The sequence below is a fragment of the Pseudomonas sp. TH07 genome, from assembly GCF_016651285.1.
Classification (GTDB): domain Bacteria; phylum Pseudomonadota; class Gammaproteobacteria; order Pseudomonadales; family Pseudomonadaceae; genus Aquipseudomonas.
The window spans coordinates 3513544-3570450 of record NZ_JAEKED010000001.1; the positions used below are offsets into that span (position 1 = coordinate 3513544).

Genomic DNA, 56907 nt, shown 5'->3' on the forward strand with positions numbered 1-56907 from the left:
CGACACCTATGAGTTCGCCAATGACGCCGAGCGTGAGCGTTTTCGCGAGCTGACCAAGGAGCTGCGCTGCCCCAAGTGCCAGAACCAGGACATCGCCGATTCCAATGCGCCGATTGCCGCCGACTTGCGCAAGGAAATCTTTCGCATGCTGGGCGAAGGCAAGGACAACCAGCAGATCATCGACTTCATGGTTGACCGCTACGGCGACTTCGTCCGCTACAAGCCGGCCCTGACCGGCAAAACCGCCTTGCTCTGGTTCGGCCCCGCCGGGTTGCTGCTGGGGGGAGTGGTGATCATCGCCGTGATCGTCCGGCGTCGTCGTGCCGAGCGCACTGACAGCCCGAACACGCTTTCTGCCGAGGAGCGTCAGCGCCTCGACCACCTGTTGGAAAAAGACTCCGAATGATTGATTTCTGGCTCGCTGCAGGTCTGCTGCTCCTGGTAGCCCTGAGTTTTCTGTTGATCCCGGTTTTACGTGGCCGCCGTGCCCAACGTGAAGAGGATCGTACCGCGCTGAACGTGGCGCTCTACCAAGAACGGGTTGCCGAGTTGCAAGGGCAGCAGGCCGAAGGTGTGCTGACCTCGGACCAGATGGACAGTGGCCGCGCCGAAGCGGCCCGCGAGTTGCTGGCCGATACCGAAGGCGTGGCCCCAGCCAGGGTTTCGCGGCTGGGCAAGCCGCTGCCGTTGCTGGCGGCGATCCTGGTGCCGGTGCTGGGCCTGGGTCTGTACCTGCACTTTGGCGCTGTGGACAAGGTCGAACTGACCCGCGAATTCGCCCAGGCGCCGCAGTCCATGGAAGACATGACCCAGCGCCTCGAACGCGCGGTGGCGGCCCAGCCGGATTCCGCCGAGGGCCTGTACTTCCTCGGTCGCACCTATATGGCCCAGGATCGTCCAGCGGACGCGGCGAAGCTCTTCGAGCGCACCGTGGCCCTGGCGGGCCGCCAGCCGGAGCTGCTCGGGCAATGGGCCCAGGCGCAGTATTTTGCCGACAACAAACAGTGGTCGCCCAAGCTCCAGGCCTTGACCGACGAAGCACTCAAGGCCGACCCCAAGGAAGTCACCAGCCTTGGACTGTTGGGCATCGCGGCGTTTGAAGGTGAGCGTTATCAGGACGCCATCGATTACTGGAACCGCCTGTTGGCCCAATTGCCGCCGGACGACAGCTCCCGCGCTGCGCTGCAGGGCGGTATCGCCCGGGCCAGCGAGAAACTGGTTGCCACCGGTGGCAAGGTTGCCCAGGCGCCGGCCGCCCCGGCCAAGAGCGCCGTGCTCAAAGTCCGGGTCGACCTGGCGGCCGAGCTGAAGGCCAAGGTCCAGCCGGGTGACAGCGTGTTCATCTTTGCCCGGGCCGTGTCCGGCCCACCCGCGCCGTTGGCGGCCAAGCGCCTGACCGTGGCTGATCTGCCGGCCACCGTCGAGCTGGGGGATGCCGACGCAATGATGCCGCAGTTGAAACTGTCGAACTTCCCTGAAGTCCAACTGGTTGCGCGCGTGTCCCGTGCCGGCCAACCGACAGCCGGTGAATGGGTCGGTCGCAGCCAGCCCCTGGCCAGCAGCACCACCGCGCCACAACAGCTGACCATCGACAGCCCGGATCAATAACCAGAGAAGCCGCCATGACCGCCATCGCACGTATCACCCTGTTATCACTGGTTGTGGGGTTGAGTGCATGTACGGTCCAGCGGCCGCAGCCCACCAGCTCCGAACCCATCCCGCCGGCGGTGCCGAGCACACGCTCGGTGCCCTCGACCGCGCCTGGGGCACCGGCGACGCCCAATCGTCCGGCCAAGCCCCTGCCACGCACCTCCGCCAGTTTTGCCCCACCTCCCGGCGGCCATAGCCATTGGGATGCGCGGCTGGGGGTGTATGTGCTGGATGACCAGAGCAACACCTTCTATCGCCAACGCACCTATTACCGCTGGAACAACGGCTGGAGCCGCTCCATCGGCCCGGACGGCCCCTGGGAGGAAACCGACATCCATGGCGTTCCGTCCGGCTTGGGGCGTCAGTTCAAATAGCCCCGTGAGGGGCTTGGGTGACGGTGCTTGTTGTTCAAGCCCTCTGGCTCACGGCCGATACAGCGCCATGTCCCTGAGTATCGTTGCCTGAGCACCTGATGAAGATAAAACCCAACAAGCTGTATTTGGCCCGGCTGCAGTTCTGCTTGTATGTCTGCCTGTGTTTCGTGGTGCTGTATTACTGTCACAACACCGACATTCCGGGGCTGATCTATCTGTTGCTGACGCCGTTCTTCCTGGTGGCGCTCTACGGTTTTATCTATTACCTGTTCTGCTGGCTGTTTATCGCCTACCGGCCTCGGGATGAGACGTGGTGGAAGCGTATCGACTATGTCTGGCTGTTTTTCGCCTCGTTGGCGTTGATCGGACAGACCCAGAGCGTGCGCGAAATGTGGTTTCAGTCGCCTTACGAGATGGCCCAGGCCTCCAAGGCCGGCATCGATAAAAGCCTGCGCGCCGAAATCAACGACATGCTCGACCCGGCGCAATGCGCCACGGCCGCCAGCCGCTACGAAGCGGCCGATGCGCTGCAGGTAGCAAGCCTGTGCCAGCGGTATGCCGACGTGGCCCGGCCGCTGTCCGACGTGGCGCTGGTCAATCTGTTGCAGGAGCTGCCGGCGCTGGGCGCCGAGTACTCGGCCGAGCCGATACAGCGCTGGCTGGCGGGGTTGCAGGAGACGCTCAAGGAGCGAGAGCTGCGGCGTACAGAGGTGGTCAAGTACCAGAACTTGATCAGGGAAACCGAGTTTGAAGAGCTTTTTCGCTATTTCGCGCCGTTGCTGGTGGTAATCGCTCTGGCGCTGCGCGCGTCCAAGGTCTCCGGCGAGCTCTATTTGAAAGCGCCGAAGCAACGCAAGTTTTGGCTGATCATCAACCAGCGGGTGGTGGTCGACAGCCTGGGCTTCAGCGATGTTGCGCACAAACGCTTTGCCCAGGCCCTGGGCAGCTGGCGCAAGGCCGAATGGGGCGTGGTCCATATGGCCTGTGATTTCATTGCTCAGAGCAGCCAGCGTGGCAGCAACGAACCGGTGCTGCCCGGGAGGTTTGAGAGTGAGTTTCAGTTGGCGAGCGTCGAGGAGTTCGAGACGTCGGGTTTTGTGCAGTGGGCCGCCGGCCAGTCGATGGAGCTGTTGTACCTGGTGGGCGAAACCGACCCTGAGCTGATCCGTCGGCTACGGCAGTGGGGCGAGGCGACGAACACTGAAGTGCTGGTGCGCGAGCACATCTGAGGCCGCTCAACGGCTGGTCATCAACGCCTCGACATACGTGACAAAGGCCCGGGCCTTGGCGCTGGCCAGGCGCCCGGTAGGAAATACCGCCCACAGTTGCTGGGGCGGCAGCTGCCAGTCGCCGAGCAGCTCCTGGACCTGACCTCGGGCCAGCTCCGGGGCGAACATCCAGTACGAGGCCACGGTCAGCCCCTGGTGGGCCAGCACTGCCTCGCGCAGCCCTTCGGCGGCGTTGACCCGCATCCTGCCTGCCAGTACCACCGCCTGTTGTTGACCGTGCTGGGTGAAGGTCCAGTGGGCGCCACCGCCCAGGCTGTAGATGATGGCCGGCAATCGGGGCAACTGCTCGGGGGCGGTCGGCGTGCCATGCCGTGCCAGGTACTCAGGCGTCGCCACCACCACGCGTCGGCACTGGCTGATCTGGCGTGCGGTCAGCGCCGAATCTTCCAGGCTGCCCATGCGCAGGGCGACATCGATCCCGGCCTCCACCAGGTTGCTGTTGTGGTCGTCCAGTACCACGTCGATCGACAGTTCCGGGTGCTGCTCAAGGAAGGGGCCCAGGTTCGGCACGATGTGCATGCGGGCGAAGGTCACCGCCGCAGCGATGCGCAAGGTGCCGCGCAGGCCGGCCGCCGAGCCCCGTGCCGCACGCTCGGCCTCATCGGCCTCTTCCAGGGTGCGCCGGGCACGCTCGAAAAACGCCAGGCCGGCCTCGGTGGGCGTGAGGCCGCGGGTCGAACGCAGCAACAGTCGCACGGCCAGGTGTGTCTCCAGTTGCGCGATGCTTTTCGAGACGGCCGGCTGGCCGATGTTGAGGCGCCGGGCGGCGGCGGAAAACGAACCGGTTTCCACCACATTGATGAAGGTTTCCATGGCAGCCAGGCGGTCCATCGGCGTTGCTCCAGTCGGGGGCAGGGCGCGGGCCAGCCCGCGCAGGTGGGTTTCAGGCGCTGGCCGGCAGCGGCTTTTCGGACACCAGCAAAAAGCGCAGCAGCGCCAGCAGCGGGAACAGGCTGCCGACCAGGATCACCCCCAGCCAGCCGCCGTGTTCGTACACCGCACTGGCGATGGATGAGCCAAAGGCGCCGCCGATAAAGATGCTGGTCATGTACAGCGCATTCAAGCGGCTGCGGCTCTGGGCATCCAGGGCATACACCGCCCGCTGGCCGAGGACCATGTTCATCTGCACGCAGAAATCCAAGACCACGCCGGTCACCGCGAGACCGATGACGCTGTAGGCCGGATGCACCAGGCCCGGAAGAAAACTCAAGGCCGCGAACAGCATGGCCAGCAGCGAGGCGACGCGGGTGTGGCCGGCATCCGCCAGGCGCCCGCTGATGGGGGCGGCGATGGCGCCGATGGCGCCAACCAGGGCAAAGAGTGCGATCTGGGTCTGGGATAGGCCGTGATTGCGCGCCAGCTCCAGCGGTGCGGCGGTCCAGAACAGGCTGAAGGTGGCGAACAGGCAACCCTGGTAGAACGCCCGTTGGCGCAGTACCGGCTGGCGGCGCAGCAAGGTGCCCAGGGAGCGCAGCAACTGGCCGTAGCTGGCACTGTGCTCGGGCTGGCGCTTGGGCATGGTCAGGGCCAGCACCGCGCTGATGGCGACCATCAATACCGCAGCGGCAATGAACATGGCGCGCCAGCCGAAGTGATCGGCCACCACGCTGGCCACCGGCCGTGCCAGCAGTATCCCCAGCAACAAGCCGCCCATGATCCCGCCGACCACCCGCCCGCGAGATTCGGCCGGGGCCAGGTGTGCTGCCAGGGGGATCAGGATCTGCACCGACACCGAGCTGAAGCCGATCAGCAGCGATACCAGCAGGAAGGCATTGGGGGCGGTGGTGAAGGCCGCCACCAGCAGGCTGACAATGGCCACCAGGGTGGTGACGATCATCAGGCGCCGGTTTTCCAGGAGATCGCCCAGGGGCACCAGGAAAAACAGGCCCAGGGCATAGCCGATCTGGGTCAGGGACACGATCAGGCTGGCCAGGGTGCTGGACAGGCCGACGTCCGGGGCGATCAGCTCGATGATCGGCTGGGCGTAATAGATGTTGGCGACGATCGCGCCGCAGCAGAAGGCAAACAGCAGCACCATGCCCCGGGTCATTGTCGCGCTGGTGGCGTGCAGCGCTTGGGAAGTTGTAGTCATCGCGGTTCTCTTGGCGGCGAAAGGATGTGGGCGAGGTTAGGAGGCTGGCCCGTGACGCGGTAGAGAGGTTCGGGTGATAGCATTTATTCCTGTGGGGAATAGGGGGGCGAAGCGGCTTGAACGAAGCACTGAGAAGGGCTCCCCGGGCCGATGATACATTTACTTACAACTGCTTCGATAGCCGGCTTATAGTTGGCCAGGAAGTCGTGAGCATTGCTCCGATTGATCATCAGCCTTTCAGCACGGGAAGCCTGCCCCATGAAACTGTCTTTGCGCCGATTGTTCGACGCTGTCGCGAGCATCGTTTTGGCCAGCCTGATGCTGTTCGGCCCGGCCCAGGCCCAGGATGCGCCGGGGATGCGCATCGCGGTACGGGGTGAAATCACCGGCATCAGCGGCGATGTGCTGCGGGTGCATGCCAACAATGGTGAGGTGGCCAGCATCGAGCTGACGCCCCAGACCCAGGTGCGGGCAGTGAGCCTGGCCAATATCGAAGACATCAAGCCCGGCAGCTACATCGGCTCGGCGGCGGTGCCCATGGCCGATGGCACCCTCAAGGCCCTGGAAGTGCATGTATTTCCCCCTCAGATGGTCGGCACGGGCGAAGGCCATCGGCCATTTGACCTGGTCAAGGGCAGCAGCATGACCAATGGCAGTGTCGGCGACCTGGTGGTGAGCAACGGTCGCACCCTGACCGTCAACTACAAGGGCGGCCAGCAGAAGATCCTGGTGCCGGACGATGTGCCCATCGTCAATCTGGCGCCAGCTGATCGCAGCCTGCTCAAGGCCGGGGTCAAGGTGGTGATGTTCGTGACCCAGGGCGCCGATGGCAAATTGACCGCGCAATCGATCTCGGCCGGCAAGGACGGGGTCACCCCGCCGATGTGAGGCGCGCCCTCACTGCACGGCGGCTGTTGCGTTGCCAAGTGTTGCTGTGGCGGCGTTTCGGTGGAACTCCGGGCGGGCTTGGTTTAGGGTTTTCGGTCGCTCATCGCGTCGGGAGGCCCCATGCAAAAGTCCACGTTCAATCCGCCAAACATCTTCAATTCTCTGCAATACGGTTTCAGCCAGGCTGTCGAGGTTCGCGGCGGCCGGCGCCTGCTGCTGTCGGGCCAGGTTGGCGTCGACGAGCACGAATCCACTGTCGGCCCCGGCCTGCGGGAGCAGACCGAGCAGGCCTTCGACAATATCGAACGGGTGCTGGCCCACGCCGGTGGCGCGCTGGGGGATGTGGTGATGCTGCGCATCTACATTGCCGAAGCGGCCCGTGACCAGCAGGAGCAGATCAGCCAGGTTCTGCTGCAACGTTTCCCCAATGACCCGCCGGCATCGTCGTGGATCATCGTCAGAGGCTTGTCGTTGCCCGAGTGGCTGATCGAGGTCGAGGCCGAAGCCATGCTCGCCGAACGGCAGCCGGCCCAGGAGGCCGCGTTGCTGAGCCCGGTGGTGGGGCTCTAGCCGTTGCGCCTCAAACCGCAGGCATAAAAAAAGCGACCATCACGGTCGCTTTTTTTCAGCGGTAACCCTTACTTGGCGTCGCCGTAGATCTGGTCGAAGATCCCGCCGTCATTGAAGTGGGTCTTCTGCACGGTGCGCCAGTCACCGAAGGTTTTCTCCACCGAGAGGAAGTCGACTTTCGGGAAGCGGTCGGTGTACTTGGCCAGGACTTTCGGGTCCCGTGGGCGCAGGTAGTTGTTGGCGGCGATTTCCTGGCCTTCCGGCGACCACAGGTACTTCAGGTATTCCTCGGCCGCGGCGCGGGTGCCTTTCTTGTCGACCACTTTGTCGACCACCGACACCGGTGGCTCGGCTTCGGCGGAAACGCTTGGGTAGATCACTTCGAACTGATCGCGGCCGAACTCGCGGGCGATCATCTCGGCTTCGTTTTCAAAGGTCACCAGCACGTCGCCGATCTGGTTGGTCATGAAGGTCGTGGTAGCGGCGCGGCCACCGGTATCCAATACCGGAGCCTGGCGGAACAGTTTGCCGACAAAGTCCTTGGCCTTGCTTTCGTCACCGCCATTCTTGAGCACGTAACCCCAGGCCGAGAGGTAGGTGTAGCGGCCGTTACCCGAGGTTTTCGGGTTGGGCACAATCACCTGGACGCCATCCTTGAGCAGGTCCGGCCAGTCTTTCAGGGCTTTCGGGTTGCCTTTGCGCACGATAAACACGGTGGCCGAGGTGAACGGCGCGCTGTTGTTCGGCAGGCGGGTCACCCAGTTGTCCGGGACCAGCTTGCCGTTGTCCACCAGGGCATTGATATCAGTGGCCATGTTCATGGTAATGACGTCGGCCGGCAGGCCGTCGATGACCGAACGCGCCTGTTTGCTCGAACCGCCGAAAGACATCTGCAGGGTGATGTTCTCCTTGTGCTCGGCTTGCCAATGCTTCTGGAAGGCTGCGTTGTAGTCTTTATAGAAGTCGCGCATCACGTCGTAGGACACGTTCAGCAGGGTCGGTGCGGCCTGGGCCGCGCTGCCTAGTGCCAGGCCGGCAGCCAGAAGAGAGGCGCTCAAAAGTTTTTTCACTGCACATTCCTTTTATTCGAGAGTGAAGGCATTTTGCCGCCGACTATAGCCGGGGCGTCATAGCGGTTTAAAGATTAAAAAGCACTTTGCTTATTCCATTTTCTTGAACAGCGCATTCCCGCAGCGCGAGCAGAATGCAGCGCTGGGTTCATGGTTGCTCTTCTTGCACACCGGGCAGTCATGCTTGAGTTGTTCGCCGCGCATGGCACTGGCCAGTTCAGCGGTAAAGATCCCGGTGGGGACGGCGATGATCGAGTAACCGGTGATCATCACCAGCGATGAAATCACCTGGCCCAATGGGGTTTTCGGCACGATATCGCCGAAGCCCACCGTGGTCAGGGTGACGATAGCCCAATAGATGCCCTTGGGAATGCTGGTAAAGCCGTGCTCCGGGCCTTCGACCACATACATCAAGGTGCCGAACACCGTGACCAGGGTCGACACGCTGAGCAGGAACACAATGATCTTCTGCTTGCTGCCCCGCAGGGCCGACATCAGGTAGTTGGCCTGCTTGAGGTAGGGGCTCAGCTTGAGCACACGGAAGATCCGCAGCATGCGGATCACACGGATGATCAGCAGGTACTGGGCATCGCTGTAATACAGCGCGAGGATCCCCGGGACAATGGCCAGCAGGTCCACCAGGCCATAGAAACTGAAGGCATAGCGCAACGGCTTGGGCGAGCAGTACAGGCGCAGGCCGTACTCGATCGCGAAAATCAGGGTAAAGCCCCATTCGATGTAGGCCAGCACGTTGGCGTAGTCGCGGTGCACCTGGTCGATGCTGTCGAGGATCACGATCACCAGGCTGGCGAGGATGATCAGCAGCAAGGTGCTGTCGAAGCGTCGACCGGCCACGGTGTCGGTCTGGAAAATCATGACGTAGAGACGGTCACGCCAGTGGTTGCTGCTGTCCATGTAGATCGCCTGAAACAAATATCAGCGCAGCCTAGGTGGATTGCCCCTTGCAGTGCAAGGCGCACTGTCTCGGGCCGCCTGGCGCATGACCCGGACCGTGGCGCGTACCAGCCAGGCAGCGAGGATAAAGGGCGCGGTCAGGGGCGCCAGGCCCAGGGCGGCAAAGCCCGGCGTCAGTAGCAGGGCCAGGGCGACACCGGGCACTGGCAGCCAGCACAGGGCGCGAGGTTGCTGGCTGAGGGCGATGGCCACCAGCACGGCGTTGTAGCCGCCCAGGCCAAGCAGGGCGCTGGGGTTTTCATGATGCAACAGGCTGAACCCCAGGCCGGCCGCCGAACCGAACACGGCCCAGGCCGCAGCGCGCCGGTTGGCCAGGAACAGCCCGAGGGCAATCAAGGCACCGGCCAGTGGCTGTTCAAGGAACAGCACTTGCCCCAGGCCCTTGGCGGTCGCCCCCAGCAGCTCGAGCAGGCCGGGTTCGGCCAGGGGCGGGTTGGCCGGCAACATGGGCTCGGCAACGCTCAGCAGCAACCAGCTCAAACCGACAAAAGGCGCGGTGTAGGCCGGCAGGCAATGGTGGTCCCGTGAGCGCTTGAGCCACTGCTGGGTCAGGATCGCGCTGATCCCGCCGCAGGCGACAATCAACGGCGGCAGCAGCGCCGACCAGGGGAAATAAAGGCTCAGCAGCAAGCCGAGCAGCACCCCGTTGTAGCTGAACAGCCCGGCCTGGCGATCGGCCTTGGGGTAGCCGCGTCGTTGTGCCGTAAGCAGGCCGGCGACGCCACCGAGCAGGGCGCCGCCGAGCAGGGCCGGAGCACCGATCAGGATGGCCAGCAGGCACAGCAGGCCACACAGCGGGTGGCGCTGGAGAAAGACCTGACTGAAGCCATTGAGCACGGCGCTGGCCCAGTCGGGGCAATAGGAGTTGAACGACTCTGAAGGCATGAACGATTCGTCAGGGCGGGCCATGGCCGTCGCCGGCCATGGCGATTGGGGCCGAGGGTCAGATCAGGGTTTCGATCCGCAGCGAGTTGGTCGAACCCGGCTGGCCGAATGGCACGCCGGCGGTGATCAGCAAGGTGTCGCCGCGTTTGGCCAAGCCTTGGGCCTGGGCGATCTCCAGGGCCGTGGAGCAGATCTCATCGACCTGGCGCAGGCGGTCGTTGACCACCGAATGCACGCCCCAGGCCACGCTCAGGCGGCGCGCGGTGGCCAGGTTCGGCGTGAGGTTGAGGATCGGCACCCGAGGCCGCTCGCGGGCGGCGCGCAGGCTGGAGCTGCCGGACTCGCTGTAGTTCACCAGCACCGCCACTGGCAGGATGCTGCTGATACGGCGGATCGCGCAGCTGATGGCGTCCGACTGGGTGGCTTCGGCCTGGGGCCGACTGACGTCGAGCTGAGCCTGGTAGTCGGGGCCGCTTTCGACCTGGCGGATGATCTTGCTCATCATCTGCACGGCTTCCAACGGGTATTCGCCGGAGGCGGTTTCCGCCGACAGCATCACCGCGTCCGCCCCTTCGGCCACCGCATTGGCCACGTCCGTGACCTCGGCTCGGGTGGGGGCCGGCGAGAAGCGCATGGATTCGAGCATCTGGGTCGCCACCACCACCGGTTTGCCCAGTTGGCGGCAGGTGCTGATGATGTCTTTCTGGATCTGCGGCACGCTTTCCGCTGGCACTTCCACCCCCAGATCACCTCTGGCGACCATGATCGCGTCGCTCAACTCGGCGATTTCCCGCAATTGGGTGACGGCCGAGGGCTTCTCGATCTTGGCCATCAGGAAGGCTTTGTTGCCGATCAGGACCCGCGCTTCATGGATATCCTCGGGGCGCTGGACAAAGGACAGCGCCACCCAATCCACCCCCAGCTCCAGGCCGAAGCTGAGGTCGCGGCGGTCCTTGGCCGTCAGCGGGCTCAGGTCGAGCACGGCCTGGGGCACGTTGACGCCCTTGCGGTCCGACAGCTCGCCGCCGTTGAGCACCGTGGTGTCGATGGCGTCGGCGTGTTTGCCGGTCACCCGCAGGCGCAGCTTGCCGTCGTCCAGCAGCAGGTCCATGCCCGGCTCCAGGGCGGCGATGATTTCCGGGTGCGGCAGGTTGATCCGGCGCTGGTCGCCCGGGGTTGGGTCCAGGTCCAGGCGCAGGGCCTGGCCGCGCACCAGTTGCACCTTGCCCGCGGCGAACTTGCCAACCCGCAGCTTCGGCCCTTGCAGGTCCATGAGGATGCCCAGGGGGTAGTTCAGCTGGCGCTCGACCTCGCGGATCCATTGAAAGCGCTGGGCGTGGTCGGCGTGATCGCCGTGGCTGAAGTTGAGGCGAAAGATATTGACCCCGGCCTTGACCAGTTCACGGATGTCCTCGATGCCGTCGGTGGCGGGGCCCAGGGTGGCGAGGATTTTGACCTTTTTATCAGGCGTCATGTGTCGGGTTCTCAAGAATCAGGATGGCGCGGAAGTCATTGACGTTGGTGCGGGTCGGCTCGGTGACGATCAACGCGTCCAGCGCGGCGAAGTAGCCGTAACCGTTGTTGTTATCCAGCTCGTCGCTGGCGCTCAGGCCCAGGGCGGCGGCGCGGCTGTAGCTGTCGGGGGTCATGATGGCCCCGGCGTTGTCCTCCGAGCCGTCGATGCCGTCGGTGTCGCCGGCCAGGGCATAGATCCCGGGCAGGCCCTTGAGGCTGTCGGTCAGGCTCAGCAGGAACTCGGCGTTGCGCCCGCCGCGGCCGGTGCCGCGCACGGTGACCGTGGTTTCGCCACCCGACAGAATCACGCAGGGCGCCGCCAGCGGCTGGCCATGCAGCAGGACCTGGCGGGCGATGCCGGCGTGGACCTTGGCCACCTCGCGGGATTCGCCTTCCAGGTCACCCAGGATCAGCGGGCTGAACCCGGCCTGGCGCGCCTTGACTGCGGCGGCCTCGAGGGACTGCTGGGGCCGGGCGATCAATTGGAAGTGGCTGCGGGCCAGGGCCGGATCACCGGGTTTGACGGTTTCCGATTCGGCGCTTTGCAGCCAGTTGCGCACGGCAGCGGGCACGTCGATGGCGTAGCGCTTGAGGATGGCCAGGGCTTCGGCCGAGGTGCTGGGGTCGGCCACCGTCGGGCCGGAGGCGATGACCGTGGCCAGGTCCCCGGGTACGTCGGAGATCGCGTAGGTGTACACGCTGGCCGGCCAGCAGGCCTTGGCCAGGCGTCCGCCCTTGATCGCCGACAGGTGCTTGCGCACGCAATTCATCTCGCCGATGGTGGCGCCCGACTTGAGCAGCGCCTTGTTGATCGACTGCTTGTCGGCCAGGCTGATGCCGGCAGCGGGCAGGGCCAGCAAGGCTGAGCCACCGCCTGACAGGAGGAAGATCACCCGGTCCTGTTCCGACAGGTTGCTGACCAGCTCCAGGACCCGCTTGGCCACGGCCAGGCCGGCGGCGTCGGGGACCGGGTGGGCGGCTTCGACCACTTCGATTTTCTGGCACGGCGCGCCATGGCCATAGCGGGTCACCACCAGCCCGGACACTTCGCCCTGCCAGCAGCGTTCAACCACCTGGGCCATGGCGGCTGCGGCCTTGCCGGCGCCAATAACGATCACCCGGCCGCTGCGATCGCGGGGCAAGTGGGCTTCGAGCACGTGTTGCGGATGGGCGGCGTCGATGGCTGTGGCGAACAGCTCGCGCAGGAATTGTTGCGGATCGACCGACATGGCGGGCTCCCGGTGTTCTTGTTATGGGGGGCTTGAAACTGCCTGCTGGCGCGGACGCAGGCGGTGCCGGGGGGAACTGATGCACCCTCCGGCGGCCTGCGCTCGCGGCTACAGCCGAGGCTTATTGCGGGTCGCGAATCGAGAAGTTGGCCATGTGCTCCAGGCCCTTGATCAGCGCCGAGTGGTCCCAGTTGCTGCCACCGATGGCGGCGCACGTGCTGAACACCTGCTGGGCGTTGGCCGTGTTCGGCAGGTTGATGCCCAGCTCGCGCGCGCCGGCCAGGGCCAGGTTGAGGTCCTTCTGGTGCAGGTTGATACGGAAACCCGGGTCGAAGGTGCCCTTGATCATCCGCTCGCCATGGACCTCGAGGATCTTCGACGAAGCGAAGCCACCCATCAGCGCTTCACGCACCTTGGCCGGGTCGGCGCCGTTTTTCGCCGCGAACAGCAGGGCCTCGGCCACCGCCTGGATGTTCAGGGCGACGATGATCTGGTTGGCCACCTTGGCGGTCTGGCCGTCGCCGTTGCCACCGACCAGGGTGATGTTCTTGCCCATGCTCTGGAACAGCGGCAGGGCGCGTTCGAAGGCCTGGCTGTCACCGCCGACCATGATGCTCAGGGTCCCGGCCTTGGCTCCGACTTCACCACCGGACACCGGTGCATCCAGGTACTGCGCGCCTTTCTCGTTGATCTGGGCGGCGAAGGCCTTGGTCGCGGTAGGCGAGATCGAGCTCATGTCGATCACGATCTTGCCTTTGCCGACACCGGCGGCGATCCCGTCGGCACGCAGCAGCACGTCTTCGACCTGCGGGGTGTCGGGGACCATGATGATGATGAACTCGGCTTCCTGGGCCACTTCCCTGGGGTTCGCCAAGGCGACCGCGCCCGCGGCGATCAGGTCGGCCGGTGCCTGGCCGTGATGCTCGGACAGGAACAGGCTGTGACCGGCCTTTTGCAGGTTCGAGGCCATTGGGTGGCCCATGATGCCGGTGCCGATAAATCCGATTTTAGCCATGAAGAAATCCTCTTGTGGGGGCCGCTCGATAAGGGCCGGGGTAGGGCTGCCGGGTCAGATCGCGTTGTGGCTCTTGAGCCAGCCGAGACCGGCCTGGGTGGTGGTCAGCGGTTTGTATTCGCAGCCGACCCAGCCCTGATAACCGATGCGCTCCAGGTGTTCGAACAGGAAGCGGTAGTTGATTTCGCCGGTGCCCGGCTCATTGCGCCCGGGGTTGTCGGCGAGCTGGATATGGTTGATGGCCGGCAGGTGGTTTTCCATGGTTCGGGCCAGGTCACCCTCCATGATTTGCATGTGGTAGATGTCGTATTGCAGGAACAGGTTGGCGCTGCCGACCTGCTCGCGAATGGCCAGGGCCTGGCGCGTGTTGTTCAGGTAGAAGCCCGGGATGTCACGGGTGTTGATGGCTTCCATCACCAGTTTGATGCCCACCGCCTGCAGCTTGTCGGCGGCGTACCTGAGGTTGGCGACCAGGGTTTTTTCCAGGGTGGCGTCATCGATGCCTTGTGGCCGAATACCGGCCAGGCAGTTGATCTGGGTGTTGCCCAGGACCTGGGCGTAGGCGATGGCCAGGTCGACCCCGCCGCGGAACTCCTCGACCCGATCCGGCAGGCAGGCGATGCCCCGCTCACCCTTGGCCCAGTCACCGGCCGGCAGGTTGAACAGCACTTGGGTCAGGCGGTTGGCATCCAGCTGGGCCTTGATTTCGGCGGAGCTGAACTCGTAGGGGAACAGGTATTCGACCCCGCTGAATCCCGCCTCGGCGGCGGCCTTGAAGCGGGCAAGGAAATCCTGTTCGGTGAACAGCATGGACAGGTTGGCGGCAAAACGCGGCATGGTGATCTCCGGTAAAAATGAAGCGTTCCGGCAGTGGCTGCCTGAAGGTGCGCCCGCTTTTGCGGTTGATCGCAGCCTTCGGCAGCCGCTACAGGGCGGGTCAGTCGAGCATGGAAATGGCGGTGGGCGCGTCGTTGCCCACCAGGGCCAGGTCTTCGAACTCGTTGACCGCGTTGATCTCGGTGCCCATGGAAATATTGGTCACGCGTTCGAGAATGATCTCGACGATCACCGGCACCTTGAACTCTTCGATCAACGCCTGGGCCTTGCGCAGGGCCGGCTGGATCTGGCCCGGCTCGAATACGCGCAGGGCCTTGCAACCCAGGCCTTCGGCGACGGCGACGTGGTCGACGCCATAACCGTTGAGCTCCGGTGCATTGAGGTTGTCGAAGGACAGCTGCACGCAGTAGTCCATCTCGAAACCGCGCTGCGCCTGGCGAATCAGCCCCAGGTAGGAGTTGTTCACCACCACGTGGATGTAGGGCAGCTTGAACTGCGCGCCCACCGCCAGCTCTTCGATCATGAACTGGAAGTCATAGTCGCCGGACAGCGCCACCACCTTGCGGCTCGGGTCGGCCTTGACCACCCCGAGTGCGGCGGGGATGGTCCAGCCCAGCGGGCCGGCCTGGCCGCAGTTGATCCAGTGCCGTGGCTTGTAGACGTGGAGGAACTGCGCCCCGGCGATCTGCGACAGACCGATGGTGCTGACGTAGCAGGTGTCCTTGCCGAACACCTGGTTCATCTCTTCGTACACCCGCTGCGGCTTGACCGGCACGTTGTCGAAGTGGGTCTTGCGCTGCAGGCTGGCCTTGCGCTGCTGGCAGTCCTGGAGCCACGCACTGCGGTCCTTGAGTTTGCCGGCGGCGTGCCATTCACGGGCCACTTCGAGGAACACGGTCAGGGCGAAGCCGGCGTCGGAGACAATCCCCAGGTCCGGGTTGAACACCCGGCCGATCTGGGTCGGCTCGATGTCGACATGGATGAACTTGCGACCTTCGGTGTACACCTCAACCGAGCCGGTGTGGCGGTTGGCCCAGCGGTTGCCGATGCCCAGCACCACGTCCGACTTGAGCAGGGTGGCGTTGCCATAGCGGTGCGATGTCTGCAGGCCGACCATGCCCACCATCAGCGGGTGATCGTCAGGAATGGTGCCCCAGCCCATCAGGGTCGGGATCACCGGAATCCCGGTCAGCTCGGCGAATTCCACCAGCAGCTCGCTGGCATCGGCATTGATGATGCCGCCCCCGGCTACCAGCAATGGGCGCTCGGCCTGGTCCAGCAGGGCCAGGGCTTTTTCCACCTGGATCCGGGTCGCGGTGGGCTTGGCCAGGGGCAGGGGCTGGTAAGCATCGATGTCGAATTCGATCTCGGCCATCTGCACGTCGAACGGCAGGTCGATCAGCACCGGGCCTGGGCGGCCGGAGCGCATTTCATAGAAGGCTTTCTGGAAGGCGTAGGGCACTTGGCCCGGCTCCAGCACGGTGGTCGCCCACTTGGTCACCGGCTTGACGATGCTGGTGATGTCGACGGCCTGGAAGTCTTCCTTGTGCATGCGGGCCCGTGGCGCCTGGCCGGTGATGCACAGGATCGGGATCGAGTCGGCCGAGGCGCTGTAGAGGCCGGTGACCATGTCGGTGCCGGCGGGGCCGGAGGTGCCGATGCACACGCCGATGTTGCCGGCCTTGGTGCGGGTGTAGCCCTCGGCCATGTGCGAGGCGCCCTCGACGTGGCGAGCGAGCACGTGATCGATGCCGCCGACCTTCTGCAGGGCGGAGTACAGCGGGTTGATGGCGGCCCCGGGGATGCCAAAAGCGGTGTCGACCCCTTCACGGCGCATCACCAGAACGGCGGCTTCGATTGCTCTCATTTTGCTCATGGTTTTGTGCCTCTTACGTTTTGTAATTGTATACAAGTGGCTTTGCGCAAAGTGTATTCACGGCGGACGGCGCAGGTCAATCCATTTTCTCAAGCGGCTGTGGCTTTCGTCGGAAGCCTTTAAACCAGCGGTTTTTTGTCGCGGGCAGCGCTTTTCGATAATTATTGTATACAAAATAGATTGTCATTGTGTTCTATTTATCCCATTCGGCTTCGTACAACGAATGGCCCGACCGCTTTCCCATAACAAAATAAGGACGGCACCCATGAGCGCTTTAACCTTGAAAGTCGCAGTTAACCTGGCCAGCCAGGCCATCGCAGCGGGGCGCGCGATCAGCGCCGCGCCGCTGACCATCGCGGTGCTGGATGCCGGTGGGCACCTGGTGACGTTGCAACGGGAGGATGGGGCCAGCCTGCTGCGCCCGCAGATCGCCATTGGCAAGGCCTGGGGTGCGGTCGCCCTGGGCAAGGGCTCGCGTCTGCTGGCGCTGGACGCGCAACAGCGCCCGGCTTTTATCGCCGCGCTGAACAGCCTGGGGCAGGGCAGCGTGGTGCCGGCACCGGGCGGAGTGCTGATCCGTGATCGGGAGGGCAGGGTGCTGGGGGCCATCGGTATCAGCGGTGACACGTCGGACATCGACGAGCAGTGCGCCATCAACGCCATCGAAGCCCTGGACCTGACCGCGGACGCCGGCGTAAGCGCCTGACGCCGAACCGGTAGCCGCTGCCGAGCCCGCGAGGCTGCGCTGGCCCGATAGGGCGCCGAGGCGTGTCAGACAGAAGGATGTTGTTCCGCAGGGTCAGCGCAGCCTGGCGGCAGCGGCTACAGCGGTTGAGGTATCAGCTCGACGCTGGCTGGTCGGGTTCGCAGCCTTTGAGCACCAGGCGGATGATGGTTTGCGCGGCGGCTTCGTAATCGGACTCGTCGAGCTTGGGCTTGCCGGTGACGACCGAGATCTGCCAGTCGAAGTCGGCGTAGGTCTGGGTCGCGGCCCAGATGCTGAACATCAGGTGGTTGGGGTCGATGGCGGCGATCTGGCCACGGTCGATCCAGGTCTGGATGCAGTCGATGTTGTGCCGCGCCTGGGCGTTGAGTTGTTCGGTTTGCTCGGCGCTCAGGTGCGGCGCGCCGTGCATGATCTCGCTGGCGAAGACTTTGGAAGCGAACGGCAGGTCGCGGGAGATGCGGATCTTGGAGCGGATATAACCGCTGAGCACTTCGCTGGGCACCCCCTCGGCATTGAACGGGGTCGAGGCCTGGAGAATCGGCTCGATGATGCTTTCCAGCACCTCGCGGTAGAGGTTTTCCTTGGACTTGAAGTAGTAGTAGACGTTGGGTTTGGGCAACCCGGCCTTGGCCGCGATATCGCTGGTTTTGGTCGCGGCGAAGCCCTTGTCGGCAAATTCTTCGCTGGCAGCACGCAGGATCAATTCTTTATTGCGCTCGCGGATGGTGCTCATAAATCCGGTGATTCCTTGCCTGGGGCGGCGGTTGCGCATGGTAGCACCGGCTTTGCGCGGGGCTCAAGAATGCCAGCTTCGGCCTGCCCTGGCGGACGTTCGGCGGATTTGCCTGTCGCCCCGCTGAACGAAAAATATGATTGCCCGGTGCCCCGGTAGGCGGCTGCTACAGTTCACAGCAGCGAGCGGGCTGAAGGCCATTTGCTGCTGTGCCGGCCTGTTTCCCGATCTGTCGCTCAAACCTCGGTTTTGCATCGATTGGGTGGGAACGTCGTGGACAACAACAGACGGCGCAGGTTGGGCCTGGTCTTCAGCCTCCTGGTGCTGGTACTCATTGCGCTGGGTCTCTGGCTTTACCTGGCCGGGGCTCGGCAGAAAAGCCGGCCGGCCCCCAGCGGCGAGCCGGTGGCCGTGGCTGCGGTGCAATTGCAGGATGTGCCGGTGTTCATCGATGCCCTGGGCACGGTGACACCGATCCGCAGCGTCACTGTGGTCACCCAGGTCAACGGTGTGCTCGCCAGCGTCGAATTCCGGGAAGGCCAGCCAGTGCGCAAGGGCCAGGTGCTGGCGCGTATCGATGACCGGGCGTTGAAGGCACAGCTGGCCCAGGCCAAAGGTGTATTGGCCCACGACCAGGCAGTACTGCGCAACGCGCAGCGCGACCTGGCGCGCTACCGCGAGCTGATCAAGGCCGGTTCTGTCAGCCAGCAAACCCTCGATACCCAGGCTTCCACGGTGGAGCAACTGGCGGGCACCGTGGCTGCGGACCAGGGCAGTGTGCAGAACCTTGAGGTGCAACTGGGTTATTGCACCCTCAGCTCACCGGTGGATGGCGTAGTCGGGTTGCGTCAGGTCGACCCAGGCAACTATGTAACCAGTGCCTCGGCCATTGTGGTGATCACCCAGATGCGTCCGACGACGGTGGTGTTTGCCGTTCCCGAGGATGACCTCGGCGCCATCAATCAGGCGTTGGCTTCCGGCCCGGTCACGGTCCTGGCTTATGACCGCAACAAACGCGGGCAGCTGGCCAGCGGCAACTTGCTGGCCCTGGATAACCAGGTAGATACCAGCACCGGCACGATCAAGGTCAAGGCCCAGTTCGAGGATGGGGGGCAGGCGCTGTTCCCCAATCAGTTCGTCAACGCCCGGCTCAAGGCCGATACCCTGGTGCAAGTGCCGGTGGTCCCGACCCGGGCCATCCAGCACGGGAGCAAGGGCGACTTCGTATTTGTGGTGGTGGGCGACAAGGCCAGCCTGCGCAACATCAAGGCGGGTCCGGTGATGGGCGATGCCACGGCGATTCTCGACGCCGGGGTGAAAAACGGCGAGCAGGTGATCACCGAGGGCGCAGATAAGCTCGACGACGGCTCGGCGATCAAAGTGGTTGCCCAGTGAGACGCCGGCGATGAACGTCTCGCGGCCCTTTATCGAGCGACCGGTTGCCACCAGCCTGCTGATGGTCGCCGTGCTGTTGCTGGGCGTGCTCGGCTATCACCTGTTGTCCGTGTCGGCCTTGCCCGAGGTCGATTACCCGACAATCCAGGTCTTTACCCAGTACCCAGGTGCCAGCCCGGATGTAGTCAGCTCCTCGATCACCGCGCCCCTGGAGCGCCAGCTGGGGGAAATGCCCGGCTTGAAATCCATGAGTTCCACCAGCTCCGACGGCGCCTCGGTGGTGACCTTGCAGTTCGACCTGGCGCTGTCCCTGGATGTGGCCGAGCAGGAGGTGCAGGCGGCGATCAATGCCGCTGGCACCTTCTTGCCGAGCAACTTGCCGTACCCCCCGGTGTACAGCAAGGTCAACCCGGCCGACGCGCCGGTGCTGACCCTGTCCCTGACCTCCGACGTGCTGCCGCTGACCAAGGTCGAGGACCTGGCCGACACTCGCCTGGCGCAGAAGATTTCGCAGATCGCCGGAGTCGGGCTGGTGACCATCAGCGGCGGCCAGCGGCCAGCGGTGCGGGTCGAGGCCAATACCTCGGCGCTCAATAGCCTGGGCCTGTCGCTGGACGATCTGCGCAGCGCCCTGGGCAGCGCCAACGTCAACCAGGCCAAGGGCAACATCGACGGCAAGTTCCAGGCGTACTCGATCGGCAGTAACGACCAGTTGCAGTCGGCCGACGAGTACCGCGATCTGGTAATCGCCTACAAGAACGGTGCGCCGATCCGCCTGTCACAGATCGCCACTTCGACCCAGGGCCCGGAGAACCCGCGGCAGGCCGCCTGGACCGACAGCACGCCGTCAATCGTGCTTAATATCCAGCGCCAGCCCGGGGCCAACGTGATCGAGGTGGTCGACCGGGTCCAGCAGTTGCTGCCCAAGTTGCGGGCCAGCCTGCCGGGCACGCTCAAGGTTGCGGTGCTGACAGACCGGACCCAGACCATCCGCGCCTCGGTGACCGATGTGCAGTACGAACTGGCGGTGGCCGTGGTGTTGGTGGTCCTGGTGATCTTTCTGTTCCTGCGCAACCTGGCCGCCACCATCATCCCCGCGGTGACCGTGCCCTTGACCCTGGTGGGGACCCTGGCGGTGGCCTATGCCCTGGGGTTTTCCCTCAACAACCTGACGCTGATGGCCCTGACCATCGCCATCGGCTTCGTGGTCGATGACGCCATCGTCATGATCGAGAACATCACCCGCTACATCGAGGCCGGCGATAGCCCCCTGGAGGCCGCGCTCAAGGGCTCGGAGCAGATCGGCTTCACCATCATCTCGCTGTCCATTGCCCTGATCGCGGTGATGATCCCCCTGCTGTTCATGGGCGACGTGGTCGGCCGGTTGTTCCGTGAATTCGCCATGACCGTGGCGGTGACCATCGTGATCTCGGCCCTGATCTCCCTGACGCTGACCCCCATGATGTGTTCGCGGATGCTCAAGGCCCGGCAGGCAGAGCGCCGGGTGGACTTTTTCGATCGGATCAACCGGCACTACGTACGCGGGCTTGACTGGGTGCTGGCGCATCGGACCCTGACCCTGTTGTCAGTGGTGCTCACCGCCGCGCTGACGCTGCTGACCCTGGTGGTCATGCCCAAGGGCTTTTTTCCCGAGCAGGACACCGCATTGATTCAGGGGATTTCCCAGGCTGCGCCGACCATTTCCTTTTCGCAGATGCAGGTGCAGCAACAGCGCTTGGCGGCGCGGATCCTCAAGGACCCGGCGGTGCAGAGCCTGTCGTCGTTTGTCGGTATCGATCAGACCAACCCCACCCTTAATCAGGGCAACCTGCTGATCAACCTCAAGCCCCGTGGCCAGCGCGACAGCAGTAGTGTGGTGATTCGGCGCCTGGCCGATGCCAATGCCGATGTGGCCGGGATCCGCCTGTACCTGCACTCGGTGCAGGACCTGACCCTGGACGCCACCGTGTCCACCACCAGCTATCGCCTGGGCTTGCAGGCCACCGATCCCCAGGAGCTGGAACTGTGGACCGGCAAACTGCTGGCGGCGATCCGCCAGGAGCCGATGTTCACCGATGTGCAAAGCCAGGCCATGCAGTTCGGCAATCAGATCCAGCTCACGTTCGACCGCTCCACCGCTTCGCGCCTGGGCATCACGCCCCAGGCCATTGACGACGTGCTGTACGACGCGTTTGGCCAGCGCCAGGTGTCGACCATCTACACCCAGCTCAACCAGTATCACGTGGTCATGGCCACCGACCGCCCGCCGCACAACCTGGCGGACCTGTTGACCGGGCTGTATGTGAACATCCCCGGCGGCGGGGTGGCCCCGCTGTCGAGCATGGCCACCCTGCAAGTGCTGCGCACGCCGGTCACGATCAACCGGCTGGGGCAGTTCCCCTATGCCGATATCTCCTTCAACCTGGCGCCGGGCCAGACCCTGGGCGCGGCGGTGACCCGGCTCAAGGCGATCGAACAGCAGGCCGGATTGCCGGCTTCGGTCCAGGCCTCGCTGGAGGGTGCAGCCGCGACGTTCGAGGCCTCCCTGTCCAACCAGGTGTTTCTGGTGCTGGCGGCCATTGTGGTGGTGTACCTGATGCTGGGGATTCTCTATGAGAGCTTCGTGCATCCGGTGACGATTCTCTCGACCCTGCTTTCGGCCGCGCTGGGGGCCTTGCTGGCGCTGCTGATCACCGGCACCCAGTTCGACATCATCGGCCTGATCGGCATTGTGCTGCTGATCGGCATCGTCATGAAAAACGGCATCATGATGGTCGACTTTGCCCTGGAGCTGGAGCGCAAGGGCGGTCTCACGCCGCTGGCGGCGATCCGCCAGGCCGCGGAACTGCGTTTCCGGCCGATCCTGATGACCAGCATGGCCTCATTGTTCGGCGCGGTGCCGTTGGCGCTGGGCAGCGGCATCGGTTCTGAACTGCGCCATCCCCTGGGGATCGCGATTATTGGCGGCCTGCTGCTCAGCCAGTTGCTGACGCTGTTTTCCACGCCGGTGATCTTCCTCGCCATGCATGGTCTGGAACGTCGTTTCAGCGGCCGGCCTGCGGCCGTGGCGGGCTGACCATGAACCTCAGCGCCCCGTTTATCCAGCGTCCGATTGCCACCACGCTGCTGGCGGTGGGGCTTGCGCTGTTCGGCGTCCTGGCCTTCAGCCTGTTGCCGGTGGCGCCGCTGCCGGAAGTCGACTTCCCGACCATCAGTGTGCGTGCCTCGTTGCCGGGCGCCGATCCGCACACCGTGGCGACTTCGGTGGCGACCCCGCTGGAACGGCAGTTCGGACAGATTGCCGGGGTCACCCAGATGACCTCTGCCAGCACCCTGGGCTCGACCCGGATCAACCTGCAGTTCGACCTCAATCGCGATATCGACGGTGCCGCGCGGGACGTGCAGGCGGCGATCAATGCCGCGCGCACCAATCTTCCGAGCGACCTGTCTGGCAACCCGACCTATCGCAAGGTCAACCCGGCGGATTCGCCGATCCTGATCATCAGCCTGACGTCCGACAGCGCGTCACCCGGGCAAATGTACGATGTGGCCTCGACCCTGCTTGAGCAGCGCCTGTTGCAGACCCGGGGCGTGGGCGATGTCACGGTGGGCGGCGGGGCCCTGCCGGCGGTGCGCATCGAGCTTAACCCGGACCGTCTCAATCACTACGGGATCAGCCTGGAGCAGGTGCGGACGGTGGTCGCGGCGGCCAACGTCAACCTGCCCAAGGGCCAGATCGATATTGGCGATCAGAGTCAGGTGCTGGCCGCCAACGACCAGCTCTACGCCACCGATGACTATGCGCAACTGGTGGTCAAGCAGAGCAATGGCAGCCTGGTGCGGATCGCCGACCTGGGCTACGTGCGCGAGGATGTCGAGGACCTGCGCAACTTCGGCCTGTTCAATGGCAAGCCTGCAGTGCTGCTGGTGATCTTCAAACAGCCGGGGGCGAACGTCATCGACACGGTGGATGCGGTCAAGGCCGAGTTGCCTTTTTTGCAGGAGTCGATTCCGGCGGCGATCAAGCTGAACATCCTGATGGACCGCACCACCACCATTCGCGCGTCGTTGCGTGATGTCGAACTGTCGCTGATTGCCTCGATCATCCTGGTGACCCTGGTGACTTTCGCGTTCTTTCGCGACTGGCGCAGCACGCTGGTGCCGGCGATCGTCGTGCCGCTGTCGCTGCTGGGCACCTTTGCCGCCATGTATTTCCTGGGCTACAGCCTGAACAACCTGTCGCTGATGGCGCTGACCATCTCCACCGGATTCGTGGTGGATGACGCGATCGTGGTGGTGGAAAACATCATGCGCCATCTGGAGCGCGGCGAATCGCGGTTGCAGGCGGCGCTGGCCGGGGCCCGGGAGGTGGGGTTCACCGTCCTCACTATCAGCCTGTCGCTGGTGGCGGTGTTTATCCCGCTGCTGTTGATGGGGGGGATAGTCGGGCGCCTGTTTCGCGAGTTTTCGGTATCGCTGTCGGTGTCCATCGGTATCTCGATGCTGATTTCCCTGACGGTGACGCCGATGCTTTCCAGCATCCTGCTGCGCACCCGTGAGCAGGCCGGCAGCGGCGACGGGCAACTGGATTCGCGGTTCCACCGTTTCTATGACCGGACCCTGGGCTGGGTCATCGATCATTCATTGCTGATGGGGTTGGTCACCGTGCTGGTGATCCTGCTGGCCGGGGTGCTCTATGTGCTGGTGCCCAAGGGGTTCTTCCCCCAGGAAGACACCGGACGCCTGTCCGGCAGCATCCTGGCCTCGCAGAATATTTCCTACGGGGCGATGCAGGCCGACTTTCGGCAGATCAATGAAAAGGTGATGGGCAACCCGAACGTGCTGACGGTCGGTGGTTTTGTCGGCGGCGGCGGTGGAGGTGGCGGGGCGATCAACAGCGCGCAACTGTTTATTGCCCTCAAGCCCCTGGGCCAGCGCCAGGACAGCGCCGATCAGGTAATCGCACAGATTCGCCGCAGCCTGGGGGCCATGCCGGGCACGCGTTTGTACTTGCAGTCGGTGCAGGACATCACTGTGGGGGGGCGCCAGAGCGGCGCCCAATATCAGTACACTCTCACCGCCGATGACCAGAGCACCCTGGACGAGTGGGTACCCAGGGTGGTCGAGGTGCTGCACCGCTTGCCGCAGTTGACCGACATCAACACCGACCAGCAGGACAACAGCCTGCTGGCCAATGTGCAGGTCAACCGTGATAGCGCGGCGCGCCTGGGGGTGAGCATGGCGGCGATCGACCAGACCCTCTACGACGCGTTCGGCCAGCGCCAGGTCTCGACCATCTACCGTGCGGCCAACCAATATCACGTGGTGCTGGAGGTGGCGCCGGAATACTGGACCGACCCCGATACCCTGAAGTCCATCTACCTGCCCCAGGGTGCCGTGGCCAGTGGTCGTGGCGCCAGTGCCGCGCCTGCCCTGGAGGCCAACACCAGTCAGCCGCTGATTCCGTTGTCGGCGGTGGCTGAGCAGTCGGTAGCGCGGACCGCCATTTCCATCAGCCATCAGGGGACCTTTCCGGCAGTCACGGCGTCGTTCAACCTGGCCCCGGGGGTGGCCATCGGCGATGCCACGGCGCTGGTGAACAGTGCCGTGGCGCAACTGCGCATGCCGGCCAGTGTGGTCGGGCAATTTGCCGGCACTGCCCAGGTGTTCCAGTCGTCGGTGGCCAGCGAGCCGTTGCTGATCGTTGCTGCGCTGTTGTCGGTGTACATCGTGCTGGGGATTCTCTACGAGAACCTGATGCATCCGCTGACGATTCTTTCAACCTTGCCGTCGGCCGGCGTCGGTGCCCTGATCGCCCTGCTGCTGACCGGTACCGAGCTGTCGATCATTGCCCTGGTGGGGGTGATCCTGCTCATCGGCATCGTCAAGAAAAACGCAATCATGATGATCGACTTCGCCATCACCGAGCGCAAAGAGCAGGGACGCAGCGCCAAGGAGGCGATTCGCAACGCCTGCCTGATCCGCTTTCGACCCATCATGATGACCACCCTGGCGGCGATTCTCGGCGCCTTGCCCCTGGTGCTGGGCAGTGGTTATGGCTCGGAACTGCGGCGGCCACTGGGTATTTCGATCATTGGCGGCCTGCTGTTGAGCCAGGTCCTGACGCTGTACACCACACCGGTGATCTACCTCTGGCTCGACCGGGCCTCCCAGCGCCTGCGCCGGGCTCCCAAGGAGATAACAACGTGAACTTCATGGGCAGCAGAGGGCGTGGCGGGCCACGGGTGTGCTGGCTGATGACGCTGGGCTTCAGCCTGACACTGACGGGTTGCATGGTCGGGCCGGATTATCAGCAACCGGCCATGTCGCTGCCCCAGGGCTTCAAGGAGGGCCTGCAATGGCAGCGAGCGGTGGCCAACCCGCAAGGGGCGCTGGCCAGTCAATGGTGGCTCGAATACCACGATCCGATACTCAATGACCTGATCAACCGTTCGGCCGCCGCCAACCAGTCGATAGTCGCCGCCGAGGCCGCCTATCGGCTGGCCCAGGCCCAGGTGGCGTCGAGTCGCGCCGGGTTATGGCCGACGGTGGGCGTGGGGCTTGCTGGTTCCCGGGGGGTAGGCGGTAGCAACTCCGGACTCAACAGTTCCGGTGGCAGCAGCAATACCGGCGTGCAGCAGAGTGTCAGCGCCACCTTGAGTGCCAGCTGGGAGCCGGATCTGTGGGGGCAGGTACGCCGGGGCATCGAGTCGAGCCAGGCCTCGGCCCAGGCGTCCGATGCCCTGCTGGCCGGGGTGCGGCTGTCCATCAGTTCCAGCATTGCGAGCAATTACCTGGGGCTGCGTCAGCTGGATATCGACAGCACCCTGTTGCAGCAGCAACAACAGATCAATCAACAGCTACTGGACATGATCCAGGTCGAGTACCGCCAAGGCACGGCTTCCAATGACCAACTGCTGCTGGCCCAGGACCAGTTGAGCAACGTGGTGGCAGCGTTGCAGAGCACCTTGCGCAGCCGGGAGCAGTTTGAGCATGCACTGGCGGTACTGGTGGGCGTCGCGCCTGCGCAGTTCAGCCTGGCGCCCCGCAACGACTACGTATTCAGCGTGCCCCGTGCGCCCCTGACATTGCCGTCGAGCCTGTTGCTGCGGCGTCCGGATGTGGTGGCTGCGGAGCGCTCGGCGGCGGCGGCCAACGCGAAAATCGGTGTCGCCGAAGCTGCGTTTTTCCCCACCCTGGACCTGACCGCCGAAGCCGGTTTTCGCGGCAGTGCCCTGGGCGGCCTGTTTTCCGTTCCGAACCGGATCTGGACCTTGGGCCCGGCGCTGGCGGCGACCCTGTTTGACGGCGGCGCCCGTGAGGCCGCGGTGCGGCAAGCCCAAGCCGGTTATGACCAGGACGTGGCCAATTACCGGGGCACGGTGCTGGCGGCGCTGCAGAACGTCGAAGACAACCTGTCGGCCATCAACCACCTGCAATTGCAGGCCGATACCTATGGGCAGATCTACCAGCGCAACCAGCAATTGTTCGCCAGCCAGCAAGCTCAGCAGCGTGCGGGCACTGTCAGCCGGCAAAACGTGTTGACCCAGCAGTTGATCCTGCTGCAGACCGAGCAAAACCTGCGCGACACCCAGGGCCAACTGAGCCAGGGCAGCGTAGCGCTGATCCAGAGCCTGGGAGGTGGTTGGCAAAGTGCGCCGGTCACGGCTCCTTGAGCCCTGTGCCGACTCGCCTCGGATGTATCTGACAGGCTATGCTCCGCGCTTTATTGACCTATGGAAACCTGACCGATGGCAGGAAGCAGTTTGTTGGTGCTGATCGACGATATCGCGGCAGTGCTCGATGATGTGGCGTTGATGACCAAAATGGCGGCGAAGAAAACCGCCGGCGTACTCGGCGATGACCTGGCGCTCAATGCCCAGCAGGTCTCCGGGGTGCGTGCCGAGCGTGAAGTGCCAGTGGTCTGGGCCGTGGCCAAGGGGTCGTTCCGCAACAAACTGATCCTGGTTCCGGCGGCGCTGGCCATCAGCGCGTTCGCCCCCTGGCTGGTGACCCCGCTGCTGATGCTCGGTGGCGCCTACCTGTGTTTCGAAGGCTTTGAAAAGCTCGCCCACACCTTCCTTCACAGCAAGGCTGACGATCAGGCCGGGCATGAGCAGTTGCTGGAGGCGGTGGCCAACCCCGAAGTCGACCTGGTGGCCTTCGAGAAGGACAAGATCAAAGGCGCGGTGCGCACCGATTTCATCCTGTCGGCGGAAATCATCGCCATCACCCTGGGCACTGTGGCCGATGCGCCGCTGATGCAGCAGGTGGTGGTGCTCTCGGGTATCGCGATTGTCATGACCGTAGGCGTTTATGGCCTGGTGGCGGGCATCGTCAAGCTCGATGACCTGGGGCTGTGGCTGACCCAGAAGCCGGGGCAGTTGGCGAAGAGTGTGGGTGGGGTGATCCTGCGCGCCGCACCGTACATGATGAAAAGCCTGTCGGTGATCGGCACGGCGGCGATGTTTATGGTCGGCGGCGGCATCCTCACCCACGGCGTACCCGCGGCGCACCACCTTATCGAGGGGCTGACCGGGCAAACCGCAGCCGTGATCGGCGGCTTCTCGGTGATCATGCCGACCCTGCTCAACGCAGTGGCCGGGATTATCGCCGGCGCCGTGGTGCTGGTGGGCGTGACCCTGTTCAGCAAGCTGTGGAAAGCTGTCAGGACCTGACCCCGGGCACTGTCCCGACTATGAAAAAAGGCCATTCGGAGTTCCCGGATGGCCTTTTTTTGTAGCGCAGGAAGAGGGTTATTCGGCGATCTGCAACTTGCGCGACTCGGTGTAGACGTAGCGCACCTTCTCGTATTCGAACGGCGAGTTCAGCTGGCCGTAGCGGAAGCTGGTCTGGTAGCGCTTGTCGACGCCGCGCAGGACCCAGATCTCTGGATGGTTGCTGCTGACTTCCGAAACGTTGAGGAAGTTGATCGCCGATTCTGCGGTGAAGTCCACTGCCAGGCCGGCGGTGTCACGCAGGTTCGACGGACCGAAGATCGGCAGCACGAAATAGGCGCCGCCCGGAACCCCGTAGAACCCCAGGGTCTGGCCGAAATCTTCGCTCTGGCGCGGCAGGCCCATGGCGGTTGCCGGGTCCCACAGGCCGGCGATGCCGATGGTGGTGTTGAGCAACAGGCGCCCGGTGGTCTCCATGGAGCGGTGGCCCTTGAGCTGCAGCAGGCTGTTCAACAGGTTGGGCACATCGCCCAGGTTGTTGAAGAAGTTGCTGACGCCGGTGCGCAGGAAGCTGGGGGTGACGTAGCGGTAGCCGTCGACCACCGGCAGGAACACCCATTGATCGAAGCGGTAGTTGAAGTGGTAGACCCGACGGTTCCATGACTCCAGCGGGTCGTACACGTTCAGTGCGTTGAGGGTTGAGCGCTCGAATTCGCGCTGGTCCAGCCCGGCGTTGAACTTGAGTTTCTTCAACGGCTCGGTGAAGCCGTCCGAGTCAACCACGGTCGGCGCGTTGGCTTTGCTGTTGTCGGCTTGGGCATAGCCTGCGCAGAGCAACGCAGCGATTAGCAGGAGATGTTTAGCCACGGAAGAACTCCAGCATGGCGTCGCTGTTGACGCGGTAGTTGAGATTGCCGCAATGGCCGCCATGGGGGTAGACGGTCAGGCGGTCGCCGAAGGTGGTGCGCAGGAAACCCAGGTCGCCAGGGCCGAGGATCACGTCATCGGCGTTATGCATCACGGCGATTTTCGGGCTGTCGTGCAGGTAATCCTTGAGTGCATACAGGCTGACCTGGTCGATCAGTTGCAGCAGGCTGCCGCCGTCGGTGCGCGCGCGCCACATGGGGATCACTTGTTCGGTCAGGTAGCAGTCGAAGTCGCACTGCAGGGCACGCTTGAGGAACGGCGTCAGGCTGGTGCCCTCGCTGATCGGGTATTTGGGCGGGGTGATCAGGCCGCGGCGGTTGATCAGGTCCGAGGTGAAGGCGATATCGGCCGCCGAGAAGCGGAACGAAGTGCCGATCAGCATCGCCATCTGTTCGTTGGTCAGGTGCTGTTTGGACTGCTGGAAGTCGTAGAGCAGCGCATCGTTGAGGTCGATGTAGCCTTTTTGCTGGAAGTAGCGGGTCAGTTTGTTCAGCACCAGTTCATAGAAGGTGGTGCTGTTGTTGATGCCTTTGACTTCGGTCTGCACCAGTTTGTCGAGGTTGCTGATCGAGGTGTACAGGTTGACCGGAGGGTTGAGCAGCAGGACCTTCTTGAAGTTGAAGCTGCGCCGGGTTTCATCCAGTTTGCTGACGAAGGCCGCATCCAGGGCGCCCAGGCTGTAACCGGTGAGGTAGTACTCGGTAATCGGCAGCTTGGGGTTCTGCGCGCGTACGGCCTGCATTACCCGGTACATATCCTCGGCATCTTCCTGGGTGACCCCGGGGGTGGCGAAGCGCGAGGCGGCGCTGATGAAGTCGAAGCTGGTGGGCGACGACAGCTGCACCACGTGATAGCCGGCCTTGTAGTAGAGCTTTTTCAGGTATTCGTTGAGGCTGCTGTCATAGCGCGCGCCGGTGCCGGCGATGAGGAAGATAAGCGGGGCGGCGTGATCCTGCTCGGCGATGCGGTAGGTCAGCTTCTTCACCGCCCAGAAGTTGTCCGGGAGGATGAACTCGCGCTCGGGGCGCAAGGTCAGGCTGCGGTCGGACTGGTTGATATCGTCGTTGGACGGCAGTTCCGGGCGCAGCTCCGGCGGGGTGGTGGCAATGGTCGCTTCGAACGGATTGGTCAAAGGATAGCCATAGCTGGCAGCGTCGATATCGACTGCCAGTGCGGACGCACTCAAGATAAGGCCGCCAAACAGGGCAGCGAAGCGCAAGGAACGGAGCATGACTGAATCCCTTAGAGGAAGGTGCCGGGAGAGGTTCGCAGGCTATGACCACCGGGGTACTGCCGAAGTGCCATGGTTCGGCACAAATATCGGTCAAGACAGGCGGGACCGGGGGTAATAGTAGCCGGACGATACACTTTGCCGCTAATTGCTCACAGTTATATGTGTAACAGGCTTGCTTACCGCTCTCGGGCGATTATGCTGGGCGCCGTTTTCGCTTATCGGAGTGCCTCATGTCCCGTCTTCCCTTGGTTGTGCTGCTTATTGTCCTGCCCCTGTGGCTGGCCGCCAGTTATGGCCTGCGCTACGGCTTTATGGAAGATGCTCGGTGGGTGGGCGTCTGTGTCGATGAGGCGAGCCGCTGGGAGTGCCAGGCACGTTCCACCCTGGGCCTGTGGATTCACTTCAAGGTCATGGGCTGGGCGGCCCTGGTCTCGGCGCTGCTGGCGTTTGTGCTGCCGGGCCGCGGTGGCTGGGGCCTGGCGGTGGTGGCGCTGCTGTGCGGTTTACCGGCGCTGGCGCTGTACAACACCACCCTGGCGGTGTTTGCCGTGGTGATCGCGGCCTTGCGCCTGGTCAGGGCGCCGCGCCAATCGGCCTGATCAAGCGGGGCTCGATAAAAAAGGGATGACTGTCGTCATCCCTTTTTTGTGCCCGTGAGGCCTGAATCGGGATCAGGCCTTGCGTGCCCGCAGGCTGCGCCACATGGCGGCCACCAGCAGCAGGCTGACCAGGGCCCAGGTCCAGGCCTGCTGGTTTTGCAGGCCTTCGCGATACAGCTGCGGAGCAATCCCGGCGCCGACGATAAAGGTCAGCAGGGCGATCTCGCGGCGTGGCACCCGTACCGGGCGGCACAGGTAGACCAGGGCCGGCAGCACCAGGGCCGCACTCGGGAAGCTGCGATAGCGCGGGTCGAACACCAGCTCCAGCATCATCACCGCGGCCGCGAAACCGGCGGCGGTCAGCAACCAGCCAGCGCGTTTCTCCAAGGCAGCGAAGGCGCATCCACGCCAGCCGCTGCGGGTACTCAGGGTCAGGGCCGCGTGGGCCAGCACCAGCAAGTTCAGGCCCAGCAGCAGCGCGGCCCAGAACCACTCGCCGGCAAACCGGCTGGTGACCCGCGTCAGCTCGCCCCAGGCCCCGATGGAGCAGGCGGCGAGGGCGCCCAGCAGTGGCAGCACCAGCGCCGCGCGGGTGCTGCGGACACGGCCGCCTAGCAGCAGGGTCACGAGGAAGATCGCCCCGCCCACGCCCAGCCACACCGGCCAGTAAGGCAGGTTGGATACCGGGCCGGCGAGCACGCCCTTGTCCTGGCGGTCGGCATCGAACAGACCCCAGTAACCGCCGACGGCGCCTTCGCTGGCGCGCTTCCAGGGTTGGTCGAAGGCTTCAATCAGGTTGTAGTGCCAGCCATTGTGCTCGGCCAGGGCGACGAACCCGCGAATGAACTTGGCTTCATTGACCCGGCTCGGCAGGGCGGTTTCACGCTGACGGCCTTCGCTGGGCCAACCCGTTTCGCCGATCATCACGTCCTTGGGTGCGAAGCGGTTGCCGAATACCTGGCGCACCTCGGCAACGTGGTTCAACGCGGCGTCGATATTGGACGGATCATCTTCCCAGTACGGCAGCAAGTGGATAGTCAGGAAGTCCACCGCCGGGGCGATTTCCGGGTGCTTGAGCCAGAACTCCCAGACATCGGCATAGGTCACCGGCTGTTTGACGTTGGCCTTGACCTTGTGGATCAGCTTGGCCAGTTGCGGGCCGGTGACTTCCTTGCGCAGCAGGGCTTCGTTGCCGACGATCACCGAACTCACCACATCCGGGTTGGCGTTGGCCGAGGCGATCAGCAGGTCGACTTCTTTTTCGGTGTCCACCGGGTTGCTGTTGACCCAGGCGCCGATCATCAGCTTCAGGCCGTGCTTGCGCGCCAGGTCCGGCAGGGCTTCAAGGCCGGTCATGGAATAGGTGCGGATGCACTCGAAGCGGGTGGCCAGCAGCGCCAGGTCGGCGTCCATGCGCTCCGGGCGCAGTTTGAACGGCTGGTCGAACGGTGACTGGTCTTTATCGAAAGGGGTGTAGGAGGCGCATTGCAGCTTGTGGCTGGCGCTGGCGACGTCCGGCAGCAGCACCGGCTGGCCGAGGCCGTACCAGAAGCCGCAGATCGCAAACAGGCCAAGCAGGCAGGCAAATAAATAGGGCAGGACAGGGAAGCGGGCTATCGCGGGCATGGTCAGGCCGTCTGGGAGCAAAGCCGGGCATCTTACCTGCATTTGCCGCTGGCTTGGGGCGCCGCATGATTTTGACATGCAAAGTTCGGGCGGGATCGGTATCTGCCCTGGAAGCGGCAGGATTGCTGGCTATCTGATGTCGTTGCTGGCTGCCTTGAGGTCGCAGACAGAGCAGGTTGCAGATGGCCGCAGGTTGATGATCGAAACATCAGTACTCCGCTGATGTTCGAACGGGTTTTGTGGTGAGCGTGAAGGGGGCGCCGTGCACCAGAACAATAGGTTGACGCGGCTCGGCATCCGTCGGGCGCAGCACTTTCGGGGAAGTAACGATGAAGATGCGACGACTCTTAGGCGCAGGTGCCGCTCTGGTACTTGCGATCAGCTCCACCCTGGCCAGCGCCGACAGCAAAACCCTGAGCATCGGCTATGTCGACGGTTGGTCGGACAGCGTGGCGACTACCCATGTGGCGGCTGAAGTGATCAAGCAGAAGCTCGGTTATGACGTCAAATTGCAAGCCGTCGCGACCGGGATCATGTGGCAGGGCGTCGCCACCGGCAAACTCGATGCCATGCTGTCGGCCTGGCTGCCAGTGACCCATGGCGAATACTGGGCGAAGAACAAGGACAAGGTGGTCGACTACGGCCCCAACTTCAAGGACGCGAAAATCGGCCTGATCGTGCCGGAGTATGTGAAAGCCAAGTCCATCGCCGACCTCAAGGACGACACCAGCTTCAAGAACAAGATTGTCGGCATCGACGCCGGATCGGGTGTGATGCTCAAGACCGACCAGGCGATCAAGGATTACGGCCTCGATTACAAACTGCAGGCCAGTTCGGGGGCGGCGATGATTGCCGAGCTGACCCGTGCCGAAGAGAAAAACGAATCGATTGCCGTCACCGGCTGGGTGCCGCACTGGATGTTCGCCAAGTGGAAACTGCGCTTCCTCGACGACCCGAAAGGCGTGTATGGCGCGGCTGAAACCGTCAACAGCATCGGCAGCAAGGGCCTGGAGAAGAAGGCGCCGGAAGTCGTGGCCTTCCTGAAAAAGTTCCAATGGGCCTCGAAAGACGAAATCGGCGAAGTCATGTTGGCCATTCAGGACGGTGCCAAGCCTGATGTAGCAGCGAAAGAGTGGGTGGCCAAACACCCGGAGCGCGTCGCGGAGTGGACTGCTAAATAATCGACGAAGCGTCTAGATTAGGCTTCTCAAGGCTGCTCGGTGTTCGCACCGGGCGGCCTTTGTTTTTTCTTGGGGATAAATTGGCGTCATGACTAATGTCGTTCTAATACTAAGGTCGTCTGGAACCTGCTCCATAGCCGCATAGAGTGGAATGCGTTCCAACTAAAATCTGTGCTGCGAGGATAAAAACAATGAACGACAGCATTTACCTCTCGATTCAAAACAGCCCGCGTTTCAAGGAGCTGGTCAGCAAGAGAGAGCGGTTCGCCTGGATTCTTTCGGCGATCATGCTTGGGCTTTACTCGGGCTTCATTCTATTGATCGCCTATGGACCTCAGATCCTTGGCGCCAAACTCAGTCCAACGTCATCCATCACCTGGGGCATTCCCATCGGTGTCGGGCTGATTCTTTCGGCCTTTGTGCTGACGGCTATCTACGTACGACGCGCCAATGGCGAATTCGACGACCTGAACAATGCGATTCTCAAGGAGGCTCAGCAATGATCCGGCGTCTATTGGCATTACTGGGCGTCGCGGCCTTTGCTCCAAGTGTCTGGGCGGCTGAAGCCCTGACTGGCGAAGTGCATAAACAACCACTCAACGTTTCCGCGATCATCATGTTTGTGGTGTTTGTCGGTGCAACCTTGTGCATCACCTACTGGGCCTCCAAGCGCAACAAGTCGGCGGCCGACTACTATGCGGCAGGCGGCAAGATCACCGGTTTCCAGAACGGCCTGGCCATCGCTGGCGACTACATGTCGGCGGCGTCCTTCCTGGGTATTTCCGCGCTGGTGTTCACCTCCGGTTATGACGGCCTGATCTACTCGATCGGCTTCCTGGTGGGCTGGCCGATCATTCTCTTCCTGATCGCCGAGCGCCTGCGCAACCTGGGCAAATACACCTTTGCCGACGTGGCGTCCTATCGCCTCGGGCAAACCCAGATCCGCTCCCTGTCGGCCTGTGGCTCGCTGGTGGTGGTGGCGTTCTACCTGATTGCGCAGATGGTAGGTGCCGGCAAGCTGATCCAGCTGCTGTTCGGCCTCGACTACCACGTGGCGGTGATCCTGGTGGGGATCCTGATGTGCCTGTACGTGCTGTTCGGCGGCATGCTGGCGACCACCTGGGTACAGATCATCAAGGCCGTGCTGCTGCTGTCCGGTGCCTCGTTCATGGCACTGATGGTGATGAAACACGTCAATTTCGACTTCAACGCGCTGTTTGCCGAGGCGATCAAGGTTCACCCCAAAGGTGAAGCGATCATGAGCCCGGGCGGCCTGGTCAAGGATCCGATCTCGGCCTTCTCCCTCGGTCTGGCATTGATGTTCGGTACCGCTGGCCTGCCACACATCCTGATGCGCTTCTTCACCGTAAGTGACGCGAAAGAAGCTCGCAAAAGCGTGCTGTATGCCACTGGTTTCATCGGTTACTTCTACATCCTGACCTTTATCATCGGCTTCGGCGCGATCCTGCTGGTCAGCACCAACCCGGCCTTCAAGGACGCTGCTGGCGCGCTGTTGGGCGGCAACAACATGGCGGCGGTGCACCTGGCCAATGCCGTAGGCGGCAGCGTGTTCCTGGGCTTCATCTCGGCGGTGGCCTTCGCCACCATTCTGGCGGTGGTTGCCGGCTTGACCCTGGCAGGCGCTTCGGCGGTGTCTCACGACCTGTATGCCAGCGTGATCAAGAAGGGCAAGGCCAACGAGAAGGATGAAATCCGCGTCTCGAAGATCACCACCATCGCGCTGGGCGTCCTGGCGATCGGCCTGGGCATCCTGTTCGAAAGCCAGAACATCGCGTTCATGGTCGGCCTGGCGTTCTCCATTGCCGCCAGCTGCAACTTCCCGGTGCTGCTGCTCTCGATGTACTGGAAGAAGCTCACCACCCGTGGCGCCATGATCGGCGGCTGGCTGGGGCTGGTCAGTGCGGTTGGCCTGATGATCCTGGGCCCAACCATCTGGGTGCAGATCCTGCATCACGAGAAGGCGATCTTCCCGTACGAGTACCCGGCATTGTTCTCGATGATCATTGCCTTCGTCGGGATCTGGTTCTTCTCCATCACTGACAAGTCGGCTGCTGCGGAAAATGAGCGGGCGCTGTTCTTCCCGCAATTCGTCCGCTCGCAAACCGGCCTTGGCGCCAGTGGGGCGGTGTCGCACTAAGGTAGCAAGAGGTATCGGCTTCTATATATAAGCGGCGTTACCCGAAAATGCCCCAGTCGAGAGACTGGGGCATTTTTTGCCTGGGGGAGGGCTGGGGTGGGGCGTAGATCGAGCGCAGCCTGAGGCAGTGGTTACAGAGGGTGGGGGCGCTGTCGGTATGCTGTAGCCGTTGCCACAGCCTGCGCGGGTTGTAAGGTTGTCGACCTTTATCCCGGACACAAAAACGGCCTCTAAAGAGGCCGTAATCGCTGCTGCTAAGACGTTATCGCAAGGCAGATCTTATTTGCGGTCTTCCAGCTTGGTGATATCACGCGACTCGTAACCGGTGTACAGCTGGCGCGGGCGGCCGATCTTGTACGGGCTGGAGAGCATTTCTTTCCAGTGGGAGATCCAGCCAACAGTCCGCGCCAGGGCGAAGATCACGGTGAACATGCTGGTTGGAATGCCGATCGCCTTGAGGATGATCCCCGAGTAGAAGTCGACGTTCGGGTACAGCGAGCGTTCGATGAAATACGGGTCGGTCAGGGCGATCTCTTCCAGGCGCATGGCCAGTTCGAGTTGCGGATCGTTGTTGATCCCCAGTTCCTTGAGCACTTCGTCGCAGGTCTGCTTCATCACGGTGGCGCGCGGGTCGCGGTTCTTGTAAACCCGGTGACCGAAGCCCATCAGCTTGAACGGATCGTTCTTGTCCTTGGCCTTGGCGATGAATTTGTCGATGTTCGAGACATCGCCGATTTCATCGAGCATGGTCAGCACGGCTTCGTTGGCGCCGCCGTGGGCAGGGCCCCAGAGCGCGGCGATACCGGCAGCGATACAGGCGAACGGGTTGGCACCCGAGGAGCCGGCCAGGCGCACGGTGGACGTCGAGGCATTCTGTTCGTGGTCGGCGTGGAGGATGAAGATCCGGTCCATCGCCTTGGCCAGTACCGGGCTGATCGGTTTGATCTCGCACGGGGTGTTGAACATCATGTGCAGGAAGTTTTCCGCGTACGTCAGGTCGTTGCGCGGGTACATCATGGGCTGGCCCATGGAGTACTTGTAAACCATCGCTGCCAGGGTCGGCATCTTGGCGACCAGGCGGATCGCGGAGATTTCGCGATGCTGCGGGTTATTGATGTCCAGGGAGTCGTGGTAGAACGCCGAGAGGGCGCCGACTACGCCGCACATGACGGCCATCGGGTGAGCATCGCGACGGAAGCCGTTGAAGAAGGTCTTCAACTGCTCGTGGACCATGGTGTGGTTTTTCACGGTGCTGACGAACTGGGCCTTCTGTTCCGCTGTTGGCAGTTCGCCATTAAGCAGCAGGTAGCAGGTTTCCAGATAGTCCGACTTTTCAGCCAACTGCTCGATCGGATAGCCACGGTGCAACAGGATGCCGTTGTCGCCGTCGATGTAGGTGATTTTCGACTCGCAGGAAGCGGTCGACATGAAGCCAGGGTCAAAGGTGAAGCGGCCCGTGGCCGTCAGGCCCCGAACATCAATAACATCGGGACCAACGGTGCCGGTTAAAATGGGCAGCTCGACGGGGGCTGCGCCCTCGATGATCAACTGCGCTTTTTTGTCAGCCATGTGGCCTCCTATTTATGCTTGAAATCATCAGACAGACCCCCCACGCAGGGCCCGCACCACTATAGTGAGATAAATCTGAATGTCAATTTGCCTAAAGTCTTGCCCCAGAAGGCTTTAACCGTACTTTTTCCTCGAAATTCCCTGCCATTTACGCCTTTTATACTCGTAACGCAATGCGCTATTAGGGGAAGGCGTTTGCGTTGTCATTAGTAGCCTAACTGTCTATACTCGGCCACCGACCGCCATGGGCTTTTGGGCCTGTTTTGATGGGGGTCGCACTCCCTGGGTGGTGGTTACCTGACCAGTGCACTCCCCAACAACTTTGCCCTGATTGTTAGGGGCTCTTCAGTGTGAAAAAAAGCCGTGAATAGCCAACGACCTGTAAACCTAGACCTAAGGACCATCAAACTCCCCATTACTGGCGTTACGTCATTTCTCCACCGTGTTTCCGGCATCATCCTCTTCCTGGGCCTTGGCATCATGCTTTATGCATTGGGCAAATCCCTGGGTTCCGAGGAAGGTTTCGCCGAGGTGAAGGCATGCTTGACCAGCCCGCTGGCCAAATTCGTTGCGTGGGGCCTGCTGTCCGCCTTGCTGTATCACTTGGTGGCCGGTGTACGCCATCTGATCATGGACATGGGCATCGGTGAGACGCTGGAAGGCGGCAAGCTGGGCTCGAAAATCGTTATCGCCGTATCCGTGGTGATCATCGTTCTGGCGGGAGTTTGGATATGGTAACTAACGTCACGAACCTGTCGCGTTCGGGCCTCTATGACTGGATGGCGCAACGCGTTTCTGCAGTCGTTCTCGCGGCTTATTTCATTTTCCTGATTGGATACCTCGTTGCGAACCCGGGCATGGGCTACGCCCAGTGGCACGCGCTGTTCGCAAACAACGGGATGCGCATCTTCAGTCTGTTGGCTCTGGTTGCTCTGGGCGCTCACGCCTGGGTCGGCATGTGGACCATTTCGACCGACTACCTGACGCCGATGGCGCTGGGCAAGTCCGCGACTGCAGTACGTTTCCTTTTCCAGGCAGTATGCGGCGTTGCAATGTTCGCTTACTTCGTCTGGGGTGTGCAGATTCTCTGGGGTATCTGATTCATGTCTAACATTCCAACTATTTCCTTCGACGCCATCATCATTGGTGGCGGCGGCGCCGGCATGCGTGCCGCACTGCAGCTGGCCCAAGGCGGCCACAAGACTGCAGTGATCACCAAGGTGTTCCCGACCCGTTCGCACACTGTGTCTGCCCAGGGCGGCATCACGTGCGCCATCGCTTCGGCCGACCCGAACGATGACTGGCGCTGGCACATGTACGATACCGTCAAGGGTTCCGACTACATCGGTGACCAGGACGCTATCGAATACATGTGTCAGGAAGGCCCGGCTGCGGTCTTCGAACTGGACCACATGGGTCTGCCGTTCTCGCGTACCGAGCAAGGTCGTATCTACCAGCGTCCATTCGGCGGCCAGTCCAAGGATTACGGTAAAGGTGGCCAGGCTGCCCGTACCTGCGCCGCGTCCGACCGTACCGGCCACGCGCTGCTGCACACCCTTTATCAGGGCAACCTGAAAGCCGGCACCACGTTCCTGAACGAGTACTACGCGGTTGATCTGGTCAAGAACGCACAAGGCGAATTCGTCGGTGTGATCGCCATCTGCATCGAAACCGGTGAAACCACCTACATCCGCGCCAAGGCTACGGTTCTGGCGACCGGCGGTGCAGGTCGTATCTACGCATCGACCACCAATGCCCTGATCAACACCGGTGACGGCGTCGGCATGGCACTGCGAGCAGGCGTTCCGGTACAAGACATCGAAATGTGGCAGTTCCACCCGACCGGCATCGCCGGCGCCGGTGTACTGGTTACCGAAGGTTGCCGTGGTGAAGGTGGTTACCTGATCAACAAGCACGGCGAGCGTTTCATGGAGCGTTATGCTCCGAACGCCAAAGACCTTGCCGGTCGTGACGTTGTTGCCCGTTCGATGGTTAAAGAGATCATCGCCGGTAACGGCTGTGGCCCTAACGGCGACCACGTACTGCTGAAGCTCGATCACCTGGGTGAAGAAGTGCTGCACAGCCGCCTGCCAGGTATCTGCGAGCTGTCCAAGACCTTCGCTCACGTTGACCCGGTGGTTGCTCCGGTTCCGGTTGTTCCAACTTGCCACTATATGATGGGCGGCGTGCCGACCAACATTCATGGCCAGGCGATCACCCAGAATGCCGAAGGCCAGGACGAGATCATTCATGGTCTGTTCGCGGTAGGCGAAGTGGCTTGTGTATCCGTACACGGTGCCAACCGTCTGGGCGGCAACTCGCTGCTCGACCTGGTAGTGTTCGGCCGTGCGGCCGGCCTGCACCTGGAAAAAGCCCTGACCGACGGCATCGAGTACGATGACGCGACCGACGCCAACATCGAGGCCGCCCTGGCGCGTCTGAACGCTCTGAACGAGCGCACTGATGGCGAAGATGTGGCTACCCTGCGTCGCGAGCTGCAAAGCTGCATGCAGAACTACTTCGGTGTGTTCCGTACCGGCGAATACATGCAGAAAGGTATCGCCCAGCTGGCCGACCTGCGCACGCGTATCGCCAACGTCAAGATCAACGATAAGAGCCAGGCGTTCAACACCGCTCGTATCGAAGCCCTTGAGCTGCAAAACCTGTTGGAAGTGGCTGAAGCGACTGCGATCGCCGCCGAGGTTCGTAAAGAATCCCGTGGTGCTCACGCTCGTGAAGACTTTGAAGATCGCGACGACGAAAACTGGTTGTGCCACACCCTGTACTTCCCGGGTGACAAGCGCGTAACCAAGCGTGCCGTGAACTTCTCGCCGAAGACGGTTCCGACGTTTGAACCGAAGATTCGGACTTACTAAGGGTGGCTGCCATGTTGAAAGTCAGTGTTTATCGCTACAACCCTGATCAGGACGCTGCGCCGTTCATGCAGGAATTTTCGGTCGATACCGGTGGTAAAGACCTGATGGTGCTGGATGTGCTGGCCCTGATCAAAGAGCAGGACGAAGGTTTCTCCTATCGTCGCTCTTGCCGTGAAGGTGTTTGCGGTTCGGATGGCATGAACATCAACGGCAAAAACGGTCTGGCGTGCGTTACGCCGCTGTCCGCTGTCGTAAAAGGTAACAAGCTGGTCATTCGTCCGCTGCCAGGTTTGCCGGTTATCCGTGACCTGGTCGTCGATATGAGCATCTTCTACAAGCAATACGAGAAGGTTAAGCCATTCCTGCAGAACGACACGCCGGCTCCGGCCATCGAACGTCTGCAGTCCCCGGAAGAACGCGAAAAGCTCGACGGTCTGTACGAGTGCATCCTGTGCGCTTGCTGCTCGACTTCCTGCCCGTCCTTCTGGTGGAACCCGGACAAGTTCCTGGGTCCAGCTGCTCTGCTGCAAGCCTACCGCTTCCTGGCAGACAGCCGCGATACCAAGACTTCCGAGCGACTGGCTTCGCTGGATGACCCATTCAGCGTATTCCGCTGCCGTGGGATCATGAACTGCGTCAACGTTTGTCCGAAGGGCCTGAACCCGACTAAGGCCATCGGTCACATTCGTAACATGCTGCTGCAAAGCGGCGTTTGATTCAGCTGCTGTACCCGTAGACCGCTGTACCGTAGATGCTGCGGCGCAGGCTTCAACCGGCGCCGTAGTTTTAACCTGAGTAGCAGCTCACAAAGCTGCCGCTCTATATTTTGAAGAAATGAGACAAGCAGGGGCATCCGGGCTGGTACCCGGACTATCAGCGTGATCCTAAGTGGCTTGTTTTGGTCGCTGCACTCGGACTTCTGCAAGTTTGCTCGGTGTCTTCGCCGGTGGTGTTCCCCTAACCGAGGGTGACCAAGCATGCAAGAAAGCGTGATGCAGCGCATGTGGAACAGCGCCTACCTATCCGGTAGTAACGCTGCCTATGTGGAAGAGCTCTACGAGCTCTACCTGCACGACCCTAACGCTGTGCCAGAAGAGTGGCGCACTTACTTTCAGAAGTTGCCTACCGAAGGCAGCACTGCCATCGATGTTTCGCACTCGACAATCCGCGATCATTTCGTCTTGCTGGCAAAGAACCAGCGCCGCGCTCAACCGGTATCCGCCGGTAGCGTGAGCAGTGAGCACGAGAAGAAGCAAGTTGAAGTGCTGCGATTGATCCAGGCCTACCGTATGCGGGGCCACCAAGCAGCCCAGCTTGACCCGCTGGGGCTGTGGCAGCGTCCTGCACCTGCAGACCTGTCGATCAATCATTACGGCTTGACCAATGCCGATCTTGATACGACCTTCCGTGCCGGCGACCTGTTCATCGGCAAAGAGGAAGCGAGCCTACGCGAAATTCACGAAGCGTTGCAGCAGACATATTGCCGCACCATCGGCGCTGAATTTACCCATATCGTCGATACCGAGCAGCGCCACTGGTTCCAGCAGCGTCTGGAAAGCGTGCGTGGTCGCCCAACGTACTCCGCCGATATCAAGGGCCACCTGCTTGAGCGCGTAACTGCAGCTGAAGGCCTGGAAAAATACCTGGGTACCAAATACCCGGGTACCAAGCGTTTCGGCCTGGAAGGCGGCGAGAGCCTGATTCCGTTGCTCGACGAGCTGATCCAGCGTTCCGGTTCCTACGGCACCAAGGAAATCGTCATCGGCATGGCCCACCGTGGTCGCCTGAACGTGTTGGTCAACACCTTTGGCAAGAACCCGCGTGAGCTGTTCGACGAGTTCGAAGGCAAGAAGAAGGTCGAGCTGGGGTCCGGTGACGTCAAATACCACCAGGGCTTCTCGTCCAACGTCATGACTGCCGGCGGTGAAGTTCACCTGGCCATGGCTTTCAACCCGTCCCACCTGGAAATCGTTTCCCCGGTGGTCGAAGGTTCGGTACGTGCTCGTCAGGATCGTCGTAACGACGCCAATGGCGACAAGGTCCTGCCGATTTCCATCCACGGTGACGCTGCATTCGCAGGTCAGGGCGTGGTCATGGAAACCTTCCAGATGTCGCAGACTCGCGGCTTCAAGACTGGCGGTACGATCCACCTGGTGATCAACAACCAGGTTGGCTTCACCATCAGCAACCCGCTGGACTCGCGTTCCACCGAGTACGCTACCGACGTTGCGAAAATGATCCAGGCGCCGATCCTCCATGTGAATGGTGATGATCCGGAAGCCGTATTGTTCGTGACCCAGTTGGCCATCGATTACCGCATGCAGTACAAGCGCGATGTCGTGATCGACCTCGTCTGCTACCGTCGCCGCGGTCACAACGAAGCGGATGAGCCGAGCGGCACCCAGCCGCTGATGTACCAGCAAATCGCCAAGCAGCGCACTACCCGTGAGCTGTATGCCGAACGCCTGACTCAGGCCGGTGTGGTGGATGATGCCCGTGTTCAGGCCAAGATCGATGAATACCGCAACGCGCTGGACAACGGCCTGCATGTTGTAAAAAGCCTGGTCAAAGAGCCGAACAAGGAGCTGTTCGTCGACTGGCGTCCATACCTGGGCCACGCCTGGACCGCGCGTCACGACACCACGTTCGATCTCAAGACCCTGCAAGAGCTGTCTGCCAAGCTGCTGGAAATTCCGGAAGGCTTCGTGGTTCAGCGTCAGGTTGCGAAGATCTACGAAGACCGTCAGAAAATGCAAGCCGGCGGCCTGCCGATCAACTGGGGTTATGCCGAAACCATGGCGTACGCGACCCTGGCGTTCGAAGGTCACCCGATTCGCATGACCGGCCAGGACATCGGCCGCGGTACGTTCTCGCACCGCCATGCGGTCTTGCACAACCAGAAAGACGCGGGCACCTACATCCCGTTGCAGCATCTGTACGAAGGCCAGCCACGTTTCGACCTGTACGATTCGTTCCTGTCCGAAGAAGCTGTATTGGCGTTCGAGTATGGTTACTCGACCACCACGCCAAATGCCCTGGTTATCTGGGAAGCTCAGTTCGGCGATTTCGCCAACGGTGCCCAGGTGGTTATCGACCAGTTCATCACCAGTGGCGAGCACAAGTGGGGCCGTCTCTGCGGTCTGACCATGCTGCTGCCGCACGGTTATGAAGGGCAGGGGCCGGAGCACTCCTCGGCTCGTCTGGAGCGTTACCTGCAGCTGTGCGCCGAGCACAACATTCAGGTGTGCGTACCGACGACCCCAGCTCAGATCTACCACCTGCTGCGTCGCCAGGTCATTCGCCCACTGCGCAAGCCGTTGGTAGTCCTGACTCCGAAGTCGCTGTTGCGTCATAAATTGGCCATCTCGACCCTGGAAGATCTGGCGGAAGGTTCGTTCCAGACCGTTATTCCGGAAATCGATGCCCAGGACCCGAAAAAGGTCGGTCGCATCGTACTGGCGAGCGGCAAGGTCTATTACGACCTGCTGGAAAAACGCCGTGCCGAAGGTCGTGACGACATCGCTATCGTGCGTCTTGAGCAGCTGTACCCATTCCCTGAGGACGACTTGATTGAAGTCCTGGCTCCTTACTCCAACCTCAAACACATCGTTTGGTGTCAGGAAGAGCCGATGAATCAGGGTGCCTGGTACTGCAGCCAGCATCACATGCGTCGCATCATCAGCGGTCACAACAAGTCGCTCGTACTCGAGTACGCGGGCCGTGACGCTTCTGCTGCACCTGCTTGTGGTTATGCATCGATGCACGCTGAGCAGCAGGCAAAACTGCTGCAAGATGCCTTTACTGTTTAACGCCTTCGCGCTGACTGAAACCGAATTTTAAGGAACCACAGATAATGGCTATCGAGATCAAAGCCCCCACTTTCCCGGAATCGGTTGCCGATGGCACCGTTGCCACCTGGCACAAACAACCGGGCGATGCTGTCAAGCGTGACGACCTGATCGTCGATATCGAAACTGACAAAGTCGTACTGGAAGTGTTGGCCACTGCTGACGGCGTGCTGGGCGCTATCGTCAAGAACGAAGGCGACACCGTTCTGTCCGACGAAGTCCTGGGCTCCATCGTGGAAGGTGGCGCTGCCGCCGCCGCTCCGGCCGCTGCTGCTGCACCTGCTGCCGCACAGGCCGCTGCTCCAGCCGCTGCTGGCGAAGACGATCCTGTTGCTGCTCCAGCCGCGCGCAAGCTGGCTGAAGAAAACGGTATCAACATCACCTCCGTTGCCGGCACTGGCAAAGGCGGCCGTGTGACCAAGGAAGACGTGGTAGCTGCTGTTGCCGCCAAGAAAGCCGCTCCGGCTGCCGCTCCTGCCAAGGCTGCTGCTCCTGCTGCCGCTGCCCCGGTATTCGCTGCCGGTGATCGCGTCGAGAAGCGCGTACCGATGACCCGTCTGCGGGCCAAGGTTGCCGAGCGTCTGGTTGAAGCTCAATCGAACATGGCGATGCTGACCACTTTCAACGAAGTCGACATGACTGAAGTCATGGCCCTGCGTTCGAAGTACAAGGACCTGTTCGAGAAGTCCCACAACGGCGTACGCCTGGGCTTCATGTCGTTCTTCGTGAAAGCGGCTACCGAAGCGCTGAAGCGTTTCCCGGCAGTCAACGCCTCGATCGATGGCGCGGACATCGTTTACCACGGCTACGCCGACGTCGGTGTTGCCGTGTCCAGCGACCGTGGCCTGGTAGTGCCGGTTCTGCGTAACGCCGAACTGATGAGCCTGGCTGAAATCGAAGGCGGCATCGCCACCTTCGGCAAGAAAGCCCGCGACGGCAAGCTGTCGATGGAAGAGATGACTGGCGGTACCTTCACTATCACCAACGGTGGTACTTTCGGTTCCATGATGTCGACCCCGATCGTCAACCCGCCGCAAGCGGCCATCCTGGGCATGCACAACATTCTGCAGCGTCCTATGGCGATCAACGGTCAGGTCGTTATCCGTCCGATGATGTACCTGGCACTGTCCTACGATCACCGCCTGATCGATGGTAAAGAAGCTGTGACTTTCCTGGTTACCATCAAAAACCTGCTGGAAGACCCGGCTCGTCTGCTGCTGGATATCTAAAAAGCAGCGGCAAGCTGCAAGTGGCAAGCCTCAAGCTCAAGAGCTGCTGGGCTTCGAACTTGCAGCTTGCGGCTTGTAGCTTGTTGCTAAAAGGGAACCTTTTATGACACAGAAATTTGACGTTGTAGTTATTGGTGCGGGCCCTGGTGGCTACGTAGCCGCGATCAAGGCTGCACAGCTGGGCCTCAGCACTGCCTGCATCGAGAAATACACCGACAAAGAAGGCAAGCTGGCCCTCGGCGGTACTTGCTTGAACGTAGGCTGCATTCCTTCCAAGGCGCTGCTGGACAGCTCCTGGAAATTCCACGAAGCCCAAGACGGTTTCGCGATCCACGGTATCAATCACGCTGGCGTGACCATGGACGTATCGGCGATGGTCGGCCGCAAGGCCAACATCGTCAAAGGCCTGACTTCCGGCGTTGCCACCCTGTTCAAAGCCAACGGCGTGACCTCTATCCAGGGTCACGGCAAGTTGCTGGCTGGCAAGAAAGTCGAAGTGACCAAGCCTGACGGTTCGGTTGAAGTGATCGAAGCCGAAAACGTGATCCTGGCTCCAGGTTCGCGTCCAATCGACATTCCACCGGCCCCAGTCGATCAGAACGTGATCGTCGATTCCACCGGCGCTCTGGAATTCCAAGCTGTACCAAAACGTCTGGGCGTGATCGGCGCTGGCGTCATCGGCCTGGAACTGGGTTCGGTATGGTCGCGCCTGGGTGCCCAGGTGACCGTTCTGGAAGCCCTGGATACCTTCCTGATGGCTGCAGACGCTGCCGTTTCCAAGGAAGCGCTGAAAACCCTGACCAAACAAGGTCTGGACATCAAGCTGGGTGCTCGCGTTACCGGTTCCAAGGTCAATGGCGAAGAAGTCGTAGTGACTTACACCGACGCCAATGGCGAGCAGACCATTACTTTCGACAAGCTGATCGTAGCCGTTGGTCGCCGTCCGGTGACCACCGATCTGCTGGCTGCTGATTGCGGCGTGACCCTCGACGAGCGCGGTTTCGTGCACGTTGATGATCACTGCGCCACTACCGTACCGGGCGTTTACGCCATCGGTGACGTGGTTCGCGGCATGATGCTGGCTCACAAGGCCTCGGAAGAGGGCATCATGGTTGTCGAGCGCATCAAGGGTCACAAGGCTCAGATGAACTATGACCTGATCCCTTCGGTTATTTATACTCACCCGGAAATCGCGTGGGTCGGTAAAACCGAGCAGGCCTTGAAAGCTGAAGGCGTTGAAGTTAACGTCGGCACCTTCCCGTTTGCAGCCAGTGGCCGTGCCATGGCCGCCAACGACACCGGCGGTTTCGTCAAAGTGATCGCCGATGCCAAGACTGATCGCGTATTGGGCGTCCATGTGATTGGCCCAAGCGCTGCGGAACTGGTTCAGCAAGGTGCAATCGGCATGGAATTCGGCACCAGTGCCGAAGACCTGGGCATGATGGTTTTCTCCCATCCGACCCTGTCCGAAGCCCTGCACGAAGCAGCATTGGCAGTGAATGGCGGCGCCATCCACATCGCCAACCGCAAAAAGCGTTAAGACAATAAGAAACCACGGCGGATTGCCCGTCGTGAGCCTTGCGAGCAAGACTCACCGCGGAACATCCGCTGGACTCGACCTCATGGGATCGCTTCAGCGCTGTACCAGAGCCACGGCTCCGGGTTCAGGGCTGGAGATGTCCGGTGAGTAGCGGTCACAGGTGGCGCGGCACTTATCAACAGTGCAGCGCCGAATGCGCAGTACCTAACGAAGACGGTAAAAAGCATGAATCTTCACGAGTATCAGGGTAAGCAGCTGTTCGCTGAGTACGGCCTGCCAGTATCCAAAGGTTACGCGGTAGACACCCCCGAAGCAGCAGCAGAAGCTTGCGACAAGATCGGCGGCACCGAGTGGGTTGTCAAAGCCCAGGTTCACGCAGGCGGTCGCGGTAAAGCGGGCGGCGTTAAGCTGGTTCGCAGCAAAGAAGACGCTAAAGCATTCGCTCAACAGTGGTTGGGCAAGCGTCTGGTGACTTACCAGACTGACGCCAATGGTCAGCCAGTCACCAAGATCCTGGTTGAATCGTGCACTGATATCGCTAAAGAGCTGTACCTGGGCGCTGTCGTTGACCGTTCGAGCCGTCGCATCGTGTTCATGGCTTCCACCGAAGGTGGCGTGGACATCGAGAAAATCGCTCACGATACCCCTGAGAAAATCCTCAAGGCCACTATCGATCCACTGGTTGGCGCTCAGCCATTCCAGGGTCGCGAGCTGGCATTCCAGCTGGGCCTGGAAGGCAAGCAAGTCACTCAGTTCGCCAAGATTTTCGTAGGCCTGGCCAAGCTGTTCCAGGACCACGATCTGGCTCTGCTGGAAGTGAACCCGCTGGTGATCAAGGCTGACGGCGATCTGCATTGCCTCGATGCCAAGATCAACATCGACGCCAACGCCATGTACCGTCAGCCTAAGCTGAAGACTTTCCACGATCCGTCGCAAGACGATCCGCGCGAGGCGCACGCTGCCAAGTTCGAACTGAACTACGTAGCCCTGGAAGGCAACATCGGTTGCATGGTCAACGGTGCTGGCCTGGCCATGGGTACCATGGACATCGTCAACCTGCATGGCGGCAAACCAGCCAACTTCCTCGACGTAGGTGGTGGCGCTACCAAGGAACGCGTTACCGAAGCGTTCAAGATCATCCTGTCCGACACCAACGTCGCTGCAGTATTGGTCAACATCTTCGGCGGCATCGTTCGTTGCGACATGATTGCCGAAGGCATCATCGGTGCAGTGAAAGAAGTCGGCGTGAAAATCCCGGTTGTTGTTCGCCTTGAAGGTAACAACGCTGAACTGGGCGCTAAAGTACTGGCAGAAAGCGGCTTGAACATTATCGCTGCTACCAGCCTGACCGACGCTGCTCAACAAGTTGTCAAAGCTGCGGAGGGCAAATAATGAGCGTCCTGATCAATAAAGACACCAAAGTTATCTGCCAGGGTATTACCGGTTCGCAAGGTAGTTTCCACACCCAGCAAGCTCTGGAATACGGCACCAAGATGGTGGGTGGTGTAACGCCTGGTAAAGGCGGCACCGAGCACCTGGGTCTGCCAGTGTTCAACACCGTGAAAGACGCTGTAGCTGCCACTGGCGCCACCGCCAGCGTGATCTACGTTCCAGCTCCTTTCTGCAAGGACTCCATCCTGGAAGCAGCATTCGGCGGCATCAAGCTGATCGTTTGCATCACTGAAGGCATTCCTACCCTGGATATGCTGGATGCCAAGGTCAAGTGCGACGAGCTGGGCGTAGTCCTGATCGGTCCTAACTGCCCAGGCGTGATCACTCCAGGCGAATGCAAGATCGGCATCATGCCAGGTCACATTCACTTGCCAGGCAAGGTCGGTATCGTTTCCCGTTCCGGCACCCTGACCTACGAAGCTGTGAAGCAGACCACTGACGCCGGTTTCGGTCAGTCGACTTGCGTCGGCATCGGCGGTGACCCGATCCCAGGCTCGAACTTCATCGACATCCTGAAGCTGTTCCAGGAAGACCCGAAGACCGAAGCGATCGTCATGATCGGCGAGATCGGCGGTTCGGCTGAAGAAGAAGCCGCTGCCTACATCAAGGCCAACGTGACCAAGCCGGTTGTTTCCTACATCGCTGGTGTGACTGCCCCTGCGGGCAAGCGCATGGGCCATGCTGGCGCAATCATCTCCGGCGGCAAGGGTACTGCAGACGAGAAGTTTGCTGCCCTGGAAGACGCAGGCGTGAAAACCGTGCGTTCGCTGGCAGACATCGGCAAGGCTCTGTCCGAGCTGACCGGTTGGGCTATCAAGTAAGCCTCGCGCTTAGCTGAAACCCCTAACGACAAAAGCCACCTTTGGGTGGCTTTTGTTGTTTTAGGGGCCGCTACAAGCGGCAAGTTTGTAGCTTCAAGCTTGAAGCCCAAGGCCGTCGTTTGCCGCTTATGGCTGCTTTTCTTTCAAAAACGCGACACGCAAATGTCGCTTATCAGATAGTTCGCCCTCTAACGGTGCGCTTGTCTTGTGAAATCTGTAATCTAGCCGCCTCTTTTTGCGTCTGCGTCCCATAAGGATGCTGCGCGCTAAACGGGTCAGTCTTATACGGACTGACAGCATTTCCCTCACCCATAAGGGAAATCCCTCTCTAAATTCCGATTCAGTAGTGTGGTATTTCCTTAATGAAAGTGTTGAAAGGCCAGGACATTCTGGCACTTGGTTTTATGACGTTCGCCCTGTTCGTCGGGGCTGGCAACATCATCTTCCCGCCTATCGTCGGTTTGCAGTCCGGACCTCATGTCTGGATGGCGGCGCTGGGTTTCCTGATCACGGCAGTCGGTCTGCCGGTGGTCACAGTCGTAGCCCTGGCCAAGGTCGGCGGTGCGATGGATGCGCTGAGCAGCCCGATCGGCAAGATCGCCGGTGGCCTGCTGGCGGCATCGGCTTATCTGGCGGTAGGGCCGTTGTTCGCGACGCCGCGGACCGCCACCGTGTCCTTTGAAGTGGGCCTGGCGCCATTGACGGGTGAAAGCCCGCTGGCGTTGTTCCTCTACAGTTCGGTGTATTTCCTCCTGGTGTTTTTCGTCTCCCTCTACCCAGGTCGCTTGCTGGATACCGTCGGGCGCTTCCTGGCGCCGTTGAAAATCATCGCCCTGGCGGTACTGGGTATCGCTGCGTTTGCCTTGCCAGCCGGTGATATCGGGGTTGCTACCCCGGAGTACGTTGCCGCGCCGTTCTCTCAAGGCTTCGTCAATGGCTACCTGACCATGGATACCCTGGGTGCACTGGTGTTCGGCATCGTTATCGTCAACGCCATCCGTTCTCGCGGTATTGAGTCACCACGGCTGATTACCCGCTACGCGATCATCGCCGGCCTGATCGCCGGGGTGGGTCTGGCATTGGTGTACATCAGCCTGTTCCGCCTGGGTGCGGGCAGCCATGAAGTAGCGGCGGGTGCCAGCAACGGCGCCGCGGTATTGCACGCTTATGTGCAGCACACCTTTGGCTCCCTGGGCAGCGGTTTCCTTGCCGTGTTGATCTCCCTGGCGTGCCTGGTAACTGCGGTCGGCCTGACCTGCGCCTGCGCCGAGTACTTCAGCCGGATCCTGCCGCTTTCCTACAAGACCCTGGTGGTGATCCTCGCGCTGTTCTCGCTGGTGGTGTCCAACCTGGGCCTGACCAAGCTGATTGCGTTCTCGATTCCGGTGCTGACCGCGATCTACCCGCCGTGCATCGTTCTCGTGGCCCTGAGCTTCTGCAAGGACTTCTGGTATGAGGAGCGGCGTATTGTCGGGCCGGTGATGCTGGTGGCGTTTGTGGTTGGCGTGATTGACGCGCTCAAGGGCACGCCTTGGGCGCACAAGATCCCGCCGGCGTTGTCCGACATGCCGCTGAGCGCACAAGGCCTGGCATGGCTGGTGCCTGCATTCAGCGTCCTGGTGTTCGCCTTCTTGTGCGATCGCCTGCTGGGTAAGCGCAGCGACGCCCTGGCCTGATACCTCCTTGATGGCTGGGTTGCCACGAGCGACCCCGGCGCAGGAATGAACATGCCCCGCATCCATCGATGCGGGGCATTTTTTATGGGCGGCGCAGGGTGTCTTTTTCTCAGGTGCAGCGTCGAAGCAGTTCGGGTCTGTTCTTACCTTCTGCCAACGCTCTTGTAGGGAAATGCATGTCGTTTGTTCAAGCCAACCTGATCCATATTCTTGCGGCCCTGTGGTTTGCCATCTGCTGGGGCGGCTACACCCGCTACGCCACCTGGAAGGGGCGCGATACAGCGTGCCTGGCCAGCGTGCTGCATTTGTACCGCGAAGACTGGATGCGTCGGATGCTGCTGCGTGACAACCGCATCGCCGATGCCAGCGTGATCGGCAACCTGGAGCGTAATGCCTCGTTCTTTGCTTCCAGCACCCTGATTATCCTGGCGGGTATCCTCACTGTGCTGGGCGCGTCCGAGCGTGCAGTGTCGCTGCTGGCGGACATTCCCATGGTCCAGCAGGCGTCCCAGGGCATGTCGGAAATCAAGTTGCTGTGCCTGGCACTGGTGTTTGTCTATGCCTTCTTCACCTTCAGTTGGTGCATGCGCCAATACAACTTTGCCGCGATCCTGGTGGGCTCGGCCCCGATGATCGGCGAGCGGCATGTCTCCGAGCAGGAGCGCAAGGCATTCGCCTCGCGGGCTGCGCGGGTGATCTCCATGGCTGCCAACCAGTTCAACTTCGGCCTGCGTTCCTATTACTTCGGCATGACCATGCTGGCCTGGTTCGTCAGCCCCTGGTTGTTCATGCTGATGAGTGCCGGGGTGGTGTTTGTGCTCTATCGGCGCGAGTTTCATTCCGATGTGCTCGACGTTATGGTCTATACCCCGACCGAGGCGCCGCTTGCGGAGTCCGCCAAGGACGCAGGCTGACGGGCTTTTTCATATTCAGCTAAACAGGATGTTGCCGATGACGCAGTCGAGTACCTTCAAGCTGCTGCTTTTATGTGTGCTGGTGTTGCCGGGATGCCGAGTTCAGACCTTGTACCTCAATGGTGAAGGTTCCGCCGTGGTGGTGGACGCCTTGACGGCTGAGCCCATCGCCCAGGCGCAGGTGAACTTTTGCGGGGTCAGGCGGGTGACGGGCGATGACGGCGCTTTTCATGTCGCCGAGAAAACCGATTGGGAGGTGGTGAACTTCCTGGCAGGGCGCTCGCCACTGGACAACAAGCGGCCGTGTTTCGTGAGCATTGAGGCTCCGGGTTACCAGGCCAGGCATTGGGAAGTGCTCTTCGACAGGCGTTATGAGTTTCCTGTGCGCATGCTCCCGGCTGGCAGCCACTTAACTTACAAGGTTGCCGAGCATTCCACGGTGGATGTTCCGTTGCAGGTCGAACCCCAGGCCGATGAGGTATTTGTTCCGCGATAGGCCTGGCCGCCATTAGTTGTTGGATCTGGTGACTGAATCGTTTTACTGGTGTTGTCGATGGGCATAGTCATCGCTGTATCAACTTGCAATCAAGCAGTCTTTGCAGTGGCGCAACTGAATAACTTAGCCCATAAAAAAACCCGCACTAAGCGGGTTTTTTTGTTGCTCTAAAACCGTATTAGTTGGTTTTAGGTGCAGCTTCCGGAGCGGCTTCTTGAGCAGCAGCCTTATTCGATTCAGCCTGATCTTTGGCAGCTTCGGCGTTTTCTTTTGCCGCCTCGTTCACCTTATTCTGAGCTTCGTTCATTTTCTGTTGAGCTTGCTCAGCATGTTGGTTGGCATCTTGAGCTTTGTCCTCGGATTTTTTATCGCAGGCAGCGAGACCGAGGGTAGCGGTCAACATCAAGGCAATAGCTAAAGTCTTACGCATGGGGTGTTTCTCCTTAGTGAAGATATCTTCTGGCCTTTCGAGCACACCCCAACAGGTTAAGTTCCTTGAGATTCACAGATATATTAAGTGATCAGCGCAGGGAACTTTTACAGCCCCCACCCATTGCCAAGTTTCGACATTAAAAGAGAGTTCAGCCCATGGCGCAAAACCCCATTTTTGAGCGTGCGACGCGATTTCTTTCAGCGTTGCGACACTGTCAGGTCCTGGGGATGTGCGTGCACAGCGCCTCGACGGACGGCATTACCGTGACCCTGCCATACAGCCCGCAAATTGTCGGCAACCCGCAAACCGGGGTCATTCACGGTGGCGCGCTGACCTCATTGATGGATACCGCCTGCGGCATGGCCATCCTCTGTGTGCTGCCGGAGTTCGAAGTCTGCCCGACCCTCGACCTGCGCGTCGATTACATGCACCCAGCCGAGCCGCACAAGCCGGTGTATGGCTTCGCCCAGTGCTACCGGGTTACCCGTGATGTGATCTTCACCCGCGGTTTTGCCTATCAGGACGATCCCGAACAACCGGTCGCCCATGCTGTCGGCACCTTCATGCGCATGGGCAAGGGGCTCAAGGGAACCAGGGGCTTCACCAGCGCGATCAAGGACGGTGTTGCATGAGCGACGACTTCAAGGAACAACTGCAAACCGCCCATGAGCAGGGCGACTATGCATCGCTGCTGCACCTGATTCCCTACGCCAAACTGATCGGCATCGAGTGTTCGCGCCTGGGCGATGAATTGCTGTTTCGCCTGCCGGCCAACAAAGACAACATCGGCAACCCCTTGCTGCCGGCGATCCATGGCGGAGTGATTGCGGGTTTCATGGAGTTGGCCGCTGCCCTGCACCTGTTGATTTTCACCGGCTCGCCCGGGGTGCCGAAGATTATCGACTTCTCCCTAGACTACCTGCGGACCGGGCAATTTCGTGATACCTACGCCAAATGCCAGGTGTGCCGCCAAGGCCGACGGGTGGCCAACGTCGCGATAACCGCCTGGCAAAGCACCCAGGCAGAGCCTATCGCCACGGCGCGGGCACATTTCAAGATCGAAGAAAGCCCCAGCCCTTGAAATCCCGGCCACAGCCCCCAACTTTGATGACATCCCGCCGTTAGCCCCGTAGGCACGGCTTATGCCATCTGATTGGAGTTTGATGACCATGAGTGTGGAAACTCAAAAAGAAACCCTGGGCTTCCAGACCGAGGTGAAGCAACTGCTGCACCTCATGATCCATTCGCTGTATTCCAACAAGGAAATTTTCCTTCGCGAATTGATCTCGAACGCCTCTGACGCAGTCGACAAATTGCGCTTTGAAGCCCTGTCCAAGCCCGAGTTGCTGGAAGGTGGCTCGGAGCTGAAGATCCGTGTGAGCTTCGATAAAGACGCCAAGACCGTCACCCTCGAAGACAACGGCATCGGCATGAGCCGTGAAGACGCGATCACCCATCTTGGCACCATCGCCAAGTCCGGCACCGCAGACTTCATGAAGAACCTGTCGGGCGACCAGAAAAAAGATTCGCACCTGATCGGTCAATTCGGTGTGGGCTTCTACTCGGCCTTCATCGTCGCCGACAAAGTTGAAGTGTTCAGCCGTCGCGCCGGCCTTGACGCCAGCGAAGGTGTGCACTGGTCGTCCAAGGGTGAGGGCGAATTCGAAATCGCCACCATCGACAAGGCCGACCGTGGTACCCGCATCGTGCTGCACCTGAAATCCGGTGAAGATGAATTCGCCGATGGTTACCGCCTGCGCAACATCATCAAGAAATACTCCGACCATATCGCGCTGCCGATCGAACTGCCGAAAGAACAGGCAGCTGCCGAAGGCGAAGACAAGCCTGTCCAGGAATGGGAAGTGGTCAACCGCGCCAGCGCCCTGTGGACCCGTCCTCGCACCGAGGTGAAGGACGAGGAATACCAGGAGTTCTACAAGCATATCGCCCACGACTACGAGAACCCGCTGAGCTGGAGCCACAACAAGGTCGAAGGCAAGCTGGAATACAGCTCGCTGCTCTACGTACCGGCCCGCGCTCCGTTCGATCTGTATCAGCGTGAAGCGCCGAAAGGCCTGAAGCTGTACGTGCAGCGTGTGTTCGTCATGGACCAGGCGGAATCCTTCCTGCCGCTGTACCTGCGCTTCATCAAGGGCGTGGTCGACTCCAACGACCTGTCGCTGAACGTGTCGCGGGAAATCCTGCAGAAAGATCCGATCATTGACTCCATGAAGTCCGCACTGACCAAGCGCGTGCTGGACATGCTGGAAAAACTGGCGAAGAACGAGCCTGAGCAATACAAGGGCTTCTGGAAAAACTTCGGCCAGGTGATGAAAGAAGGCCCGGCTGAAGATTTCGCCAACAAGGAAAAAATCGCCGGCCTGCTGCGCTTCGCCTCCACCCAGGGTGAAGAAGGGGAACAAGTGGTGTCCCTGGCCGAATACCTGGCTCGCGCCAAGGAAGGTCAGGACAAGATCTATTACCTGACCGGCGAGACTTACGCACAGGTCAAGAACAGCCCGCACCTGGAAGTCTTCCGCAAGAAAGGCATCGAAGTGCTGCTGCTGACCGACCGCATCGACGAGTGGCTGATGAGCTACCTCAACGACTTCGACGGCAAGAGCTTTGTCGACGTGGCACGTGGCGACCTGGACCTGGGCAACCTGGATTCCGAAGAAGAGAAGAAAGAAGCCGAAGAAGTGGCCAAGGCCAAAGAAGGCCTGGTCGAGCGTATCAAGACTGCGCTGGGCGATGCCGTCAGCGAAGTCCGGGTTTCCCACCGCCTGACCGATTCCCCGGCGATCCTGGCCATCGGCGAGCAGGACCTGGGCCTGCAGATGCGGCAGATCCTCGAAGCCAGCGGTCAGAAGGTTCCGGATTCCAAGCCGATCTTCGAGTTCAACCCGGCTCACCCGCTGATCGAGAAACTCGACGGCGAGCAGAGCGAAGAGCGTTTTGGCGACTTGTCGCACATCCTCTTCGACCAGGCGGCCCTGGCTGCCGGCGACAGCCTGAAGGATCCGGCGGCCTATGTCCGTCGACTGAACAAGCTGTTGGTTGAACTGTCGGTTTAACTGCGTTGCAAGAAAAACCCGCTTCGGCGGGTTTTTTCATTCTCGTCCTCTCAGCTGGAGAACATGATTAATGAGCCAAGTCACTCTGCGTTCCGTGGTCTATCAGGTCGATGGCCAGTCTTATGAAAGCCGCCTGGCATTCGACGCCAGCCATAAGGGCGCGCGGCCGGGCCTGTTGATGGCGCCGAACTGGATGGGCGTCAGCGCCGGTGCCGAGCAGATCGCCGAAGCGGTGGCCGCCAAGGGCTACGTGGTGCTGGTGGCCGACTTGTACGGGCAGACAGTACGGCCGAGCAACGCTGACGAAGCCGGTGCCGCAATGATGCCGCTGAAGAATGACCGCGCCCTGTTGCGCAAGCGCATGCAGGCCGCCTTTGAAGCCTTGCAGAGCCAGGGCGAGGCGGCGGTGGACAGCTCCAGGCTGGCGACCTTTGGTTTCTGTTTTGGTGGCTGCTGCTCGCTGGAACTGGCCCGTACCGGTGCGCCCCTGAAGGCCGCGGTTTCGTTCCACGGCACCCTGGATACGCCGAACCCGGCAGACGCCAACAACATCAAGGGTTCGGTGCTGGTGCTGCATGGCGCCGCCGATCCGCTGGTGCCGAAGGAGCAACTGCCGGCCTTCGAGGCGGAAATGGATGCAGCAGGCGTCGATTGGCAATTGCTCAGTTACGGTGGCGCGGTGCATTCCTTCACCGATCCGCACGCCAACGTGCCGGGCAAGATGATGTACGACGCCAAGACCGCCAGCCGCGCCTTCACCTCAATGCATAACCTGCTGGATGAGGTGTTCAAGGCCTGACCCGGAGCGGGCGCCGGCAAGCCATCGGTTTGCCGGCTTCGGCTTTTTTGCCCGGGGGGCGCCCTTGCCATCCTGGGTTGCCGGCGAATTGAGGAGGATCAGCGCCTGCTCGGCGGCAATTCGATGCGCTCGCTTTCTCCCGGTACCTGCGGCCAGTCGCCGGCCGCCCAGCGTCGGCGAGCTTCATCGATGCGTGCCGGGTCGCTGGCAACGAAGTTCCAGTTGATGCGTCTCGGCCCGTCCAGCGGCGCGCCACCCAGAATCACCCCATGACAGTCACTCTGGGCGCAGAGCGTCGCGCTTTGCCCGGGTTCAAGCACGATCAGCGTGTGGGGCTGCACCGCTTCGCCATCCAGTTCGGCATCGCCATCCAGCACATATAGCGCGCGTTCCTGATGTTCGGCCGGGATCAGCAGGCTGGTTGCCGTCTGCAGCTGCACCTCGGCATACAAGGTCGGGGAGAGCACCGGCACCGGGGACTCCAGGCAAAAACCGCTGCCGGCAATCATGCGGATCTTCACCCCCAGCACCTCACTGACCGGCAGGCTGGCGGCCGGGTGATGGCTGTAGTGCCCGGGGCCCTGCTCATGGTCCTTGGGCGAAGCCAGCCAGACTTGCAGCCCATGCAGACGGAAGCCGCTCTGTTTCAAGGCTTCA

The 56907-nt window shown here is 61.5% G+C and carries 49 protein-coding genes (2 of these 49 cut by a window edge); 32 read left to right on the top strand and 17 right to left on the bottom strand.

What is annotated here, in order from left to right; translation table 11 throughout:
• The 4 genes from JFU57_RS16360 to JFU57_RS16375 all read left to right on the top strand — a co-directional run.
• Positions 1-406, top strand: the 3' portion of a protein-coding gene (locus JFU57_RS16360; RefSeq protein ID WP_078471004.1) for a cytochrome c-type biogenesis protein. Its footprint begins 65 nt before the window's first position; only the last 406 of its 471 coding nucleotides appear in the window; the start codon falls outside the window, past its left edge; its stop codon occupies positions 404-406.
• Positions 403-1608, top strand: coding sequence for a c-type cytochrome biogenesis protein CcmI (gene ccmI / locus JFU57_RS16365; protein ID WP_201130051.1), 1206 nt, complete (start codon positions 403-405; stop codon positions 1606-1608). The genes JFU57_RS16360 and ccmI overlap by 4 nt, the downstream gene beginning before the upstream one ends.
• A gap of 14 nt (positions 1609-1622) precedes the next feature.
• Positions 1623-2024, top strand: coding sequence for a hypothetical protein (locus tag JFU57_RS16370; protein ID WP_078471006.1), 402 nt, complete (start codon positions 1623-1625; stop codon positions 2022-2024).
• Between the two features lie 98 nt (positions 2025-2122).
• Positions 2123-3253 (top strand): hypothetical protein, encoded by a 1131-nt coding sequence (locus JFU57_RS16375; protein WP_201130053.1) that lies wholly within the window; start codon positions 2123-2125, stop codon positions 3251-3253.
• Positions 3254-3259: 6 nt separating this feature from the next.
• Here the strand turns inward: JFU57_RS16375 and JFU57_RS16380 are convergent, their stop codons facing one another.
• Positions 3260-4144: a LysR family transcriptional regulator gene (locus JFU57_RS16380; protein WP_078471008.1), complete on the bottom strand. Its 885-nt coding sequence runs from the start codon at positions 4142-4144 to the stop codon at positions 3260-3262.
• Positions 4145-4196: 52 nt separating this feature from the next.
• Positions 4197-5405 carry an MFS transporter gene (locus JFU57_RS16385; protein WP_201130055.1) on the bottom strand — a complete coding sequence of 403 codons (1209 nt, stop codon included), beginning with the start codon at positions 5403-5405 and terminating at the stop codon, positions 4197-4199.
• A gap of 258 nt (positions 5406-5663) precedes the next feature.
• Between JFU57_RS16385 and JFU57_RS16390 the strand changes: the two genes are divergently transcribed.
• Both JFU57_RS16390 and JFU57_RS16395 read left to right on the top strand, forming a co-directional pair.
• Positions 5664-6293 (top strand): hypothetical protein, encoded by a 630-nt coding sequence (locus tag JFU57_RS16390; RefSeq protein ID WP_201130057.1) that lies wholly within the window; start codon positions 5664-5666, stop codon positions 6291-6293.
• 120 nt (positions 6294-6413) lie between these two features.
• Positions 6414-6863 carry a RidA family protein gene (locus tag JFU57_RS16395; RefSeq protein WP_201130058.1) on the top strand — a complete coding sequence of 150 codons (450 nt, stop codon included), beginning with the start codon at positions 6414-6416 and terminating at the stop codon, positions 6861-6863.
• A gap of 68 nt (positions 6864-6931) precedes the next feature.
• On the opposite strand, the gene JFU57_RS16400 is transcribed toward JFU57_RS16395, so the two are convergent.
• From JFU57_RS16400 to gcl, 8 genes are all read right to left on the bottom strand, one after another.
• On the bottom strand, positions 6932-7933 hold the full coding sequence (locus JFU57_RS16400) for a sulfate ABC transporter substrate-binding protein (protein WP_020299248.1): 1002 nt from the start codon (positions 7931-7933) through the stop codon (positions 6932-6934).
• Positions 7934-8023: 90 nt separating this feature from the next.
• Entirely contained in the window at positions 8024-8848 is an 825-nt protein-coding gene (locus tag JFU57_RS16405; protein ID WP_078471013.1) for an ion transporter, read from the bottom strand.
• Between the two features lie 21 nt (positions 8849-8869).
• A complete protein-coding gene (locus tag JFU57_RS16410; protein ID WP_201132132.1) occupies positions 8870-9793 on the bottom strand; it encodes an urea transporter in 924 nt (307 codons plus the stop codon).
• A 58-nt stretch (positions 9794-9851) separates the two neighbouring features.
• Entirely contained in the window at positions 9852-11267 is a 1416-nt protein-coding gene (pyk, locus tag JFU57_RS16415; RefSeq protein ID WP_201130060.1) for a pyruvate kinase, read from the bottom strand.
• Entirely contained in the window at positions 11257-12537 is a 1281-nt protein-coding gene (locus JFU57_RS16420; RefSeq protein ID WP_201130062.1) for a glycerate kinase type-2 family protein, read from the bottom strand. Before JFU57_RS16420 ends, pyk begins: the two co-directional genes overlap by 11 nt.
• 121 nt (positions 12538-12658) lie before the next feature.
• On the bottom strand, positions 12659-13552 hold the full coding sequence (locus JFU57_RS16425; RefSeq protein ID WP_078471016.1) for a 2-hydroxy-3-oxopropionate reductase: 894 nt from the start codon (positions 13550-13552) through the stop codon (positions 12659-12661).
• 54 nt (positions 13553-13606) lie between these two features.
• Positions 13607-14389, bottom strand: coding sequence for a hydroxypyruvate isomerase (hyi, locus tag JFU57_RS16430; RefSeq protein ID WP_078471017.1), 783 nt, complete (start codon positions 14387-14389; stop codon positions 13607-13609).
• Between the two features lie 100 nt (positions 14390-14489).
• Positions 14490-16265 (bottom strand): glyoxylate carboligase, encoded by a 1776-nt coding sequence (gcl, locus tag JFU57_RS16435; protein ID WP_078471018.1) that lies wholly within the window; start codon positions 16263-16265, stop codon positions 14490-14492.
• Positions 16266-16530: 265 nt separating this feature from the next.
• Between gcl and JFU57_RS16440 the strand changes: the two genes are divergently transcribed.
• The gene (locus JFU57_RS16440; RefSeq protein ID WP_078471019.1) at positions 16531-16971 is read left to right on the top strand and encodes a GlcG/HbpS family heme-binding protein; all 441 of its coding nucleotides are present in this window, start codon (positions 16531-16533) and stop codon (positions 16969-16971) included.
• Between the two features lie 133 nt (positions 16972-17104).
• Here JFU57_RS16440 and JFU57_RS16445 read toward each other — a convergent pair whose 3' ends face one another.
• The gene (locus JFU57_RS16445; protein ID WP_201130064.1) at positions 17105-17725 is read right to left on the bottom strand and encodes a TetR/AcrR family transcriptional regulator; all 621 of its coding nucleotides are present in this window, start codon (positions 17723-17725) and stop codon (positions 17105-17107) included.
• 318 nt (positions 17726-18043) lie between these two features.
• Here JFU57_RS16445 and JFU57_RS16450 point away from each other — a divergent pair, with 318 nt between their 5' ends.
• From JFU57_RS16450 to JFU57_RS16470, 5 genes are all read left to right on the top strand, one after another.
• On the top strand, positions 18044-19120 hold the full coding sequence (locus JFU57_RS16450; protein WP_446739671.1) for an efflux RND transporter periplasmic adaptor subunit: 1077 nt from the start codon (positions 18044-18046) through the stop codon (positions 19118-19120).
• A 10-nt stretch (positions 19121-19130) separates the two neighbouring features.
• Positions 19131-22196, top strand: coding sequence for an efflux RND transporter permease subunit (locus tag JFU57_RS16455; RefSeq protein WP_201130067.1), 3066 nt, complete (start codon positions 19131-19133; stop codon positions 22194-22196).
• A 2-nt stretch (positions 22197-22198) separates the two neighbouring features.
• Positions 22199-25330, top strand: coding sequence for an efflux RND transporter permease subunit (locus JFU57_RS16460; RefSeq protein WP_201130068.1), 3132 nt, complete (start codon positions 22199-22201; stop codon positions 25328-25330).
• Between the two features lie 5 nt (positions 25331-25335).
• On the top strand, positions 25336-26796 hold the full coding sequence (locus tag JFU57_RS16465) for an efflux transporter outer membrane subunit (protein ID WP_242487553.1): 1461 nt from the start codon (positions 25336-25338) through the stop codon (positions 26794-26796).
• A gap of 75 nt (positions 26797-26871) precedes the next feature.
• Positions 26872-27798, top strand: coding sequence for a DUF808 domain-containing protein (locus tag JFU57_RS16470; protein WP_078471021.1), 927 nt, complete (start codon positions 26872-26874; stop codon positions 27796-27798).
• A 78-nt stretch (positions 27799-27876) separates the two neighbouring features.
• On the opposite strand, the gene JFU57_RS16475 is transcribed toward JFU57_RS16470, so the two are convergent.
• Both JFU57_RS16475 and JFU57_RS16480 read right to left on the bottom strand, forming a co-directional pair.
• Positions 27877-28665, bottom strand: a complete 789-nt coding sequence (locus JFU57_RS16475; protein WP_201130069.1) for an MlaA family lipoprotein — start codon at positions 28663-28665, stop codon at positions 27877-27879.
• Complete coding sequence (locus JFU57_RS16480) at positions 28658-29956, bottom strand: lipoprotein (protein WP_020299236.1); 1299 nt, start codon at positions 29954-29956, stop codon at positions 28658-28660. The genes JFU57_RS16475 and JFU57_RS16480 overlap by 8 nt, the downstream gene beginning before the upstream one ends.
• Positions 29957-30189: 233 nt before the next feature.
• On the opposite strand from JFU57_RS16480, the gene JFU57_RS16485 reads away from it, so the two are divergent.
• Complete coding sequence (locus JFU57_RS16485) at positions 30190-30558, top strand: hypothetical protein (protein WP_201130070.1); 369 nt, start codon at positions 30190-30192, stop codon at positions 30556-30558.
• A 72-nt stretch (positions 30559-30630) separates the two neighbouring features.
• On the opposite strand, the gene JFU57_RS16490 is transcribed toward JFU57_RS16485, so the two are convergent.
• Positions 30631-32226, bottom strand: a complete 1596-nt coding sequence (locus tag JFU57_RS16490; protein ID WP_201130071.1) for a glycoside hydrolase family 17 protein — start codon at positions 32224-32226, stop codon at positions 30631-30633.
• 287 nt (positions 32227-32513) lie between these two features.
• On the opposite strand from JFU57_RS16490, the gene JFU57_RS16495 reads away from it, so the two are divergent.
• From JFU57_RS16495 to JFU57_RS16505, 3 genes are all read left to right on the top strand, one after another.
• Positions 32514-33365 (top strand): glycine betaine ABC transporter substrate-binding protein, encoded by an 852-nt coding sequence (locus tag JFU57_RS16495; protein WP_078471026.1) that lies wholly within the window; start codon positions 32514-32516, stop codon positions 33363-33365.
• Between the two features lie 191 nt (positions 33366-33556).
• Positions 33557-33868: a DUF485 domain-containing protein gene (locus JFU57_RS16500; protein WP_020299232.1), complete on the top strand. Its 312-nt coding sequence runs from the start codon at positions 33557-33559 to the stop codon at positions 33866-33868.
• Complete coding sequence (locus tag JFU57_RS16505) at positions 33865-35523, top strand: cation acetate symporter (protein ID WP_078471027.1); 1659 nt, start codon at positions 33865-33867, stop codon at positions 35521-35523. The genes JFU57_RS16500 and JFU57_RS16505 overlap by 4 nt, the downstream gene beginning before the upstream one ends.
• A gap of 279 nt (positions 35524-35802) precedes the next feature.
• On the opposite strand, the gene gltA is transcribed toward JFU57_RS16505, so the two are convergent.
• Entirely contained in the window at positions 35803-37092 is a 1290-nt protein-coding gene (gltA, locus tag JFU57_RS16510; protein ID WP_003222994.1) for a citrate synthase, read from the bottom strand.
• Positions 37093-37455: 363 nt separating this feature from the next.
• Between gltA and sdhC the strand changes: the two genes are divergently transcribed.
• From sdhC to JFU57_RS16570, 12 genes are all read left to right on the top strand, one after another.
• Positions 37456-37830 (top strand): succinate dehydrogenase, cytochrome b556 subunit, encoded by a 375-nt coding sequence (sdhC, locus tag JFU57_RS16515; RefSeq protein WP_020299230.1) that lies wholly within the window; start codon positions 37456-37458, stop codon positions 37828-37830.
• A complete protein-coding gene (gene sdhD / locus JFU57_RS16520) occupies positions 37824-38192 on the top strand; it encodes a succinate dehydrogenase, hydrophobic membrane anchor protein (protein ID WP_020299229.1) in 369 nt (122 codons plus the stop codon). The genes sdhC and sdhD overlap by 7 nt, the downstream gene beginning before the upstream one ends.
• Positions 38193-38195: 3 nt before the next feature.
• Positions 38196-39968, top strand: a complete 1773-nt coding sequence (sdhA, locus tag JFU57_RS16525; RefSeq protein WP_078471028.1) for a succinate dehydrogenase flavoprotein subunit — start codon at positions 38196-38198, stop codon at positions 39966-39968.
• 11 nt (positions 39969-39979) lie between these two features.
• The gene (locus tag JFU57_RS16530; protein WP_020299227.1) at positions 39980-40684 is read left to right on the top strand and encodes a succinate dehydrogenase iron-sulfur subunit; all 705 of its coding nucleotides are present in this window, start codon (positions 39980-39982) and stop codon (positions 40682-40684) included.
• Between the two features lie 261 nt (positions 40685-40945).
• Positions 40946-43777, top strand: a complete 2832-nt coding sequence (locus JFU57_RS16535; RefSeq protein WP_078471029.1) for a 2-oxoglutarate dehydrogenase E1 component — start codon at positions 40946-40948, stop codon at positions 43775-43777.
• Positions 43778-43821: 44 nt separating this feature from the next.
• A complete protein-coding gene (odhB, locus tag JFU57_RS16540; protein ID WP_201130072.1) occupies positions 43822-45045 on the top strand; it encodes a 2-oxoglutarate dehydrogenase complex dihydrolipoyllysine-residue succinyltransferase in 1224 nt (407 codons plus the stop codon).
• Between the two features lie 103 nt (positions 45046-45148).
• Complete coding sequence (gene lpdA / locus JFU57_RS16545; protein WP_078471031.1) at positions 45149-46585, top strand: dihydrolipoyl dehydrogenase; 1437 nt, start codon at positions 45149-45151, stop codon at positions 46583-46585.
• A gap of 225 nt (positions 46586-46810) precedes the next feature.
• Positions 46811-47977 (top strand): ADP-forming succinate--CoA ligase subunit beta, encoded by a 1167-nt coding sequence (gene sucC / locus JFU57_RS16550; RefSeq protein ID WP_020299223.1) that lies wholly within the window; start codon positions 46811-46813, stop codon positions 47975-47977.
• Positions 47977-48858: a succinate--CoA ligase subunit alpha gene (gene sucD / locus JFU57_RS16555; RefSeq protein WP_020299222.1), complete on the top strand. Its 882-nt coding sequence runs from the start codon at positions 47977-47979 to the stop codon at positions 48856-48858. Before sucC ends, sucD begins: the two co-directional genes overlap by 1 nt.
• 362 nt (positions 48859-49220) lie before the next feature.
• Complete coding sequence (gene brnQ / locus JFU57_RS16560; protein WP_078471032.1) at positions 49221-50534, top strand: branched-chain amino acid transport system II carrier protein; 1314 nt, start codon at positions 49221-49223, stop codon at positions 50532-50534.
• A gap of 176 nt (positions 50535-50710) precedes the next feature.
• A complete protein-coding gene (locus JFU57_RS16565; RefSeq protein WP_020299220.1) occupies positions 50711-51448 on the top strand; it encodes a DUF599 domain-containing protein in 738 nt (245 codons plus the stop codon).
• A 37-nt stretch (positions 51449-51485) separates the two neighbouring features.
• Positions 51486-51944, top strand: coding sequence for a hypothetical protein (locus JFU57_RS16570; RefSeq protein WP_201130073.1), 459 nt, complete (start codon positions 51486-51488; stop codon positions 51942-51944).
• Positions 51945-52122: 178 nt separating this feature from the next.
• Here JFU57_RS16570 and JFU57_RS16575 read toward each other — a convergent pair whose 3' ends face one another.
• On the bottom strand, positions 52123-52374 hold the full coding sequence (locus JFU57_RS16575) for a hypothetical protein (protein ID WP_078471034.1): 252 nt from the start codon (positions 52372-52374) through the stop codon (positions 52123-52125).
• Positions 52375-52532: 158 nt separating this feature from the next.
• On the opposite strand from JFU57_RS16575, the gene JFU57_RS16580 reads away from it, so the two are divergent.
• From JFU57_RS16580 to JFU57_RS16595, 4 genes are all read left to right on the top strand, one after another.
• On the top strand, positions 52533-53009 hold the full coding sequence (locus JFU57_RS16580) for a PaaI family thioesterase (protein ID WP_201130074.1): 477 nt from the start codon (positions 52533-52535) through the stop codon (positions 53007-53009).
• A complete protein-coding gene (locus tag JFU57_RS16585) occupies positions 53006-53458 on the top strand; it encodes a PaaI family thioesterase (RefSeq protein WP_201130075.1) in 453 nt (150 codons plus the stop codon). The genes JFU57_RS16580 and JFU57_RS16585 overlap by 4 nt, the downstream gene beginning before the upstream one ends.
• Positions 53459-53546: 88 nt before the next feature.
• A complete protein-coding gene (gene htpG, locus JFU57_RS16590) occupies positions 53547-55451 on the top strand; it encodes a molecular chaperone HtpG (protein WP_201130076.1) in 1905 nt (634 codons plus the stop codon).
• A 70-nt stretch (positions 55452-55521) separates the two neighbouring features.
• Positions 55522-56250, top strand: coding sequence for a dienelactone hydrolase family protein (locus tag JFU57_RS16595; protein WP_078471036.1), 729 nt, complete (start codon positions 55522-55524; stop codon positions 56248-56250).
• Between the two features lie 98 nt (positions 56251-56348).
• Here JFU57_RS16595 and JFU57_RS16600 read toward each other — a convergent pair whose 3' ends face one another.
• Positions 56349-56907 carry the 3' portion of a pirin family protein gene (locus tag JFU57_RS16600; RefSeq protein ID WP_201130077.1) on the bottom strand. The gene runs 314 nt beyond the window's last position, so the window shows 559 of its 873 coding nt (coding positions 315-873); the start codon falls outside the window, past its right edge; it ends in the stop codon at positions 56349-56351.

Excerpts from the sequence above, each read along its gene's own strand:
- ccmI (WP_201130051.1), top strand. The coding sequence starts at position 403 with ATGATTGATTTCTGGCTCGCTGCAGGTCTGCTGCTCCTGGTAGCCCTG.
- JFU57_RS16370 (WP_078471006.1), top strand. The coding sequence starts at position 1,623 with ATGACCGCCATCGCACGTATCACCCTGTTATCACTGGTTGTGGGGTTG.
- JFU57_RS16375 (WP_201130053.1), top strand. The coding sequence starts at position 2,123 with ATGAAGATAAAACCCAACAAGCTGTATTTGGCCCGGCTGCAGTTCTGC.
- JFU57_RS16380 (WP_078471008.1), bottom strand. The coding sequence starts at position 4,144 with ATGGACCGCCTGGCTGCCATGGAAACCTTCATCAATGTGGTGGAAACC.
- JFU57_RS16385 (WP_201130055.1), bottom strand. The coding sequence starts at position 5,405 with ATGACTACAACTTCCCAAGCGCTGCACGCCACCAGCGCGACAATGACC.
- JFU57_RS16390 (WP_201130057.1), top strand. The coding sequence starts at position 5,664 with ATGAAACTGTCTTTGCGCCGATTGTTCGACGCTGTCGCGAGCATCGTT.
- JFU57_RS16395 (WP_201130058.1), top strand. The coding sequence starts at position 6,414 with ATGCAAAAGTCCACGTTCAATCCGCCAAACATCTTCAATTCTCTGCAA.
- JFU57_RS16405 (WP_078471013.1), bottom strand. The coding sequence starts at position 8,848 with ATGGACAGCAGCAACCACTGGCGTGACCGTCTCTACGTCATGATTTTC.
- JFU57_RS16410 (WP_201132132.1), bottom strand. The coding sequence starts at position 9,793 with ATGCCTTCAGAGTCGTTCAACTCCTATTGCCCCGACTGGGCCAGCGCC.
- pyk (WP_201130060.1), bottom strand. The coding sequence starts at position 11,267 with ATGACGCCTGATAAAAAGGTCAAAATCCTCGCCACCCTGGGCCCCGCC.
- JFU57_RS16420 (WP_201130062.1), bottom strand. The coding sequence starts at position 12,537 with ATGTCGGTCGATCCGCAACAATTCCTGCGCGAGCTGTTCGCCACAGCC.
- JFU57_RS16425 (WP_078471016.1), bottom strand. The coding sequence starts at position 13,552 with ATGGCTAAAATCGGATTTATCGGCACCGGCATCATGGGCCACCCAATG.
- hyi (WP_078471017.1), bottom strand. The coding sequence starts at position 14,389 with ATGCCGCGTTTTGCCGCCAACCTGTCCATGCTGTTCACCGAACAGGAT.
- gcl (WP_078471018.1), bottom strand. The coding sequence starts at position 16,265 with ATGAGCAAAATGAGAGCAATCGAAGCCGCCGTTCTGGTGATGCGCCGT.
- JFU57_RS16440 (WP_078471019.1), top strand. The coding sequence starts at position 16,531 with ATGAGCGCTTTAACCTTGAAAGTCGCAGTTAACCTGGCCAGCCAGGCC.
- JFU57_RS16445 (WP_201130064.1), bottom strand. The coding sequence starts at position 17,725 with ATGAGCACCATCCGCGAGCGCAATAAAGAATTGATCCTGCGTGCTGCC.
- JFU57_RS16455 (WP_201130067.1), top strand. The coding sequence starts at position 19,131 with ATGAACGTCTCGCGGCCCTTTATCGAGCGACCGGTTGCCACCAGCCTG.
- JFU57_RS16460 (WP_201130068.1), top strand. The coding sequence starts at position 22,199 with ATGAACCTCAGCGCCCCGTTTATCCAGCGTCCGATTGCCACCACGCTG.
- JFU57_RS16465 (WP_242487553.1), top strand. The coding sequence starts at position 25,336 with ATGGGCAGCAGAGGGCGTGGCGGGCCACGGGTGTGCTGGCTGATGACG.
- JFU57_RS16470 (WP_078471021.1), top strand. The coding sequence starts at position 26,872 with ATGGCAGGAAGCAGTTTGTTGGTGCTGATCGACGATATCGCGGCAGTG.
- JFU57_RS16480 (WP_020299236.1), bottom strand. The coding sequence starts at position 29,956 with ATGCTCCGTTCCTTGCGCTTCGCTGCCCTGTTTGGCGGCCTTATCTTG.
- JFU57_RS16485 (WP_201130070.1), top strand. The coding sequence starts at position 30,190 with ATGTCCCGTCTTCCCTTGGTTGTGCTGCTTATTGTCCTGCCCCTGTGG.
- JFU57_RS16490 (WP_201130071.1), bottom strand. The coding sequence starts at position 32,226 with ATGCAGGTAAGATGCCCGGCTTTGCTCCCAGACGGCCTGACCATGCCC.
- JFU57_RS16495 (WP_078471026.1), top strand. The coding sequence starts at position 32,514 with ATGAAGATGCGACGACTCTTAGGCGCAGGTGCCGCTCTGGTACTTGCG.
- JFU57_RS16500 (WP_020299232.1), top strand. The coding sequence starts at position 33,557 with ATGAACGACAGCATTTACCTCTCGATTCAAAACAGCCCGCGTTTCAAG.
- JFU57_RS16505 (WP_078471027.1), top strand. The coding sequence starts at position 33,865 with ATGATCCGGCGTCTATTGGCATTACTGGGCGTCGCGGCCTTTGCTCCA.
- gltA (WP_003222994.1), bottom strand. The coding sequence starts at position 37,092 with ATGGCTGACAAAAAAGCGCAGTTGATCATCGAGGGCGCAGCCCCCGTC.
- sdhD (WP_020299229.1), top strand. The coding sequence starts at position 37,824 with ATGGTAACTAACGTCACGAACCTGTCGCGTTCGGGCCTCTATGACTGG.
- sdhA (WP_078471028.1), top strand. The coding sequence starts at position 38,196 with ATGTCTAACATTCCAACTATTTCCTTCGACGCCATCATCATTGGTGGC.
- JFU57_RS16530 (WP_020299227.1), top strand. The coding sequence starts at position 39,980 with ATGTTGAAAGTCAGTGTTTATCGCTACAACCCTGATCAGGACGCTGCG.
- JFU57_RS16535 (WP_078471029.1), top strand. The coding sequence starts at position 40,946 with ATGCAAGAAAGCGTGATGCAGCGCATGTGGAACAGCGCCTACCTATCC.
- odhB (WP_201130072.1), top strand. The coding sequence starts at position 43,822 with ATGGCTATCGAGATCAAAGCCCCCACTTTCCCGGAATCGGTTGCCGAT.
- lpdA (WP_078471031.1), top strand. The coding sequence starts at position 45,149 with ATGACACAGAAATTTGACGTTGTAGTTATTGGTGCGGGCCCTGGTGGC.
- sucC (WP_020299223.1), top strand. The coding sequence starts at position 46,811 with ATGAATCTTCACGAGTATCAGGGTAAGCAGCTGTTCGCTGAGTACGGC.
- sucD (WP_020299222.1), top strand. The coding sequence starts at position 47,977 with ATGAGCGTCCTGATCAATAAAGACACCAAAGTTATCTGCCAGGGTATT.
- brnQ (WP_078471032.1), top strand. The coding sequence starts at position 49,221 with ATGAAAGTGTTGAAAGGCCAGGACATTCTGGCACTTGGTTTTATGACG.
- JFU57_RS16565 (WP_020299220.1), top strand. The coding sequence starts at position 50,711 with ATGTCGTTTGTTCAAGCCAACCTGATCCATATTCTTGCGGCCCTGTGG.
- JFU57_RS16570 (WP_201130073.1), top strand. The coding sequence starts at position 51,486 with ATGACGCAGTCGAGTACCTTCAAGCTGCTGCTTTTATGTGTGCTGGTG.
- JFU57_RS16575 (WP_078471034.1), bottom strand. The coding sequence starts at position 52,374 with ATGCGTAAGACTTTAGCTATTGCCTTGATGTTGACCGCTACCCTCGGT.
- JFU57_RS16580 (WP_201130074.1), top strand. The coding sequence starts at position 52,533 with ATGGCGCAAAACCCCATTTTTGAGCGTGCGACGCGATTTCTTTCAGCG.
- JFU57_RS16585 (WP_201130075.1), top strand. The coding sequence starts at position 53,006 with ATGAGCGACGACTTCAAGGAACAACTGCAAACCGCCCATGAGCAGGGC.
- htpG (WP_201130076.1), top strand. The coding sequence starts at position 53,547 with ATGAGTGTGGAAACTCAAAAAGAAACCCTGGGCTTCCAGACCGAGGTG.
- JFU57_RS16595 (WP_078471036.1), top strand. The coding sequence starts at position 55,522 with ATGAGCCAAGTCACTCTGCGTTCCGTGGTCTATCAGGTCGATGGCCAG.